Below are 53,309 nucleotides of genomic sequence, written 5' to 3'. Positions count from 1 at the left end.
TATTTCTGTCTTTTTTCAAAAAGAGAAGGTCTGTAAAAAGGATTCTTTCGATCCGAGGCGAGTGTCCCACTCGACAACTCGCAAAAGCACAGCAGACTATTTTTCGATCCGTGGCGAGTATCCCACTCGACAACTCGCGACAGCACACCAGACTATTTTCTATCTTAACAGTTCTTTAGCGCTGAAAAAGTGACTTTTTGCTGTCGCCAGTTGGTCAGTGGGACACCGACCACAAATGTAACCCTATCCTAAATTCATCATTTTACGAATGTACTTTCCTACGATATCAAATTCCAAATTGACGATATCGCCTACCTCTAAGGTATGAAAAACTGTATGCTCGTACGTGTAAGGAATAATGGCCACACGGAAAGAATTAGTACCTGAATTAAAAACGGTCAAACTGGTTCCATTAATACAAATAGAGCCTTTTTCTACCGTAATATTTTGTCCCTCTGGTTCATATTCAAAATCATATAACCACGAACCGTCTTGTGGAGTAATCGCTGTTACACGTCCAATCTGGTCGACGTGCCCTTGCACAATATGACCATCAAAACGACCATTGGCAGGCATACAACGTTCGAGGTTTACTTTTGAGCCAACCTCCAATTTACCGAGATTGGTTTTCTTCAAAGTCTCATCAATCGCCGTTACTGAATATAGATTCCCCTCAATAGCAATCACCGTAAGACAAACCCCGTTATGAGATAAACTTTGGTCGATTTTCAACTCATTCGTGAATGGACAAGTGAGTGTAAATGTAATATTTGTACCTTCTTTATAAATATCCACCACCTCGCCGATAGCCTCAACAATTCCTGTAAACATAGTTGTAAATGATTAAAATGAAAATTTGCATAGCAGGCGCAAAGTTAAGGATTTATTGGAATCGCTTTCACTTCAAAACTTTGCGTCTTTGTATTCTTTAACAACAAGCGCCAACAAATGATTGCCTCGATTGTTATCTTTGCAAACAAAGACATAACAAAAGGCGAATTTCAGAAGCAAATGAAAAATTTAAAATGGATTATCGGTTTAGTGATTTTACTCATTGTTGGCTATACTATATTCAACGGAAGCGAATCGGCACCGAAGCAAGATAACGCTGCTTACACGCAGCAACTCCAAAATGCTCGAAAAGAAAAGGATGAATTTTTCAAAACAGGAAAAGAATCTCCTATCGAAGATAAAGCCGCTTTCAAAGGTTTATCCTATTTTGAGACAGACCCAACTTGGAAGGTTTTGGGAAAAATAGATAAAGTCAAAAGTGGTCAAAAATTCGAAATCCAAATGACAGGAGGCGAAACGGAGACGTATGAACCTTATGGAAATATCAGTTTTGAAAAAGAGGGAAAAAAGGTTTCGCTGAAAATATTTATCAATAGTGAGGGAATGTTGTTTTTACCATTCAAAGATTTGACTTCAGGTAAAGAAACTTACGGCGCAGGAAGATATATCGACCTTGACCCAAAGAATGAAAAGGATTCACAAATTGAGATTGATTTTAACTTAGCCTATCATCCTTTTTGTGCCTACAACCATACCTTTACTTGTCCGCTACCTCCAGCCGAAAACTTGATTCCAATGGCAGTAACGGCAGGCGAAAAACTCTAATTTGATTGGAGATTTGGGATTTTTGGTTTCGGAAATAAAGGAACATGCCTTCCTTCCCAAAATCAAAAATCCCAAATTAGGAGTGTACGAAAAATTCTAAAACTGTTTATTTCGGATGTTGGATTTCGGAAGTGTAATCTTTTACATTTCCGAAAAAATAAAGGTATTTAACCGAGTTTCCGAAATCCGCAATCCCAAATCCGAAATACACTGTTAGGCTTCCACCTCCTCTTGTAACACAGTCAGTACTTCTGTATCCAACAATCTGGCGGCAAGGCTCAACGTCTTGATTAGTTCATAATGAAAATAGAATTTCATCGTATGAATTTTATCTTGATAAAACGTCAACTCATCGCCAGTTGGCGCTTGTTGTTCTATCGCATTTTGAGCCACAACGCCTTGTTTCAGCCATTGCCAAGCCACGGTAATAATACCAAACAACTCCATGTACAAAGTAGCATCTGCCAAAAATACCTCATTATTTCCTTGAGCAGCTAGGCCAAGCAAATGCATAGTCACTTTCTGTAAACGACCTAATTCCTTTTCTAGCTTTTCGGCATAAGGTAACAAGACTTCATGTGTTTTGGCCTCTGCAACGGTTTTCATCACTTCAGCAAAAAGAAGTTGAGGTGCTTTGCCACCATTAGCGGTAACACCTCTACCCAGTAAATTCAAAGAATGGATTCCCGTTGTACCTTCATAAATCGACATAATTCTTACATCGCGCGCCATTTGCTCCAAGGGAAAATCTTCGGTATATCCATATCCTCCAAACACTTGCAAACCTTCATTTACCGCTTTGATACCATATTCGGCTGGATATGTTTTGGCAACCGTCGTCATCAAATCTAGCATCGTCTGATAAGTTTTTGCCTCCTCGCTGTCGCTACCCAAGCCATGAATCATATCTTGCCACCAATAACATTGAAACAACAAACCAATACAACCTTCGACAATCGCCTTTTGGAACGTCAGCATACGACGCACATCAGGGTGATTGATAATGAATGTTTGTGCATCAACGAGATTTTTATTGGTTAATCTTCGACCTTGCGGACGCTCTTGGGCATACTCCAAAGCCGCATAATAGGCAGCCGAAGCAATATAAGTACCACCCATACCCACGCCCAAACGAGCTTCGTTCATCATTTGGAACATATATTGCAAACCACGATTGGCCTCTCCTACCAAATACCCTACGGAATTATCCTTATCTCCAAAAGTCAAGTGCATCGCTGGCGTAGCTTTTTGCCCCATTTTATGATAAATACCTGTCGAAACCACGTCATTGTCTATCGTATAGTTGCCAGCGTCATCGGCTCTAAACTTCGGAACCACAAATAATGAAATACCCTTCGTTCCTAGCGGAGCGCCATCGATTCTTGCCAAAACCAAATGTATAATATTATCGGCAATATCATGATCGCCCGCAGAGATAAATACCTTTTGCCCTTTGATTTTATAGGTTCCATCTGCCTGAGGCGAGGCCGTAGTGACTACATCCGACAAAGAACTTCCAGCCTGAGGCTCGGTCAAACACATCGTACCTGTCCACTCAGCAGTAATCATACGGTCAGCAAATTTTTCTTGCAACTCTTTTGAGCCAAAAGAATAAATCAAATGAGCCGAACCAGCAGTCAAGCCCGTAAACATCACAAATGAATTATGCGCAGCGCCACGAATAAACTCATTGGCGGCATTGACCAACAAAGGCAATTGCTGTCCACCATGCTCATAGTGGAAAGTGGCGCTAATCATGCCAGAGTCCCCCATTGCCTTCATATAATCCTTTACAGCAGGATGCACTTTTACTTGACCATTGATAAGCTCAGGTTGTTTACGGTCAGATTCCACGTAGGCAGGACGCATGATTTTGTCGGCGATTTCCTCAGCCGTATCCAATACCATATCAAACATATCAGGCGTGTAATCCTGAAAATGAGGATACTGCGTAAGTTCTCCCACTTTGAGTACCTCCTTGAGCATAAAGTCGAGATTTCGACGAGAATATTGTTGTGCCATATATCAAATAGGATTTTATTTCATTAAAAATTATATTCTATTTAAAGTAAAAATAATACAAATAAAATTATTATGCAAGCATACTATTTATGATAAAAATTATTGAGCTGTAAGAATTTGTCTGATTTTTATCATGACACGCTCTTACAGCTCAGAAAGGTGATTTTTATCTTTTTTTGATTTGGAAATCTAAATAAGTTTGCTAAAATTTGCCATAACTAAAAGCTTAGTAGATATTTGGTTTACACATTATCATTTTTAGTCTCCTAATGATTTCTAATACCCTATCAACCTCTATAAATCATGATCAAAATTTACACCACCGCCCTCTGTTTTATCACAATCATTTGTTTATTAGGCTCATGTAAACAAACAGAAAAATCTGATAATACAGGTGGGTCATACGCTACTCTATATGGTACCATCAATGTCTCTCCTGAGTTAGAATCAATTGATAATATTCCCTTGTATCAGTTCAACTATGCGCTTCAAGATAGAGCCCCAATAGCTCGTATAGCATTAGACAAACCACAAAAGGAGTATCAAATCAAACTAAAAATCGATAAGCCAGCACTTTTTCAATTGGCACATCAAGGATTTTTTGTTAGTCCTCACGATTCTGTCCATCTAAATATTTCCATCAAAAAAGACGCTCATTCTGATTTACCCAAGACAATCTTCGAAGTATTGTCTTCTCAAAACAAAGGTAATTATCTCTATTATCAACAGTTTTCTGACCCAGAAACTTCAAGTTTACTGAATATCAACATTGAAGATTATCTTCAGAATTTTAGTCAGTATAAGGCAAGATTAAAAGAGGAATATGATTTTCGTAGAAACCAGTTTAATAATTTTAGTATCCAATATCCTGTTAGTAATGAGTTCAAATCATGGGTACTAAATGACTTAAAGTTTCAATATTTCGACGGTTTACTTAGCACTCTATACTACACTAATCATACGACTCTAGACGCAGATTTTTTTAAAGAAATTAAGACCTCTTTTCAGCAAAATGATAGTCTTCTTCACATGGTTTCGTATGGAAGTTTTTGCCTAAACTATATTTGGCAATACAAGAATCAAATCAAAAATGGTAATGACTATTGGAATAACCTGTCGAGCCTAAATAGCCTCACACATTCTATCAATACAAATTTTAAGGGGACTACAAGAGACTATCTGTTATATGCGCTGTTAAGAGATATTGCTGAAAACAAAAATCAGCGCTATGATTTTTCCATTCAACAGTTTTTTCATAACACAAAAAATCAGATAAAAGATAGCCTCTTTGTCAAGGCTGTTAACTACCTCAACTTTACAGAATCAAATCTTTCTATCCCAGAAGATGTACAAAAGTTATCACTAGAAAATAGTGTTGGTGAGCGAAGTGAACTAAATGATATTTTGAAAAAACATAAAGGAAAAATCATTTTTGTTGATTTCTGGGCTTCGTGGTGCAGTCCATGTATAGCCGAGTTTGGAAGCTTAAAAAAAATCATAAAGTCATACAAAAAAGATATGGTCTTTATCAATTTTTCCATTGACACCGAACAATCAAAATGGCAAAAGAGCGCTCAAAAAAATCTACCCGAAGGTGTTGAATCATATAGAATTCTAGGAACAAAAGCCAATGATGACATTTTAAGTTCATTCTGGGGTTTGTCTACTATTCCTCGCTATGTCATTATTAACCAGCAAGGAAACATCGCTTATTTCAATGCTCCACGTCCTTCCGAATCCAAACTTCATGAAATTATCAAGCTATTGACAAAGAACAATTCGCTCGATTGATTTAGCATACTTTCATTTCTGAATATCTTTCTATTTCAGATTTATTAGCGTATAAAATAGTACACATACTTTTTGTTTGTTGGCTAGGAAATGAAAAAATATTTTCTAAAATTTGCTATAACTAAATATTTAGTAGATATTTCTAAATCAAACTTTTACTCCTATATCTAAACCTCCAAAAATCATGTACAAAATCTATTTCCTTCTCTCCTTTTTCTGGATATGCTTTCTATTTAAAGGTCATAGCGCTATGCTATATACTGAAAATATACTTACTACTGACTCCACGACATTAGACATTCGGGCTTCAAAAGAAAAGCCTTTCAAATTCTACTATAACGATATATTTGGTGAACGTCCTATCTTATACGAAATACAGAAAGATACCCTGTTAAGGCTACACTTCGACTATCCTATTTTGGTGATTGTAACCGATAGTACTCCCACTCGAAAAACACTTTACAGTAAGTTTCATGGGAGATTTACTGTTAATAACTTCTTAGTACAGCCCAACGAAACAATCTTAGTCGAAAAGGATCGTGAAAACATTACTCATTTTATTGTAAAGGATAAAATTCGTACAAATGAACTCAATTTCTTTGTCGAAATGGAAAAGGAATTGGGCTTGTTTGAAGGCTTTGGAGCCGATTTAATGCCTGTCCAATTCACTGCCATTGATGAAATTACATTTGCTAGAGAGAAATTCGAGAGTCGTATGCGTTTTTTGAGTAAGTATCAGCAAACACATGAATTAAGTCCCTCTTTCATTTCACAATTACAAGCACTTTTTCTACTCAGAAAACTCTCAAGCTTGATGTCTGGCTATTATTCTGTTTATAGAGGAACATTTAAAAAAAGTCATGAACTGATTGAGAAGGAAATAAGCACCACTGTAAAGTTCGATGAAGCTCTTTTCTATTCAAGCGAGCAAAGAAGTTACATTCAACAGTTTCTATATCTTTGGGCACTCAAGAACAAACAGCCAACCGACGCAGCTACCTTGATAAGCATTGCCAATGAAATATTTAAAGGAAATATCCGTGAAATGGCAATGTATGACTTAATCCGTGCTGCGGTGGTATTAGGACAAAAAAATACAGACACAACGCTGGAAGCATACCTACAATATGCTTCGGATAGCTTTTTAAAAGAATACGTCATCAAGAGTTTTCAACCACAAATACTGGCTAAACGATTAGGGGTGAATAATGACATTTTAGATAGTGAACTTATTTCAAACAAAGATTTGGAGGCACATACATGGAGAGAGCTATTGAGTACAGACGAGAATAAACTTATTTATGTAGATTTTTGGGCTTCTTGGTGTGCTCCCTGCCGTGCAGAAATGCCTGCTTCAAAGCAACTGAGAGAAGCATATTCTACTAAAGGAATCAAGTTTGTTTATGTTTCAATTGATGATAATATAAGTGCTTGGCAAAAAGCTATTACGGAATTAGGTCTAGATTCGGCGGTTCACTATCTGATGCCCGACGGGAAAAAGTCTGCATTTGCTGACAAATTTAAAATAAGTTCTATTCCTCGTTATATGCTCGTAGGACGCGATGGTACCATAATCAGCGACAATGCACCCAGACCGACCAATCAACATATAAGAAGTTTTTTTGACGAGATTTTGAAGAAATAAGATACATGTACACAAACCCTACAACTATGAAACCTGTTATTATAGCTCTACTCTGTATTATTTTCTATTCTTGTAAAAGCGATAGGAAAGACGATAATCAGTCGAGTACAGAAATGCCTACGACGCCACAAAACATTACCATTATCATCAATAACCCCTTAAAGAAGCAAATCTTTTTTGATTGGTCTTCTTTGCTTGATGCCGCTACTCAACCTTATGAAGCGACGTCAGCCCACGATACTATTCTTATAAAAAGTACGATTCCTGTTAGACTCATCAGTTCTGATATGATAGGTAATAGTAAAATTGTGCAAAATACTTTTTTGTTATATCCAAACGATACCGTATTTCTAGCAAAGCCACAATCAATCACCAACATTTCTGGCAAATCTGACCAAAGAAATAAAGAACTTTCTTTTTCCCCTCAGTTCAGAGAACAATTTGGAAACTATGAAGGTTGGTCTGTGTCAACACCCTTCGGTGATGATAAACCAGCGATAAGACTGCAAAAAATAAAAGAAGCCTATCAAAAGCATATAGCATTTGCCGACCAATTCTTTCAAGTCAATCATTCAAACTCAGCTTTTAAGAATTTCATGAGCAAAGAATTTTACTACAAACAATACTTTGATTTTTTAGCTCTCTACCAAGAAAATCTCCCAAAAAACAAAGCTATCATTCAGGATGCTCAAGTAGCCCGTTTTCTTGCTGATTTTAAGCTTGATGATAGTGCCAGCGAAATTCCAATTTATGGGTATGCTATATTTTTGTTAGAATCTTTGTTACAAGAAGGAAAATCTGAAATAGACTTCTATCAAAACCTCAAAACCAAATATTCAGGAAAAACCCGAGACATCGTTTTATATAGATTTGTTGATTTTTGTATTATCAATTCTTCTAAAAATATCTCTACACTTTATACTTATTTCCAAAAAGATGCAGAAAATATTGTGTTGAAAAACAACCTAAAAGAGCAATATCAATTCATGGCGAATACTTTAAATTCGAGTGGGAATAAATCATTAGATAGTTCGACTGTTATTCATTTTTCAGACAAAAAAACACTTACTTGGAAGCAGTTATTGGAAAAAAATGCTGGAAAAATCACCTATTTAGATTTTTGGGCAAGCTGGTGCAAACCATGTATTGAAGAAATGAAATATTCGCATGAGGTTCAGAAAAAATATCCCAACATTAACTTTGTTTATCTCTCCCAAGATGAAAACTACAAACATTGGGAAAACTCCATACTTGCCCGAAATATGTCAAAGGAAAGCCATTATTTGATAGGTTCATCTAAAAACTCTGCCATATTATCGCAGTTTAATATCACAAGTATTCCCAGATATATGATTATTGACCAATATGGTAAAGTCTTAAATGCTGACGCTCCACGTCCTTCGGATGCTAAACTTAAAACAGTTTTTGATGAATTACTCATAGAAAAGTAATGAACGAGTAGCGATACACTTGTGTAGAATTGAATGAATTTCTCTGAGTGAAGCTCTCTCTTTGAAAAATTGCCAAATTTATCATTTAACAGTTTACTAGTTAACAAGTATTATCCAACAATCAATATAGTCTAAATCTCAAAAACAATCCAGAATGAAAGGCAATCTCATCTTCTTATTACTTTTCATAACCATTTGTTTTTCATCTATTTCACAGACTCAAAAACCAGATTCTATAGTCGTGACAATGGATAAACAAACAAAACGGAATATTGATAAGTACAATAATTTTTGGTATTTATTTCCCTATGTAACTGTGTATGATAGTCGTCATCCTAATGGGATTGAAATACTCAACAAACAGTCATTAAAAGATACCATCACTACCCTATTATTTTCTACAGAAGACGATTTCTATATACTCAATTGTAGAACCCTACAAAGTGAAGTTGAAGTAGTTGTTAAAAATGGAGACAAGGTTATTCTATCTTTAAATAATGAGCAAATAGCAATAAATGTAACCAACAGAACAACTCAGCCTTTAGAATTTAAGATAGATGATATATTATATCACAGAGATAAAAACCCATTAATTTTAGTCAAAAAATACTATAATCCACTACATTTTATGTCTATTGAGGAGGCATTGAAGACTCCTAAAAAAAAGTATCTCGTAAAAAAACAAGCATTTGAGGAAATTGCCGCTTGTATAAAATCGGCTACTCAAATAGTAGATTCTTTAGAGCAAAATGCCCTAATTTCCTCCAATACGGCTAGTTTTAATAAAACGAAATTTAGGACTTTTTTGCTCTCACTAAATATCTTGGAATCTAAAATAAACTTTGATTCTGCCAGAATATTACTAAACTCCTACCCTAATACGCTTCTTTACCCCGACAAATACCATTACAAATTAGCTGAATGTATTACCGATAAATTTATTGTCGAAAAAGCCAAAGAAATTCCATTTAATGATCTTACAAATAGAGACTACGCTGAAATATACGATAAAATAAACCAGAGTGACCTATTTCTAACCAGACATAAAAACTTTCTTTTATTGCGAGAATTAGACAGGATTTTCAAGTCTTTTTCGAGAAATATCAGTAAAAAATACTATGATTCTTTTCTTACCAATACTCAGGATAGTACAGCTAAAAATATAGTCCTTGATAAATATGCTTTCTTTTTTACTCCAATCAATAACCGTGATGAAGTTTTATCTGTACAAAATCAAAAGCAGTCATTGAGTGAATTACTAAAGGAAAATAAACTTACCTATGTTGACTTTTGGGCATCGTGGTGTGGTCCTTGTCGAGTCGAAGTACCACATTCTAAAAAGTTACAAGAAAAGTATGAAAAGGATATAAACTTCATATACCTTTCCATTGATCAAAATGCTACTCAATGGAAAACAGCGATAAATCAACTTGCTCTACCTTTGAAGAAAAACTTCTTAATAACCAATCCTAAAAACAATACTCTTATTCAAAAATATAAGGTTATCTCTATTCCTAGGTATATGATTATTGATTCTAAAGGGGTAGTTATTAATCAAAATGCTCCACGTCCTTCCGACCCTAGACTTATAAAGGTTTTTGATGAATTACTCAAAGAAAAATAAGGTGTATATACCAAATAATTAGATTGTAATAGTTGGCTTGAGTTAGCAGGTAAAAGCGAAGCACCAACATCATTTTTGAATAACCATGAAACACCAAAAATTCATTTGACTCGTGACGTAATATATTGTAGTTATTCTGTATAGTATGATAATTTACATACAATAGGACTTGGAGCTTGTATTATGAGTGATGTAATACTGGCTGTAGGAGTCAATTTGTTGGGGCTTCTCATGTAAAAGTTTATGGCTGTTACACTGCTACTAGAAGAACGGTTGGAGGATATCAATTTAAAACACAATATTAAAATTATGAAAATCTTATTTGTACTTTTTATGGTTACAATTTTGGCTATATTTTTTACCAATAGTGCTTTTTCACAAAGAGGAGATACCATTACAATAATAGATGTCAAATCAATTATGGAGTCTTATCAAAACAAAAATCCAGATACAATAGCATACATGGTTACTGAGTACCCCGCAGTATTTATTGGAGGTAAAGACTCACTTGATTCTTATATTAAAAGAGTTTCATTAAGAAATGCCGCAAGGTTTATTAAAAGCAAAACCAAGATTTTGTGTTGGGTTATTATAGAAAAAAATGGATGTATTTCAGAAGTAGAAATGATAACGCACAATAATCCAGAGTTAGAAAATAGTATAAAATATGCGCTATATTCATCTCCAAGATGGATTCCTGCAACTCAAGACGGTAGAAAGTTAAGGTATAAAACTATTTTAGCATTTAATTTTCCTTAGTTCGGCTTTTAAGGCATTTTCACTGAGAGGTATGACTTATTTTAAAATTATAAAACAGCAATTTTTAATTTTCTCACCATAAAAACCAAATTTTACCGTGAAATACACCCTATCTCTATTGGTACTTTTACTACTCTTTGCCTTTGCAGGGTCTGCACAAAATGGCATTTCTACCGACACTGTCGAAATCATTAGTAAGCTTAAATCAGGCGAAAAAGCCTATCTGTATTACTACAATCAATTTCAAGAATTCCCGACGCCAATTGAATTTAATCAAACTAAAAAAATCAAAATCGCATTTAGGGATTTACTAATTCTTAAGGATACTGAGAAACAAATGACCTTTCCCATTACCAATTCCGAGAAATTATATGTTATCAAAGATGCTGAAAAAATCACAAGATTGGTATCTGACGATAAAAACCGAACTAACGAATTGGCTTTTCTAGTACCTATCGTAGCCAGTAATCAAGATTTTTTTTCTTTTGGCAAATCGCTAGACTACCGCTCTATTTGGCAAAAAATTGATGCTGCAAATACCAAAAATGTAGTAACCCCAAGCTATATCGAAATACTAAAAAATCATGTTTACAGCGATTATCTAACACTTATCGCCTCAAACTACTTATATCCTGAAGGGAAAAACACATTAGGCTCGGCGTGGGCACTACTCGAAAAAGAAAAAGTCGCTTATCAAAATGAAAGCCTTCTGAAAGATGCTCAATTTCGTAATGCATTGATCAATTATGAAAAAGCCTTGCTAAAAAAGGCGATGGTATCAACTACCGATTTTGGTGGTATCGAACAATCAATTTCAAGTAATTTTAGAGGAAAAATCAAAGATTTTTTGCTGTTTGTATTTCTGTGTCATCCTCAAAAACAAGATGCTAAGTTTGATACTGCACTCCAAAATTATCTCAATACTTCGCAAAATAAAGAGTATATCGAGTATCTCAAAGAGAAATATCTAAGTGGTCCAAAAGTCAAAAATGGAAATCTACTATCTGAAAAAAATGAGAGTATTTCTATGGATGAAATCCTAAAACAACACAAAGGAAAAGTCATTTACCTTGACTTTTGGGCAAGTTGGTGTGCACCGTGTAGACAAGAAATTCCTGATTCTAAAAAGCTTATTACCTCCTATCAAGCCAAAGGATTGCAAGTCATTACCATCTCGATGGATGAAAACAAAGTAGCTTGGCAAAAGGCTGTAAAATCAGAAGATCTTTCTCTTTCAGCTAATTATCTTTTGTCCAAAGATTTCGGCTCGGAGCTTGCCAAAAAATATAAGATTAAATCCATTCCTCGCTATATGATTATTGACAAAAATGGCAAATTTATCAACACCAACGCTCCTCGCCCATCCGACCCCAAACTTAAGGAGTTGTTAAAAGAGCTTTTGTAAAGGAGACACTGGAGAAAGTGAGCAAAATTAGATTTGAGTTTTTTTTAGGCAATAGGCAACAGGCACAAAGCAAGGAGTGTACAATTGTTTTTTAGTAACGATAGGTATGTTTTTGACGAAAATGCCCTAAGCTGAAAGCCGATACCTCAAAATGTTTTCCTCTTAGCGGGCGACTTAAGTCGCCCGCTAAGAGGAATGACATATCGCTAGAAGCAAAGCATTGCGTCTCTACTTGTAAATAATAACTACTCATTCAAAAACATTTACCCCCTATCTCATCCTCTTTTCAAAAAGATGAAAAACTGGTATATCTACGCTCAAAGTCATGCCATAACGCAACATGCTTACTTCTGAAACGGTATTAGTCAAACCGCCTGATGAACTGGTTACGTTGACATCTCTCAATTGTGGTGTGATTTGCGCACCTACTTTCAAGGCAATTGGCGCATTTTTGACGCCCCAAACCACATAACAACCTGGCGCAAAGATTTGTGAAAACTTGATTTTCGGAAAACCATTAATCTCATCTCCTTGTGACCAACGATAGCTAAATGCCGCCCCAATATCTACAATTGGCACAAATAAACTCAGCGAATGTCCTCCTCGACTATCTCTTTCGTAACCGCCCAATACCTTACGTTTTTTGCCCCAACTAAATGCCACACCAATCGGTGCAGTAATACCTGTCACGAAGGCACTTTGCGACACGCCTCTACTTGAGGCAATGGGTTGCTCAACGCCCGCATACAACCCTGGATAGGCATTAATGTCGAGACTAAAGGCATTTTTGCGCTTAAGACTATACGAGCCAACAGGAGCCGCATATTTATCAATAATCTCCTGCAAATCCGTGGTCGAATCGGAGGTAATTACATCGGTCATAAAATTGGCATAAAACGTGATTTGGTCAAATTTTGCTTTAAGACGTTCCTTCTGTTTTTCCTGAACCTTGGTATTATTTTGAGCCATCAATTCATCGATATTTTTTACTTCTGATAAGCTTTTTTGAATACTTTCAAAAGTCCTTTTCTGACTTGTCAAATCTTCTACTTGCTTTTGTAGCAACTCCAATTGGGTTTTGGTTTCTTGTAATTTTTTAATGGTCAAAATTCTCAAAGAATCTTTGTCCATATTGTCTTTCAGTTGCTTTAAGAGCACATTCGCTTCTTTTTCTTTTGTTGCAATCAAGCCTTTATTGGTCAGCAAATCCTTTTCTACCTGAGCAATATGTGTTTTTTGTAAAATCGCCAAGCCATTATTCAAAAGCCCTAAGCGGACATCTTTAGGACGAACCTCTGCCCATATAGGCTTCATTGCCGCAATGGTATGCAATAAGCCTGAACCATAGCTTTTGGTATAAAATGCCTTAATTGCTTCGATGGCATCGGTGGCGATGGGTTTCCATTTTTGATTGTAAGCACTTTTGTAAAAACTTGTATCTGGCTCGCCACTTTTTAGTAAATATTTGATTTGAAAACCTACATTTACCATGTCAAAAATTGATTGGGTGTAGTGTAAAAATGGCTTCACATCTCGCAAAGGCAGATTATCCGAAGTAGAATTATACAAAATTTGCTTTTGAATATCATCTAGCATGAGTAAAAACTGGCTAACTGTCTGATTAAAATATTCCAAACGATTATTGGACTCACCGAGCCAATTTCCAAGACTCTGCCCGTCCGCACCTACTTTCAAATTATTGAAAAGCAAGGTATCTTTTTGGTACAACAAGCCCAAAAAATAGCGACCAACCAAAGGGTCAGAAAACTGCTTCAATGCCTCCGAAGGACGAATCCACATCTTATTAGCAGGGTCGTTAGTCAAATCAATAAGGTTGTCTGACAACAAAGCCAACAAACGTATCGTGCGACTCACCTCCGACGTTCGAATGTCGGCATCGGTGGCATAACGTGTTTTCAGAAAATCTAAAAGCGTTGCTGGGTTGGTACCTTTTTCCAATAAATCAAAAGAATGATAAGTCATCAAGAAGATTTTGAAACTATCCTCTTTCAACATTTCTGGATGATATTGTTGAATATAACTTTCAAAATTCTGTGGAATTTTGGTTACATCCGAATGAAAGGCAGCCAACCAAGTATTTCCTAGAGAAGGTAAACGGTAAATATTTTCATCATTTTGTAACATCAAGTAAGTAGCAGGAAAGAAAGCCCTCAGCTCAGGAATCGTATCGAGACGATTTCGGAGTTTATCAAAAAAAGCTAAAGTCAATTCTTGTTTAGTACGTTTGACCAACCATCTGGCGGTGGCGTCCACCATGCGAGTAGTCATGTCGAGCGATAAGCCCGAACCAGAGGTTGAAGTACTTTGCAACTGAGGTTTACGCGTATTGTTAAGGGCATCTGTAGTCACAAAAGATTGCGTTTCGAGAATCTCTTTTTCCTTTTTCTTGATAAGATTTTTGTTAATAACCGAATCCATAATCGCTATGCGAGCGCCCGCCATTTCGCTTAAGGTCGAATCCAAATCAGACGCTATTTCACCCACTTTAAACTGAGTTATTTGAATCGACTCTTGATATTTTTGTCGAACAGAATCGGGCATTGGCTCAAACTTCACATACAAATTACGGCTCGAAATAGGCAAACGTTCAGAACCTGCAAAACTGGTCGTTTTATATACCACATTGACTTTGTAGCGTGTATTGAGCGAGTCGATGCGTAGTTTGAGTTTGCTCATAAGCGTATCTATTGCCTTGGCTGTTACACGAGCTTTGTCATTGATTACTGACTGAGCACCGTCAAACTCATGAAACAATTTAAAGGCATTTGGCAACTGATTAATGGTATTCAGCTCATTATTGACTTTAGAAAAAGGCTTTTTTACAAAACTTTTAATCGCCTCATAATCTTTGGCATTCATCACTCTTTTCGTATCCAAATAGCCAAAGAAAGTCCTTTTGGCGCCTCCACGGCTTGCATTTGGATAAATTTTCTCCAAAGAATCCTTGTACACACGCAAGGTGAGCGCATCATAATAAGCATTTTGAGAAAATGAGGAAAAGCCCCAAAACAAGCATATTCCCACTAATAGTAAACGTGTTTTCATAGATTATTTTATGAGTTAGAAAGAGTGGCAGGTGGTCGGGTATCGGCGGTCAGCTATCGGCTGTCGGCTATCGGCGGTCGGCGGTCGGCGGTCGGCGGTCGGCTGTCGGCGGTCGAAAGGATATATTTCCGAGTGCTGACGGCTGATATAGCCCATCGCTGAAAGCCGACAGCTGAAAGCCGACAGCCGACAACCATTACACATAGCTATATGCCCATACCATGAGGGCAAATTGAAGAGGCAAACGAGCATACAAAATCCATTTAGGAAATTGTTTAAATTTATCGGAAGTCGCCATGTAAATATTGGCTGGAAAAACCGCCACAAAAAGTGCGATTAATCCCCACGCAGCCCACGAACGAGTATTTTCAAATAAGAGTCCTGCCCCAAGAATAACTTCAGCTACACCGCTCAATGCCACCATGAATTGATGAGCAGGAATATATGGCGGCATTATTGCTAGAAAAAACTTGGGCTTTACAAAATGAAAAATACCAGCCAATATCATTAATAAACTCAATAAGTACATCATAGTGATGGATTTGAAAGGTTAGGAAAATGTTGGATAAGAGATTTTGATTGTGGATTTGGGATTCTGATGAGTTTTTTAAGATAAAACTATTAGATATTTACGAATCTGAAAGCCGAAATCTAAAATCCCAAATCCTTCTGATAGCTCCACACTCAAGATACACTAAGGTAGTGATAATTTAGGTATCCTAAAACATTCTTATTTTACAGGCTGTTATCTCAGCTAGGAAGTGTAACTTTGTGGTCTGTTTTGGATTCTACAAATTACAGAAGAGCGGTTAGACTTCCAAGGCATTTTTTTCATCAAAATATTTTGTACAATGACAGTACTTCCATACAAAGAGCAAGAGGCTAGCAAAAAGGAGCAAGTAGCTCAAATGTTTAATAATATTTCACATAAATACGACTTTTTAAATCACCTTTTGAGCGGTGGTATTGATATTTTATGGCGTAAAAAAGCCATCAAATTATTGAAAGCTGCCCAGCCCAAAAACATCCTTGATATTGCTACTGGAACGGGTGATTTTGCTATTGAGGCATTGGCTCTAAAGCCCGAAAAAATTGTCGGAGTGGATATTTCGGAAGGAATGTTGAATGTAGGGAAAGAGAAAATCAAAAAATTGGGTGTTGATAATATCATCGAAATGCAATTAGGTGATTCGGAAAGATTACTTTTCGAAGACAATACTTTTGATGCTGTCATCGTTAGTTTTGGCGTAAGAAACTTTGAAAATTTGGAGAAAGGGCTCACTGATATGTGCCGTGTGTTGAAGCCAGGCGGAACTTGTATCGTTTTGGAGTTTTCCAAACCTAAATCATTCCCTTTCAAACAGATTTATAATTTCTATTTCAAATACATTTTGCCTGTTATTGGAAATATGGTTTCAAAAGATTCGTCTGCTTATACATACCTTCCTGAGTCTGTACAAGCCTTTCCAGATGGAGAAAACTTTTTGAAGGTATATCATAAAGCAGGTTTTACGAAGACTCAATGCTTACCACTTACGTTCGGAATAAGTACGATTTACATTGGCAAAAAATAGTTTTTGCTACTGTTACAAGCCTTTTTGTATTGGGCTTATCGCAACACTCACAGGCACAACGATACAAATACAAAAGAATCAATGACGAGTTTTATGATGAAAAACTCGTTCACTTCGGTTTTCTTTTCGGTTTTGGAGACGCCCGATTCAATTTGTATCATGGGCCGCAAGTAGCAGCGCCCTCCGATACTTCACGGTCGATTATTTCGCCTGGCAATTTTGCCTTCCTTGTTGGAGGTATTGCCAATTTTACGCTAAGCAAGCATTTTGACCTCAAAACAGGTCTCAATATTGCCTTGTATGGTCGTGAAATTGATTACCGATTTAATAACTCTCCCAATTATCCACCCGAATTGCGAGAGTCAACGTGGCTTGAAATACCTGTATTACTAAAGCTAAAATCACAAAGACGAGGTAATTCGAGGATGTTTATTGATGCAGGATTTAAGATAGGTATTGAAGCCAATGTAAGGAAAAATGCAGCGACAACCACACGATTAAATACTCGAACGGGAGATTTTTCAATAGAATATGGTATTGGATTTGAACAGTTTTTCAAGTATTTCAAATTTACGCCAGAACTACGATTCTCACATGGTTTGGTCAATATGTACATAGCACCGACTAATCCATTTTCGTATGCAAATGCCATCCAAAAACTTAACTCTCACTCAGTTACGCTGTATTTGATGTTTGAGTAAAGGTTATTTGTTAATAGTTATTTGTTATTGGATAATTCATCAAAAAAGCGGTCGAAAAGCACTTTTCGACCGCTTTTTTGATGCTACTATGTGTTTATTTCGGATATCGGATGTTGGATTTCGGAAGTATAATCTTCTATATTTTGCAAAAAACAAAGGTATTTTACTTTATTTCCGAAATCAGAAATCCCAAATCTGCAATAGTTTGAAATCCTTCGGTTTATTAGGAAAATTGGAAGGAACGTTTCAAGCATTTACCTCAGCTCTGTAGGAGCTTTTTTAAGCAATACGCCAAATCTAAAAAGCAACCTATTTTAGGCAAGGACAAAGGACAATTCAAAACTCATACTACTTCAAAATATCCCAAACCTCTGCTATATCATTATTTTTGGCGATGAGTAGGGCTTTTTTGCCATTGGCTTTTTTGAGAATTCTAGTTTTGCGCACTTGTCCTTTTACTAAAAATCCTGTTTCTAAAGAAGTCATTTTTCTAAAATTACCTTTCCCATCATTTTGAAGAATTACGCCGTAGTTGGCATCAAATCTGCCGATTTCTGGTAAAACATCAAAGAAGTTGCCATTCATGATAATTTCTAAGACGTCATCTTTATTCAGGTCAATACACTGAATACTGGTAATAGGCGAGGTTTGTGCCATCATAGGGAATGGCATAAACTTAAATTGTCCTTTGCCTATATTCCACAAAACGCCAGACTCGCTATTATTGACCTTTTGCACCGTGGCAGATTCCAATTGACTATCTTCAAAAAGGTCTCCCATTTGAGCTGAAGCATAATCTGAGAACTTCAAAAACTTTTGTTTTATTTCTGGTAACTGCTTTTGTAAATCGGCTTTTAAGACCATCGGCCAAGGTTCTCCTTGGCGATAACAAGTCATGATTTGCTCATAAGAACCATTTTTATCAAAATCATTTACATATAATTCCGCTGGCTCGGTAGCAGAAACTTTGAAGTGATGGTTATTGCCTAAATTCCCCAACACAAAATCTAAATCGCCATCATTATCCAAATCTGCAGCTTGGATGGCATTCCACCAGCCGTTCAATGCCTGATTTCCGAAGTCTGTTTTTGTGAAATTTTTACCTTTATTATTTTGTAAAATAACCACAGGCATCCAGTCGCCAACGGCCATAATTTCGGGGTAACGGTCGCCATTCAAATCCTGAATAGTCACATCGGTAATCATTCCTAAAGCTTGGTTAGTACCTAGAAGCTGGCTCGAAACATCTTTGAAATTACCCTTGCCATCATTCTGTAAAATAAAACTATTGGGGTTCTGCCCATAGCGTGCGGGAGTCATACGAGTGCCCACAAACAAATCTAAATCGCCATCTAAATCATAATCTAAGGCTTTGACACAAGCCCCACTGGTACGATTAGTTGGGAGAGTTGGACTATAAGTAAAATTTCCTTTCCCATCATTCAAGAAAAGACAATCCGCCAATTGTGGGTCGTTAGGTAAAAACTCGTTACTTCCCGTAACCCAATATAAGTCCAAATCTTTATCACCATCAGCATCAAAAAACAGGGCATCTACCACCTCAAAACCCTTGTAAGGCTCAAATGAAGGCATATTTTTCAAGGATAACTGCCCAGAAGCTGTTTGAAGATATATTTGTTTGGGTTGTGTAGCCGAGCCTCCAATAAACACATCTTCGATACCATCGCCATTGATGTCGCCTACTGCTAAGGCTGGCCCTTGGGTAGAGTATTTTTGTTTGAGTAAACCATCACGGTTATAATCTACAAAGTCATTTTCGACATGGGTATATTTCCAACCTGACTGTACGGTGTGGTTAACTAACAATGGTTTCGGATTACTTGGCGCTTTATACACAAATTTCTCTTGGGCTTGGGCGTGGTCTAGCGTAAGCGTTTGATTGGCTTTGATGTTCCGCAAGGTCTGTTTAGCATCGTCACTCCATACAATTACCAAGGAATCGACGGTAGTGTTTTTTCCTAAACCAAAATTTAAAGACAAATCCATCGACGACTGAAAGCCTCGATTGGGTAATTGTTGTAAAACCTGCTGTTCTCCTTTCTGGAAAATACAAACCTTTGCTCCCACTCCAAAAGCATTTTTCTCGTATCCTTTCAAACGAACTTTCAGATAATTTGCTTGAAGTTTTTCGTTTGTTTTATTTTTATAAATCGAAACTGGAGAGTCATTGTTATTTACCACCAAATCCAAATCGCCATCGTTATCCAAATCAGCATAAGCAGCGCCATTCGAAAATCCTGGGCCTTCAAGTCCAAAATCTGCTGCATGATTTTCGAATTTAAGATTCCCCAAATTTTTGAAAGCATAATTGGGCACTGGTGTAGAGGTCATTTTATCGACAAACTCATGATAATCAAATTTCTTACCATTCAACATTTGTTGCATGGTATTTTCGTCGCCCAAGAAGGCAATATAATCTTGGTCGGTGAGGTCTTTCATGATACCAGTTGCCACAAAAAAGTCTTTTAAACCATCGTTATCCATATCAAACATCAAACCACCCCAACTCCAGTCGGTGGCGTGCAATCCCAATTGCTGACCCATTTCCGAAAAAGTCCCATCGCCATTGTTGATATGCACCATATTGCGCATATATTGGTAATAGTAGTCCTGCTTGAGCTTGAATTGGAAGAAATCATAACTCTCATACGTGGCAGTGCGCTTGACACGCTCCTCACTTTCGGGGAACATTTCGGTTACGATAATATCCTGCCAACCGTCGTTATTCAAATCGGCAATATCGGAGCCCATTGAGGATAATGGCGTATGACCAATTTGTTCCTCAATAGCTTCCTTGAAAGTACCATTTCGCTGGTTGATATAGAGGTAATCTCTTTCATAAAAATCATTAGATACATAAATATCAGGCCAGTTGTCGTTGTTAACATCACCGATGGTTACTCCCAATCCGAAACCAATCAAACTCCCATAAATACCTACCTGTTCGCTGACATCCACAAAGTGGTTATTATCATTACGATAGAGTTTATCGCCTCCTAACGCATCTCTTTTTGCTCTGAGATTGGCATATCCCAGTCTATCCATTGGCGTAAAGCTGTTGTTGAGACAATACATATCAAGGTCGCCATCGCGGTCATAATCAAAAAATGCGGCATGAGTCGTAAAACCACCATTGGTCAAGCCATACTCTTGAGCTTGTTCTTTGAAAGACGGCATTCCAGCTTTTATTCCTTGATTTATGTAGAGCTGATTTCCACGGTTATCTTTATTTCCTGAGTTACAAACATAAATATCCAGCAAGCCGTCGCCATTGACATCTGCCATGGTTACGCCTGTACTCCAAAACTTTTTACCAGAAATTCCTGCTTTTTCAGTAATATCCTCAAACTGTAAATTGCCTTTGTTGAGATACAAACGATTTTGTTCAAAATTAGAAGTCAAAAACAGGTCAGGCAAACCATCATTGTTGAGGTCACCAAGAGCCACACCACCGCCATTATAAAAATTGCGGTAGTTAAAAATGTTAAAATCTGGTCGATCGAGGATATGATTGGTAAAATCTACACCAGTGTGGCTAGCAGATAGCTCTTCAAAAAGCGTATCCTTGGGCGATGTAGAACAACTCCAGAAACACAAAATTGATACTAGTAATCCAACTATTTTTTTCATATAAACAGAATGCTATGAGCCAAAGCTTTAGGCATTTTCAAGGTCATTTTTTGTATGGGTATATTGGGTTAAAAAGAGACAAACGCATTAGGCTACTCCGATTTTTACTTTGTGCCTATGAACCTTTGCCCCTATTCCCTCTATCTACAACTTTTCCTTACAAAAATACAAACCTCACCACGCTTTTACGCATAGTGAGGTTTGTATTTTAGCATTTATTCGACCATTTGGAAAAAGTATTAGACTTGCGACAATACCATCAGTGTATCATTGTTTCTTACGACCAAAATATAGGTCTTTCCTTGTATTTTGATTGCTTTCAATCGTTTGACTTGTCCTTTGATAGAAATTCCTAAAGGCTTCACCTCAAAATCACCTTTTCCTTTGTTGACCAACAAGGTTCCATAATCGGCATCGTAGCGTCCCATTTGAACATTACAATCATAAAAATTACCCATCAGGAGAAAATCAGGAAGATTATCGCTATTGGCATTTATGGCTTGTGCCGCAAAGTATGGGGCAAATTGCGCTTGATATGGCAAGGCTTTTACAGTAAAGTTTCCTTTACCATCATTGATAAAAACGGCATTTGAAAAATAGTTGGCTTCTAAGGTTTTGGCTGCTTCCAATTCGTTACTTCCCACCAAGTCTTTGACTTCGGCTTTGGCAAAATCTTTGGCTAGCAAAAATTTCTTTTTCATAAATGGAAACTGTTTTTGTGTCTCGGTCTTATTGGCAAAAAGAATTTCTTGCCCTCCTAAATAATAAGTCAATAAGCCATCGGTTGAGCCATTTTTATCAAAATCATTGACATACAAACGCACAGGTTGCTCTGGAGTGGCTTTGAGTCGGCTATTTAATCCCAAGTTTCCTGCTACAATATCCAAATCGCCATCAGCATCTATGTCTGTAGTGTAGGTAAAATTCCACCAACCTTTTTCTTGCGTCAGCATTTTTTTTACCAACTTTCCTTTTTGATTTTCGAATAGACAAAGTCCATCCCATTCCAAAGACAAGAGCAAATCTGTATCGCCGTCTTTATCTAAATCTACACTTTCAGCATTTTTAACCAAACCTACTTCTGATAATTCTGGAGCTATTTTAGCGGTAATATCTACAAACTGTTTTCCATTGTATTTGAACAAATACGAAGGAGGAATTTTGCCATAAGCAAAAGGAACCGAGCGTCCACCCACAAAAACTTCTGGGCGACCATCGCCGTCAATATCTTGGGCTTTGATGCAGGCTTCGGTCATTGTAACTGCTGGGAAAGCGCCTCCTTGAGCTTTCAAAAGCCCTTTACCATCATTGAGATACAAACGAGGCTGGATATATTCGGAGCCAACAGCGTATTGATTTCCACCTTCTGCCACTAGCAAATCTACATGTGAATCGCCATTGATGTCAATCCATTGTGCATCTACCTCCTCATAATTCAGGTCTTTTTGCAAATCGGGTTGAGCTATTTCTTTAAACTTTCCATTACTTTGCTGAAGGTAGACTTTTGCCAAACTGGTTTGCGATGAACCAATAAAGAAATCTTCCAAACCATCATGATTGATGTCAGCAACCGCTAGCGCTGGCCCTTCCGAGGACATTTTATGTGGGATTAACGCTTCTCTTTCAAACTCATGGAAAAGGTTTTCCTCATGTTTTACTGTTACTCCGAGAATTTCTGAAACGTCTTTGAAATATGTTTTCGGACGATATTTATTTTTGAAACCTTCAAAATCAAATACAGGAAGATTAGCCTTGTAAGAAATCGTTAAAGAATCTTTTAAGTCCTCTTTTCTAATTTTCTGAAAAGTTCGGTCGGGCCAAATCAAAAACGCAGAATCCACCTCGGCACGATTACCCAATCCCATCACCAGCGGAATCTCCATACTAGCTTGAAAGGCTCTAACAGGGAATTTTTCAAAATAAAGGGTTTCATTTTTCTTAAAAATCAACACCTTCGCTCCTATTGCATTAAGATTTTGCGCTTTGCCTTTCAAGTACAAACGTGTATGTCCTTGTTCTGGGGCGTAGGCATCTGCTAAGTTCTTGTAGACGTAAGCTTTTTCATTGATATTATTGGTCACAATATCCAAATCGCCATCATTGTCCAAATCGGCATAAATAGCGCCATTGGAATAGGAATTTTGATTATTGGCGATTTGCGAAGCGATTTCCTCAAAGGCTAAATTAGGATTATTCTTAAAGAACTGATTCGGAATTTTGATTTCAGGAAGTTTCCCGTCCAAAGAAATATCCTTTTCATCCATTTGCTTTTGGTCGAGCTTATTTTGGACTTCTTCCGAAGAAATAAAATTGATATAGTCCATATCATTTACTCGTTTCGGAATACCATTGGATACAAACAAATCTTTTCGACCATCATTATCAAAATCAAAAATCAATGGCGACCACGACCAGTCTGTGGCAAACATATTGGCATATAAACCTATTTCGCTAAAGGTATTATCGCCGCGGTTGAGCTGTAAGTTATTGCGTGAAAACTGATAGCCATAACCTGCTTGAATTTTATAGAAAAAAGTAGAATAGGAATCTTCTCCTTCCGAACGTTTGAGGATTTCACGGTCATAAGGAAGCATATCCATTGACACAATATCATCCAAAAAATCATTATTCAAATCGGCAACATCAACTCCCATCGAAAACTGGCTGGTATGACCAATTTGACTTGTGAGTTGATCAGCAAAACTTCCATTTTTTTGATTGATGTACAAATAATCATTTTCATGGAAATCATTGCCAATATACATATCTGGGTATCCATCAAAATTGAAATCGCCCAAACCAATACCTAATCCATAACCCAAAGCATCGGCAGCAATACCTGCCTGCTGGGTTATTTCTTCAAATTTGCCATTATTATTTACGTAAAATCTATCGCCAGCCAACGGGTGAATAGTTCCTTTAAAATTATCTCTTGAACCGAAAGTTCCGTTTTGATGCACCGAGTGATTGAGCTGAAACATATCCAAATCACCATCTAAATCATAATCAAAAAAGGCAGCTTGTGTACCAAATCCAATCAAATCAAGTCCATATTTTTGAGATTGCTCCTCATACACAGGTACACCATCAGCGCCTATTTTCTGGCAAACAAATAATAAATTATGCCCTTTTAACACCTCAAAATCACCAACTTGATTGACATAAATATCCAATAAGCCATCTTGATTTATGTCGACAATCGATACGCCATTTGACCAACCTTTTCCTCCTTTGAAGTTTGCTTTTTCGGTAATGTTTTCAAACTTCATATTACCCTTGTTCAAAAAGATTTTGTTGTCGCTCATGTTGGCAGTAAAGACCAAATCTATCCAACCATCGTTGTTTAAATCTCCTGCGCCAATACCTCCACCATTGTAGAAATACATATAACGAAAAATATTAAAATCTTTGGTTGGATTAAGGTCGTTCGAAAAATCAATACCCGTAGTTTCGCCATCTAACAACTCAAAGGCAGGAGGTGTTTTCTTCTGACAGCTTTGTGTAAAAAGAAGGAATAGGGCAACAGGGAGGTATATAAGAAATGAAAATCTTTTCATCGAATCAGCTTGAATGATGTGTATATCGAAAATTTCCCCTTATGAAGGTTTTACCAACATAAGGGGAAACAAAACTATTTTTTGAGCGCAAATAACCTTGGTACTTCGTTATTAATGAGTGCCAAATATTCGGTTTGGGTTTTTACTTTAACAGGCAAAATTTGCTTGATTTCACCATTCAATACAAAACCACTTTCTTGATTGGTAAGTACTTCAAACTGTCCTTTTCCTTTATTAATCAAAACATTTCCACGACTTGCATCAATCATCGCCAACTGCGGAATAAAGCCCGTATAATTGCCCCCAATAATCAAATCTGATTTGCCGTCGTGGTTTACGTCAGCTTGTTCGATGGCATTGATACATGATAATTGTGCCACTTCAGGTAGGGCTGCAACTGTAAATTTACCCTTACCGTCGTTGATCGCCACGATAGATTTGCAGTACCCCACCGTTTTGGTCAAACTTCCTTCTAACACATCCGACGGAAACAAATCTTGCAATGACTTTTTAGCATACTCAGCATGTTGAAGAATCTGCTTTTTCAAGGCTGGGAATTGCTCTGCCATTTCTCTTTTCAAGAAAACAGGAGAATCCTTTTCATTAATCGTCTTGGTCAAGATTTTATCAATGCTTCCATTTTTATCAAAATCTTTTACCCATATCTTCAGTGGTGCATCCAACTGGGTATGTAGCGTAAAGTTTTCGCCCATATTGCCCAATACCATGTCGTTATCTCCATCGCCGTCAACATCCAACACCTTGATTGCTCCCCAGAAACCTGTATATTCTTCCAGACCATTATCTGCTTTTTCGAACTTGGCGCCTTTAGCCAACAAAGTCACAGGTGCCATCCAGTCGCCCACGATGACCAAATCCTTTTTACCATCTTTGTTAACATCCGACAAAGAGGCATCACGCACCATACCGAGTTCTTTCAATTGTGGCGCAACACTAGCCGTCACATCTTTAAAAGCTCCTTTTCCATCATTTTGGTAAATAAAGCTATTCGGATTCAAGCCGTATTGCATTGGCACACTACGACTTCCTACAAACAAATCTATATCGCCATCCGCATCATAATCGAGTGGCAAAACCACCGAAGTGTTCAAAGTATTCATCGGAATAGCTCCCGACGAATAAGTAAATTTGCCTTTTCCGTCGTTTAGGTATAATCTATTTAGCAAATCATTTGTCCCTTCCGAAACTTCATTACCTCCGCTACCTACGAACAAATCCAAATCACCATCTTTGTCAGCATCAAAAAATAGCACCGCAGTATCTTCAAAAAAGGCTGTTCTTTCAAATGATTCTTGTTTGGATAATTTGAAACCAACTGCTGTTTGCAAATACAACATACCTGCTTGATTTTTTGCACCTGCTATATAAATATCCTCTAACCCATCGCCATTGACATCGCCAACAGCAGCCTTTGGACCTTCTTTCGAAAGCATAGCAGGCAGGTTTTTTTCTTGGTAAAAATCCTCATAAGGGTCTTCTTGGTGTTTTTCAAACGGCTGTGATACCCACTGAAAATAACCATCCACCAACTTTGCCTTTGGATAAGACATTTTTTTACTATCCTTCATTTGGTAAGAAACCAAGCCATCAATTTTAGGATTTTTGTAAATACTAATACGTTGGTCAGGCCAAGTAATTATGAGGGAATCTATTTTGGTATTTTTCCCTAAACCGAAATTCAAAACATACTCCGCACTCGACTGAAATCCACGAGAAGGAATCAGTGAACGAGTTTGTGTTTCTTTTCCTGTAAAAACATCTACTTTGGCTCCTACCGCATAGGTATTCTGACCTTCGCCTTGAAGTTTTACTTTTAAGAAATGAGGCTTTTCGGCCTGTTTGTCAGAATTGTTGCGATATACAAAACACTGAGCATTCACATTGTTTACCACCAAATCTTCATCTCCATCGTTATCCAAATCGGCGTACATAGCACCATTCGAGAACGACGGTGCATCAAAACCAAAATCTTTGGCCTTTTCCTCAAACTTCAATGATTTAGTATTATGGAAAAAGTTGTTAGGAATTGGCGTTGAAGGCATTTTTTCAATGATTTTATTAAAATCCTGCTTCACGCCTGTCATGCGCATATCCTGTACCAGTTCATTGGCAAAAAAGTCAATAAAATCTTGGTCGATTACGTCGTTGTAAATACCATTACAAACATAAATATCATTGTATCCGTCGTTATCGGCATCAAACATCAAAGCTCCCCAACTCCAATCACTCGCGGCTACGCCAGCGTAATTTCCTATTTCCGAAAAAGTACCATCTTGGTTATTTAACTGAAGGCTATTTTGCTGGAATTGGTTATAAAAACCACGTTCTTTTTTCAGTTTAAAAACATAATGATTATCGAAAGATGAAGTAGTCTTCAAACGATATTCATCTCGTGGAAGCATATCTGTTGTAATAATTTCCTGATAACCATCATTGTTAATATCCGCCATATCTGCTCCCATTGAGGCAAGGCTGATATGCTTCATACGTTGCTCGATTTCTTCTTTGAAAGTTCCATCCTTTTGGTTGATATAGAGATAGTCTTTTTCGTAAAAATCATTAGAAACGTAGATATCTGGATAGTTATCGTTGTTGGCATCGCCAATGGTTACACCCAAGCCAAAACCAATCAACGAGCTATAAATACCTGCATCTTTGGAAACGTCATGGAAAAAGCCGTTGTCGTTGCGCATCAATTTGTCGCCTCCGCCTTTCAAGAAATCCTTTACTGGCCAATCTTCAGCACGTAATTCACGGTTATTGGCATAGTTGAGCGTATTAACAGGGATAAAGCTGTTGTTGAGGATATAACAATCCAAATCGCCATCTAAATCATAATCAAAAAATGCCGCATGAGTAGTATAACCTCCTTCATCTAAGCCATATTTGGCGGCTGATTCGGTAAAAGTCGAGTTACCATTGTTGATAAAAAGGGCATTTTTTTGTTTTTGGGTAAACTTATTGATCCCTGCGTTGCAAACATAAATATCCAACAAACCATCGTGGTTAATATCGACCATAACCACACCTGTATTCCATTTACCAATCTCTTCGACGCCCGCTTTTTTAGAAATATCTTCAAATTTCCAGTCGCCTTTGTTGAGATATAATTTGTTGGCGCCCATGTTGGAAGTCAAGAAAATATCGGGCAAACCGTCGTTATTAATATCACCAATGGCTACGCCTCCGCCATTGTAGAAATTGCGGTAATTGAATATATTGAAGTCTTTTGAGTTTTCGACTTTATTCACAAAATCAATGCCCGTATCCTTGCTATCCATGAGTTCGAACACGGTGTCGCTTTTACTCGAACATCCCAATCCAATTCCCATCAGGGCTATTAGCGACAATTGTTGTAATACTTTCATTCTTTTGTTTATATAAGGTTAGTTATGGTTGTTAAAAAACGATGTTTTTCATTTTTCAACCCAACATTCATTATCCTATTTAATGCTGATGGCAAAACCGCCACCTTTCGCAATTTTGATGGTACGTTTGGTTTGAGAATCTACCGAAACCTTTTGGATTTGGTATGCTTCTGGATTTTTCTCCCAATCTGCATTGCTTGCATCTTGGTAAATGGTGGCTGTGTAAGTTTTACCAGTAGGCAGAAAATCAAAATTCACCAAAAGCTCTCTTGAATTTTCATCACTCACGGCACCCACAAACCACTGATTTTGTCCTTTTTGCTTACGTGCAATCATGATAAATTCTCCTGGCTCGGCAGAAAGGATTTTAGTATCGTCCCAATCTACAGGAACATCTTTAATAAATTGCAAAGCATCGGGGTAAACCTTGAGATTTTCTGGTAAATCGCCCACCATCTGCAAAGGACTGTACATGGTCACATACAACGCCAATTGTTTTGCTAAGGTCGTGCGTACACGAGTAGTGCGAGATGGGATAAACTGGTTGAGGTGCATTTTGAAAAAACCTGGCGTATAATCCATCGGACCACCTATCAAGCGAGTGAATGGCAAGATAGTTTCATGCTCTGGTACCAATCCCAACGTTGGAGCGTTGTTGAACTCATTTCCACGAGCCGCTTCGTTGGCTAACCAGTTTGGATACGTACGATGCAAGCCCGTTGGACGAGATGACTCATGTGCTTCAATCATAATTTGATACTCAGCAGCTTTTGCCGCTACACGATTGAAGTGATTTACCATCCATTGACTATCATGATGCTCGCCACGAGGGATTATACGACCCACATAGCCCGTTTTGGCTGTTTCAAAGCCTTTATTTTTCATAAATTGAAATGCCTTATCCATACGACGCTCATAGTTGGTCACCGAACCCGAAGTTTCGTGGTGCATAATCAATTTGACATTTTTCTTTTTGGCATAAGCTAGTAAAGCATCTACATCATAGTCTGAATATGGAGTAACAAAATCAAATACTTCTTCTTTCCAGTTACCAAACCAATCTTCCCAACCTTCGTTCCAGCCTTCGACCAAGACACCATCGAAGCCATTTTCTGAGGCGAAATCTATATATTTCTTAACATTTTCGGTATTAGCGCCGTGTTTTCCTCCTACTTTTTCCCAAGTAGCTTTACCCACGTGCATTTCCCACCACATCCCGATAAATTTCTGTGGTTTTATCCAATCGGTCTTTTCAATTTTGGAAGGCTCGTTGAGATTAAGAATGAGTTTAGATGCCAAAATATCTTCGGCTTTATTACTCAATACGATGGTTCTCCAAGGAGTATTAAAAGGCGTTTGTAAATAGGCTTTATTACCAACTGCATCAGGCGTAAGATGTGAAGTTAGACCAAAAGTCTTGGTATTTGCCATCAGGTGCATAACAGGATAATTGACCAAAGCCGCCTCATGGATATTCAAATATATTCCTTGGGGCGTTTTCATCATCAAAGGCGTTTGAACGGCATTGTCTGCAATCAAGGATTGAAGGGCTATATCCTTTTCCTTTTTAGCAGCAGCTAAAGCATGAATCTCTGAAAATAAGGTTGTATTGTACAAATATTCATTAGTATCATAATCCCCAGGAATCCAGAAAGTTTTGTTATTAGTCGCTAAATTGAATTGAGTCAACTCATCGGCAACTATAAAATGCTTAAATCCTTCTTGTTCGGGAAATTCATAACGAAATCCGATACCATCATTAAAAACCCTAAAGACAACATCAATCAATACATTCGCAGGAATAGCTTTCAGACGAAGCTTAAGTTGCTTGTAATGGTTTTCGATACTTTTTACCTCTCCCCAAACAGGATTCCATGTTTCAGAAAACTCACTAGAATCAGCAGAAATCAAGGTGAAATTCGTGAGAGAAATAGCAGGTTTTTGGAGCTTAAAACCTAAAGAAGAAGGCTTTACAACCGAAGTATGAGCCAAATTCAGGGCATACAGAAGTTTACCTTCTTTGCTGACATTTACCGTCAAATTAACACGTGCATTCGGAGAGGCAAGATGATATGCCTTTTGAGAAAAAACTTCTGCTGACAACAGCAAAAGCCCCAATAATAAGCCAGTGAATTTCATAGATTGATATAATATTGTTTAAATAAAAATGGTTTTTTTTTGAGGGATGAGGCATAAAGGGCGAATTGTGAGTTGTGAGTGCTGAGTGATGAATGTAAGATTTTAATCGCCCACTAAAACCCAACTACTCCTTGCCTAAACCCTGACCACTGAACCCTATCCCCTAAAAACACTTTGTGCCTTTGCAACTTTGTCCCTATTCACTAGGGATAAGGCATTAGTAACAAAGACACAAAGGGAGAATTTTGAATGATGAGTTGTGAGTGATGAGAGATGAATGTAAAATTTTAATCGCCCACTAAAACCCAACTCCTTCTTGCCTATACCCTGACCCCTATCCCCTAAAAACACTCTGTGCCTATCCCCTATACCCTATTCCCTTAAATACACTTTGTACCTTTGTCCCCTTTACTAAAACCCAACTCCTCCTTGCCTACACCCTCAACCCTATCCCCTCAAAACACTTTGTGCCTCTGTGCCTGTTCACTAAAACTAATGCCTATCCCCTCACCCCTATCCCCTATTCACCACACATACCCCTCCACACCTTCGTTATTTTTTCCAACGAATAGATGTTTTGGTAGAGCTAGGACTGATTTTATATCTCCTCTGAAAAATAAACCTGTTTGAGAAACAGGTAAAGTTTCAAAAGTAAAGTTTCCTTTATTTTTCAACAAAATACCATAATTAGCGTCAACCTTGCCAATTCTCAAACGTAATTTACTATTATTACCAGCTAACAAAATATCGGTTTTGCCATCCTTGTCAAAATCTTGCAAAGCTATCGCATATACAGGAGCATATTGCGCTTGCATCGGTAACTGATGTGCCACAAATTTCCCTTTTTGGTTTTCCAGAACCAGCGTTTTCAAATTGGTAATCTCTAGTCTATGTGCCTTTTCTAAAGCTGCTTGATCAAAAACATCCTCTATTGTTGCCTTGGCAAAAGTGGCATAATCTGGGAATTTCTTTTTTAAAATTGGCATCTGTTCTGCCATTTCATCTCTGGTACAAGCTGGATAAGATTTTCCTTGAATGTAGTAATTAAGGAAAAAGTCAACCGTTCCGTTCATATCAAAATCGTCAAAAACTAAACTAGCAGGCTCAGCTTTTGAAGCACGAATTTGGGTGTTTAAACCCAAATTCCCCAATACAATATCAAGGTCTTTATCTCCATCCAAATCGGCTTGAGCAAGGCTTGTGTACCAACCCGAAGGAATATCTGTTGTCTGAGTTTCAAACTTTTTATTACCCTTATTTTTTAGGGTCATCGGACTCATCCACTCGCCTACTATAAATATATCAGGGCTTCCATTTTGGTCAAAATCATCAATCACAGCGTCTGTCACCAAGCCAAACGCATCTAATTCTTGTTTGGTAAAATGCCCTTTACCATCATTCCATAAGATAGCACTCTTTTCTGCTACTGGAAAACGATTAGGTTGAATATGTCCACCTACAAAAACATCCAAATCGCCGTCTTTATCAAAATCTGAGGCTTTTACTGTTTTGGTATTCAAACCATCTTCAATAGTTTGAGCAAGTTTTAAATTTCCCTTTCCATCATTTAACCATAATTGGTCTTGTTGTTCTGTTAATTGCGCATTAGAATAATTTCCAACCGTCACATATACATCTGGCCATTGGTCGCCATTAAAGTCGCCAACTACAGCGTCCTGTTGAAAAACTGGCGGTGCTGAAAGTTTTTGTTGCGTAAAACCTTCTCCTTTTGCCAGATAGATTACTGGCGATGATGAAGCATTTCCACATACCCAAACATCCATTTGTCCATCTTTATTAAAATCACCCGCCACCATTTTCGGACCTGTGTAAGAATAGTGCATCGGCAACATTACCTGACGGTCAAAGTTATTTGTTAGCGCTATTTCCGAAATCGTAACAGGAATTGATGTTTTGATAAAAATTGGATTTACTTTTTGCTCCGCTTGTAGGGCATTACAAGTTGGTGTTTTCTGATAAATGATATCGTATTTATTATCAGCTTTAGGTTGACACAATTCTGTAATAGAACCTTGCGCATCAGGCCAAAATACCTTTACAGAAATAACTTTTCCATTCCCAATTCCAAAAGTTAAAGGCTCAATACTACTCGACTGAAAACCACGACTGTTGGCTATTTCTTGGGTCAAAGTCATTGTGGAATCATTTCCTTGTACACGAACCTGCACTTTAGCACCAATGGCAAAAGGATTTTGAGAAGAACCCGTCAGTTTTACTTTTATCGCATGATAATCTGGCTGGATTTTTTGACTTTGATTTTCATACACATGAGCCTTATCGTTTAGGTTGTTCGTAATAATCTCAATATCTCCATCATTATCCAAGTCGGCATATACTGCACCGCTTGCCACGGTAGCGCCGTCAAAACCCCAATTTACCTGCTCATTGACAAATCCTAATTGATGGTTGTTTCTAAAAATATAATTCTTGGTTTGACTCGTTGGCATTTGCTTCAAATGCTCTAATAAGGGCTTTTTAGAACCGTAAGCCTCCTCGTCGTTGTAATATTTGATAAAGTCGGCATTGGTGTAGTCTTTTCCTAAACCATTACTCACAAAAATATCCTTATAACCATCCAAGTCAAAATCTGCCATAAGCGTACCCCAACTCCAATCGGTATTAGATACACCAGCCAATTGCCCTATCTCTGCAAACTGTCCATTTCCTTGATTTACCTGCAACATATTGCGCATATTGGCATGCCAAAAACCATTTTGTAGCTGTGCTTGATAGGTATTCCAGTTGTCTGGCCAAAGCAACAATTTTTGTCGAGCATTATCCTCCGGCAGCATATCCAGCGTAAAAATATCGGGCAGGTTATCGTTATTGATATCCGCAATATCAACTCCCATCGACGAGTAAGAGGTATGTCCAATACGCTCACGGAGTTCATCTTTGAAAGTTCCATTTTTCTGGTTGATGTACAAATAGTCATCTTCCACGTAGTCGTTGGTTACATAAATGTCGGGATAACCATCCTGATTTACATCCGAAACCATTACTCCCAAGCCAAAACCCAATGGATTTCCTTTGATACCCGCTTGTTCGGATACATCGGTAAAATGTCCATTATCATTTCTAAATAGCTTATCTCCTGCATTATAGTCACGTGCGGCGCGCATTACGGATGCCTCTTTGCGTTGATATCCAGCTAGATTATGATTAATCAAAAAGCAATCTAAATCCCCATCGAGGTCATAGTCTACAAAACAAGCTTGTGTAGAATACCCTGAATCATCCAGTCCATATTCTTGGGCTTTTTCGGAAAATGTTAGATTGTGGTTATTGATAAAAAGCTGATTTTTACGAATCTCTTCCGACCTTAAACCAGAATAACAAACATAAATATCCAGCCAACCATCGGCATTAATATCGACCACCGAAACGCCTGTTTTCCAAGCACCTTGTCGACCAGCTACACCTGCTTTGGCGGTGACATCTTCAAATTGCATTTCTCCCTTGTTCAGGTACAAAGCATTAAGCACTTGGTTTCCTGTAAAATACAAATCTGTCAACCCATCGTTATTGAAATCGGCAGCAGCCACACCTCCACCATTATAGAAATATTCATAATTAAGAATATTTTCTTGCTCAGATTCTGTCACGATATTAGCAAACTGAATACCCGTTTCTTCAGGTGTTTTGAGTGTAAAAAGTGTATCTTGATTTTTACAAGAAATACTTACCACACCCAAAAATCCTAGGTAGCATATATTTTTAAAAATATGTTTTATCACTATCAAATGCTTTGTCATGCGTTTATTTCCTTTGCTTATTCACGCCAAGCTTCAGGTTCTTTTTTAGTTCGATATTTGCCTTCTATGCAAGGCGTCTGCGGACCACTTATAGCGCCTGGTGGCGGAGGAATGGTTCTTCCTTGATATACTTTGGGGATAGCGGTATATCCATCAGAACCAATCGAGCGGTCGATATATACTATTTTTTGTTTGGCACCGAATACTTCAAAAACTCCTAAAATCTTTTCTTCAGGAAAATCTACTGAGGTGATATTAGGGCTAAACTGAGTTTCGGCAGGTACGTCAAATAACGTTCCTGAACTTTGAGATACATTTTTGATTGTTCTCAAATACTGATAAAGTTTAGTTGGAATAGCTCTTTGTTCAATCTTCAAATAATACAAAGATTTATCTGTGTAAGGAACACTCGCTACCTTTATGCCTCTAATGGTTTGTCCATTCAACAAATTATCAGAAAGAATATTAATTAAAGTTGAATAGGCTATATCAAAACAAGTCTCAGAGCATTTGTAATTGATTAATTCTGGAAATGTTTGTCCCAAAGGAAAATTATTTTCTATGCTACATTTATTTTGAATATAATCATAACCACGTTCGCAGCTTGCGCAATACAGGGTACGCTCATAATGTGTCCATTTCCATTCGTAATATTGCTGTGGGCTTTCAGGGTCTTTAAAATCAGCAAATACCTGAAAAGCATACCTACGAGCATCGTTGGTCGGATAATCCGTATCAATCTTAAATTGTGTATAAACACTATCTATCGTTGGCGATGCAATAATTTGCTCTGGTGTTGATTTATATTTTTTACCGTTTTGCAAGGTAATATTTAAGGTGTAACTTCTACCAACAACACCTTGAAAGTTAGATGAAGACTCATACACACCTCCTGAAAGTTCTGAGAGCTTTTCCTGTTTTCCTAAATCATCTTCAAAAAATACCGTGGCACCAGTGATGGGTGTACTTTCGGTATTGATATTGATGTTGGGAGAAGAAAAAGAAAGATACACTCGATGAGGTCCTTTCAAGTCAGAAAGTGAGGCTTCTACCGACAAATATCGTTCTCCAGTTACTTGGGTATAATCTCTAAGCTCGTCGATACAAGAACTCAAGCCCAGCACTAAACTCAGAATTAAAAATCTTAAATAGGTTTTCATACGCTATGAATGCTAAAGGTCGGTAAAACTTATTTGAACTTGAAATTATAACCTAAGGAAACAATCGGTGAGGCAAAAACACTCAATCGGTAAGCTCTAATTACATCGTTTTGTGTTTTGAAAAATACAGAATAAGCATTTGAGCGCCCCAAAAGATTATATACCGTAAATGCCCAACTTCCTTCCCAGCGTTTGGTTTTCATACTAGGATTTGTAATAATCCAAGAAAAATCCAGTCGGTAATAATCAGGAATACGGTCATTGTTGCGACTAGTATATACCAAAATCTTTTGGTCATCAAGCGTGTAAGTTCCTACAGGCGCAGTCAGCGGGCGTCCTGTGCTATAGACAAAATTGAATGAAAAACTGTTATGCTTATCGGGCTGCGCATTAAACATTATGTTGAGGGTATGAGGCTTATCATAATTGGTCGGATACCAGTTGCCATTATTAATACGCTGTTCTGGATATTGACCATCAACTTTCGAAAACGAACGAGCGAAGGTATATCCTATAGAGCCTGTAACCTCTCCCTTTTTCTTAGTAAGCATCAACTCCGCGCCGTAAGCCAAGCCTTTTCCATTCAATAATTGTGTTTCTATGGTTGGATTTAGCTGTAAGTTTGCCCCCGAAATATAATCAATCATATCTTGGGTTCTACGATAGTATGTTTCAACAGACAATTCCCAGATACTTTCTTTCAAATTTTTAAAATACCCCAATGACAACAAATCACTACTTTGAGGTTTGATATTATTGTCAGACAATTTCCATCCAGCCGTAGGCAAAGGCGTTGTATTATTGGAAACCAATTGCAAAAACTGATGCATTCGGTTATAACCCAGTTTCAAAGAAGAGTTTGCGTCGATGGTATAGAGTGCTGTCAAACGAGGTTCCAAACCACCATAATTCGCAATCAAGCCTGATGTCCAAGTACTTTGCAAAAGCGTTTCGCCTGAAAGAGGTTCGCCAGCCTCATATACTCGTTTGGGGCCTGGACCCACACTCATAAACTGCACATACCTCAATCCCAATTGCACTTTTAATTTTTCATCGAGCTTGTATTCATCATCTACATAAGCAGCCAGTTCATAACCTTGTTCCTTATCTAAAATGACTTTGGTAATATTTGATTCAATATCTTTATTCAATACACCTGGCTCTAACTCATATCGAATACCCGAAATACCCGCATTGATTTTATGCTTCTCGTTAGGATAATAGGAATACTGAGCTTTGAAATTATAATATCGAATGGCATTACGTAGGTCTATCTTATTGGCTGTGTCTGGGGCAACCGTCTGGCTTTTGTACAAACTAGAAATCGCAGAAATTTCCAAACTACTTTTAGTTGAGAAAAAGTGATTCCATCGTAGCGCTAAATTTTGATGTCCGTAAGTGAAATCCGTTTGATTGGCTACTACATTTTCAAGACTAAATAAGGAATCTACTCGATAAAAGTCATGATTTATGTAGGCTGTTAGTGAAATAGTATTTTTTTTATCAGGTTTAAAAAACACTTTTGAGGCTAAATCATAAAAATTGGCTCTAGTATTTTTTACTTCAGGAGTACCAAACCATTTAAACCAAAAATCATTAAAAGATACTCTAGCAGAGGTCATCAATGACAGTTTATCTTTGATAAGTGGGGTTTCAAATGTCAAACGATTTGAGATAGCCCCGATTCCTCCTTGAACACTACCCTTTTCGAGACTAGGCTCAGTCATTTTGATATCCAACACAGAGGCTGTTCTTCCGCCAAAACGCGCTGGAACTCCACCTTTGTACAGTTCAACCTCACGAATCGCATCGGACGGAAAAATGGAAAATAAACCAAACAAATGCGTTGGATTAAAAATGGGCGTATCGTCAACATAAATCAAATTTTGATCGACAGCACCACCACGCACGTTAATTCCATTACTTCCTTCTCCCACGGAGCTTACGCCTGGCAGTGTTTGCAAGCTTCTCAAAATATCCACCTCTCCCATCATTGCAGGAATCTTTTTAATGCCTTTGAGGCTCAATAAAGAAACCCCTAACGAAGGCGTTTGAATATCCTTACGCGTTGCAACACTCGAAACAATCACTTCTTCAAGCATATTAGATACAGATTGAAGTTCTATCTTCATTTTGATATCCTTGTCCAGCTTGATATACTTTCGAAATACCTTATATCCAACAGCAGAGATTTTCAAGATATACTCTCCTTGTGTTAATCTCAGATAAAAATTACCTGTAGAGTCTGTAATTACACCAGATTTTACATAGTCAATCGAAACGCTAGCATTTGGAATTGGCTTTTGGCTTTCTACATCTATCACAGTTCCCTCCACAGCAAAGGTTCGTGCCGATAAAAGATTGTTAATTAATACCGCTTTTTTATTAACACCTCCATGAGATTTACTTATGGAAGAAAATGTTATTACCAGCAGGCTGGAAAACAAGCATAGTTGTATTAAAAGGCGATTCATAGGTTTATTTTTTTTCATTTAGATATAGGTTCAAACGTGAACTTTGACATTATTATGTAGTTGAAAAGATTAAATTAATCGTATATCTAAGGTAAAAATCAACCATAACCTTTTGATTATAAGCACCTTCAAACAACCAATATACTATTAACTAATAACATTTTCCTAGTTAGTAATTATAAACTAATACAATGATTTTTCATCTTTGATATTTAAGAGAGCGATTTTTGGTTTTTTGCACACGATAATCCCTTCTACTTCAAAAGCTGGATCTGTTTCGCCAACATTAGGGTATTTTTTCGCTTTCCCAACCACCTCTATAACGATTTTGTCTTTATTGAGAGATTTGAATGTAAGTAGTCCTTGGCTCATCAAATAACCTTCTCCTCTTCTATGAGCCTTATCTTTGATTTTACCAAACATCACTGTTGAGGTATAGGAGTTAAACATTCGGACAGGAATTTTGAGTGGTTTTTCCACAAAAAGATCATTACCTCCGAAATGTACCATTACATTGCTATCAAACTGATCGAAATAGTTAATGGTAAATGAATTTTCTACAATTTCAAGGTGGCCATGGAAGATACTTTCTTCTTTATAAAAATTGGTACCTTTTACTTTTAAAATAATTTTTGCTTGGTCGTCTTTTAACTGATTATATACCTCATCAGCTTTATATTTATCTGAAATTGTACAACCCGAAACCAACAAGAAAATTCCAATTAAAAAAACAAATTGACGTACCATTATTTTGAGAGCTTATTAATGTTTATGTAGTAATTAAGTAATAATGTAAAATAAAATTACATTATTACGCATTAGGCATTAAGCCAAAAAGCTTGTTTAAATTCATTGGATTATTGTTGCCGAAAGCCGATTGCTGAAAAAGGCATGTAACAACATCCTTAAAAGGAAAATGCTCGATAAATCGAGCATTTTCAGTATGAACAACTAACAGATAACTAGTATCCGAAGTTTTGTTTCAAGTTTGAGTTGATTTCCAATTCTCTTTGAGGGATTGGGAAAACAACACGGTATGCAGGAGAAGCTGTTGTTCTGTTATCAACAGGATTTGCGAAAGTACCAAAACGAATTTGGTCATTTCTTCTCCAGCCTTCCCAGTACAATTCACGACCACGCTCAGCTAAGATATCGTTTGCAGTCAATGCAGACAAAGCAGCTACTCCACGAGTTTTTCTCAAGTCATTGATGATTGTCAAAGCACCTGCAGTGTTACCACCTCTAAACAAAGCCTCAGCTTTCATTAATAACAAGTCAGCATAACGGAAGAAAACGTAGTCATTTCCTGGCGCATCGATATTAGTCAAATCAGGAATATATTTGATAACACGAACGCCATCTGCTTCATTCGCTACTCTAAAATCGTACTTTAGAGTGAAACTTAGTGGCTTACCAGAACGGTCATTCAAGGCTACTCCATTTTGGTCGAATTGCTGACCAGCTAAGAAACCAGCACGTAAACCTGATTTATCTGTTAATCCTGTAACAGAAGCTCCAAAACGACTATCAGCTTTATCAAAACTATTGTAGAAATCTGATAAAGTAGTAAAGCCATTCCAACCACTAGGAACCTGATTGTAGTGCGTTGTCATATAAAAACGGTTTCTTACAGAAGAACCATTATCAAGACTTGCACCCTTTTCATTCTGAATTACAAAGATTAATTCTTTTGAACGAGTTGAGTTTTCGAAGTGGAAGTTGTCGAAATAACTTGGTGTTAAGCTAAACTTACCTGAACCTGTAATAGCATCTGCTAAAGCCGCTACTTGATCCATATCAGCCTTCGCAAATGTAAAAGGACCCGCAGGGCTAGTAGGATCTTGGTCATAAACACCTTTGTTCAAATAAACTTTTGCTAACAAGAAACGAGCAGCCTCTTTTGTAGCAGTACCTGCGTTAGAGCCAGAAGCGTTATCCAACGATGGGATAATTGCATTCAAATCAGAAATGATTTGGGCAGCAGCTTCTTTACGGCTCAATGCTTTTGGTAAAGCTCCCGGATTAGCAGGGTCTCTGAATGCTACTTGACCAAACAAGTCCATCGTATAAAACATATAGAAAGCACGCAAGTAAGTAGCTTCTGCCTTTTGTTTTGCTGATGCCGCAGCATTGTTAATTACCTCATTAGCAAGAGCATGACCACGATTTAGGTTATTCCATGCGGCTAACACATCATCACTTTGGTCTGTCCAGGTGTGCGTATGTAGGTTTCTCCAACGACCATTATCATCCCAGTCAGCCCCACGAGTTGGTCCTTGCATTTCATCAGACGGGTGCTCTGTTAAAGCATAAACTGCAGCTTGGTCAGTAAAGTTAGGACCTAAACTTTGATATGCCGACTTCAATGTTAATTCAGGAGAAATCGATGAAGCGTCTGTCAAACGATCTAGTACAGCATCATCCAAATTTGTACATCCGATCGCGCCCCCCATTGCCAAAGTTAACAAGGAAGGATACAATATATTTTTAAAATTTTTCATTTCTTTATTTCGGATAATGTGGATTAAGGTAGAGTTTTAGAGTATCCCAAAAACTCTACTAAATACAAGTTGTTAGAAATTAGCGTTGATACCTAGAGAGAAAGTTCTAGCTCTTGGATAAGAAATATAATCGATACCCAATGATGGAACTCCATTTCTAACCGCCGCAGCGTTTGTTACCTCTGGGTCTAGGCCTGAGTAGTTAGAAATCAACAATAAGTTCTGACCTGTAAGTGAAACATTAAGAGACTTAGCAAAGCTGTTTGCTGGTAACTTGAATGTATAACCCAATGAGAAGTTAGATACACGAATAAAATCGGACTTCTCTAGGTAGAACGATGAAGGAACTGGTGCATCACTAAACGATTGACCTGTTGTGCTTGAGATAGTTTGGTAAGTTACATTATTACCTTGTTTTACCGAAGCTCTGTTCAATACCGCATTAGCTGTGTTGTTGTAAACGTAACCTCCTTGTTGTCCGTTAATAAACAAACTTGCATTCCAATTACCGAAGTTAAAGCTGTTATTTAAGCCCCAAGTCATTGTAGGGAACGGACTACCTTTATAGCTCTTAGTAGCAGACAATTTAGTATTACCATTTTCATCATAACCTAAGAAATCAGCTAAGAAGAAACCATACAAAGGATAACCCTGAGTGATTGGTTGGATAAATGCACCCGACAAACCTTGACCGTACAAGTTACCAGTTTGGATAGTCGATACATCCAAACGAGCAATCTCGTTTTTCAAGAAAGTTGCATTGGCAGAAATTTCCCAATCCAATTTTTTACCAGCTAAAACTTGGTAGTTTAATGAAACCTCTACCCCTTTGTTTCTAATATCAGCAGGGATATTGCTCCATCTTGTTGTTGCTACATCAGGCTGTGGTGCAGCAAACGGGAACAACAAGTTGTTGGTAGATTTGTTGAAATATTCAACTGTACCAGACAAACGGCCTTTCATCAAGCCAAAATCTAAACCAAAGTTTACTGCAGTAGTAGTTTCCCATTTGATATCTGGGTTTGGTACGTTTTCTTTTTGTAAACCACCTGATGAAGAGTTAGGCGCATAAGTAGCCAAAGACGTGTTTGTAGGGAACTCTTGGTTACCAGTAATACCCCAACCAGCTCTCAATTTTAAGTCACTAAATATTTCTTTCGGAACAAATTCTTCGTTAGATAGTCTCCATGCACCAGCAAATGATGGGAAATAACCATACTTATTGTTAGCACCGAATTTTGATGAACCATCAACACGTAGGGTTGCTGTCAACAAATATTTATCAGCGTAGTTATAATTTACACGGCTGAAATATGACTGTAACTCACTCATACCTTTGCTTGAGCCACCAGTATATGCTTTATTCGTTCCAGAGTTGTTAACAAAGTTGATATTGTTAATTAAATCGAAGCCAACAGGAGATACAAAGAAGTTTGCTTGAACGAAGTCACTTTGGTTCTCAAATTTTTGGTAAGAGAAACCAGCCAAGGCATCAATTTTATTTCTGCCAAAATCTAACTTATAATTTAACGTGTGCTCTAAAGTAGTGGTGGTTAGGTAACGGTTAGCAATACGAGCATAACCCTGATTACCAGGAATGTTTGTAGCAAAACCAGGAGTGTTTGGATCTACACTTGTTCTTGTTACACCATCAGAGTTATCATAACCAAAGTTAGCCTTGTAAGACAAGTTTGGTAAGATATTCCATGTACCACTGATATTCATTAAAGTTCTGTTTGTTACAACACCACCTCTATATTGGTTCAATAATGAAACAGGGTTACGGAAAGATGGCGTACCATTAGTGTAGTAAGAACCATCAGCAGCATATATTGGGTAAGTTGGGTTAGTTTTGATAGCTGTTGAAATAACGTTACCTTCAAAACCAATGTCACCACCTGTTGCAGACAATTGGTCAGTTACTTTAGAGGTAGTCATTGCTACTGCCAAAATAACTTTGTTATCAAACAATTTATGAGTAGCATTTACACGAGCTGTAACTTTCTTCATTCCCGAGTTTTTAATAGTACCTTGTTGGTCGTTATAACCCAAAGAGAAGAAGTAGTTAGTGTTATCGTTACCACCACCATAACTCAAGTTATAATTTTGAGCTACAGCAGTACGATATACTTGATCCTGCCAGTTGGTATTAGAACCAGCATTAATCAACTTGTTACTTGCATCCAATCCAGCAGCAGTTGCTTGCTTTAAGAAATCTGCTGTTGACATTACATCATAGTTTTTGTAATTGTTTGAAATCGCAGTGCTAGCAGAGAAGTTCAAATTACTCTGACCCGACTTACCTTTCTTTGTAGTAATCAATACAACACCATTGGCACCACGTGAACCGTAGATAGCTGCTGCAGAAGCATCCTTCAATACAGAGATATTTTCGATATCACTTGGGTTCAAGAAGTTTAATGGGTTTCTTGCCGCTGTTGTACCAACACCAGCACTACCGTCTGTACCGTCTGAAGTGTTTCCACCATCCAAAGGAATACCATCAACAACATACAATGGACCATTACCCGAACGAATCGAAGTTGTACCACGAATACGGATGTTGATACCTGCACCTGGCTCACCAGAGTTAGGAGTCATTTGTACACCCGCTGCACGGCCTTGCAATAATTGTTCTGGAGAGGCAATTACACCTTGGTTAAAATCCTTAGCAGTCAACGCTACAACACCACCTGTTGCATCCTTCTTTGTTGTAGTACCATAACCTACTACTACAACTTCTTCCAATGCTTTCGTTTCTGATGCCAACGATACATTCACTTGCGAACGACCACCTACCGAAACTTCTTGTTTTGCATATCCCACAAACGTGAATACCAATACCGCATTGTCTGATACATTGTTCAATTTGAATGAACCAGTCGCATCTGTTTGTGTACCTTTGTTTGTACCTTTTACACTTACAGAAACACCTGGTAGACCAGAGCCATCGCCACTGTCAGTAACTTTTCCGGTAACAGTTTTGTCTTGAGCATAAGCCCCAATAGACAAAAGCATTGCTACAGCTATCGCCGCGAACTTAAGAAGTCCCGTTGATACTGAACCTTGTCGCGTAGGGCGACCAAACCATCGGTAAAAATGATTTTTCATAGGTAATATTAAGATTGGGAAAAATGGTTAATGAAATTTGAGAATGCTCTTCACAGCATTTTATGAGTAAAAACCCTCACACTAGAGAATCATTTTTGGGAATCAGTAGTTAGTCTAGTTATGGAATTTTCTTACTAAAAAGTATGAATATGCTGTGATTTCACGTAGCAAAGTAGGCAATAAAGTTTCTATAATTCAATTTTTTTTAGAAAAAATTTTATTTCAAAAAAATACTTATTTTAAACAAAATTGCACTTAATCGATACTTTGCAAACTTAGCACAGTGTAGGACAGATTTGCAAAAATTTGTAAAACCTTGCGTATGCACGTTTTTTGTTAATAAATGTTAAAATAGACCTTGGGAGCGCAATAAAAAAACATTGTACTTTTCTAATAAATAAAATAATAAAATTTGTGTACTTTAGAACTGTCTAACATTCATTTATTAATACACTTAAACAGGAAAATTTCTACATTTGAGACTATCCTCTCAAAAAAGTACAATTATTAAAATATCTATTTCGCCATGTGTTTTAGTATTTTACTTAATCAATCTATCATACCGAATTGCCGATTTGTTTCTGTACCCAATCGCTATTATCAAATTGAATTACGTTGTATTAGTTTGAATAAAATTGCAAAATATTTGCAAACATTTGCAAAACATTTCGCTTAATTTAGCGTTATATATGTTCTGAATAATCTGAATCTTAGCCTTCGACTAGTGGGTTTATTCCTTACATCAATCTACTTTCTTTGGAGACGAATAAGTATATTGTTGCAAGAATTTGCTTTTATCTAAATTGTGTAACTTTTGTTATATCACACTTCATTTTTTTGTACGAACAAACCTATTATCAGACCTACACTGCTGATTTTTTCGTATCCTAAGAGATTCTTCCATTCATTTTTAGCACCACTTTACTTAGGGGGTTATGCCTTTAATTTCGTATCTTTGAGCATTCAATTCTGTATTGATAGACCAAAAAACTCTTTCATAATTTGTACTAATGTTTTATTAATTGCAATAGCCAGCCAGCTATTTGGTAATTAATCCCTTATCAAAAATGAGTCAAAAAGTAAGTAATCAGCTCTTAGCACAACTTGCTGGTACGCTTGAGGGTGATTTTCATTACGATACCGTAATGCGTACCTTATATGCTACCGACGCTTCGGCTTATCGTGAAATGCCTACCGCTGTGGCTATCCCAAAATCGGTAGAAGACATCAAAAAACTTATTGCTTTTGCAGCCCAAAATGGTTCTTCGATTATTCCTCGTACCGCTGGGACTTCCTTAGCTGGACAAGTTGTAGGAAATGGAATTGTGGTTGATGTTTCAAAAAATTTTACAAAAATCCTTGAAGTAAATAAAGAGGAGCATTGGGTGCGTGTACAACCAGGTGTAGTTCGTGATGTACTTAACATGGAACTCAAAAAACATGGTTTGTTTTTCGGTCCTGAAACTTCTACCGCTAACCGAGCTATGATCGGAGGAATGGTTGGCAACAACTCTTGTGGCTCCAACTCGGTGGTTTATGGCTCTACTCGCGATCACCTTTTGGAGGTACATGCGATTCTGGCCGATGGAACCGAAACGGTGTTTAAATCAACCGAAAAGGCTGATTTTGAAGCACTTGTTAATACCGCAAAACAAAAAAATGGCTCTGCCTCTTTGTTGGATAAAATCTATCTTACAACTAGTGATATTTTAGCCAATCCTACCAATCAAGAAGAAATCCGTGCAGAATTTCCTAAGCCTACCATCGAGCGTAGAAACACAGGATATGCCTTGGATATGCTTCTCAACTGTGAGCCATTTACCCCTAATGGCAAACCGTTTAATATGTGCGAATTGATTGCAGGTTCGGAAGGCACACTCTGCTTTATCACTGAAATCAAAATTCATGTAAATGATTTACCGCCCAAAGAAATTGGTTTATTATGTGTTCATTTCAACTCTGTAGATGAATCTCTCAGAGCCAATCTTATCGCAATGAAATACAAGCCATCTGCCTCTGAGCTGATGGACCACTATATATTAGAATGTACAAAGGCAAATCCTGAACATCGACAAAATAGATTCTTTGTGGAGGGCGACCCTGGTGCACTTTTAGTGATTGAACTTCGTGATAATGATATTGCTGAAATCGAAAAGAAAGCATCAGCTATTGAGGCCGAAATGCGCGAAGCAGGCTTAGGGTATCACTTCCCAAGGGTATATGGTGCTGATACTAAACGTGTTTGGGATTTGAGAAAAGCTGGTTTGGGACTACTTTCTAACCTTCCAGGTGACGAAAAGGCCGTAGCAGTAATTGAAGATACTGCCGTTGACGTAAACGACCTCCCTGAGTTCATTAAGGAGTTTAATGAAATACTAGCAGCTAACAATATGTACTGCGTGCATTATGCGCATGCAGGCTCTGGTGAACTTCATCTTCGTCCTATCATTAATCTAAAAACGGAAGAAGGTAATAAGCAATTTAGACTTATTGCCGAAGAAATTGCAACATTAGTAAAAAAATTCAAAGGTTCTTTGTCTGGAGAACATGGTGACGGTCGTTTGAGAGGTGAGTTTATCAAGCAAATGGTGGGAGACCATAATTACCAGTTGATGAAGGAAATCAAAAAGGTCTGGGATCCTCAAAATATCTTTAATCCTAACAAAATTGTAGATACGCCTCCGATGGATACGTTCCTACGATATACGCCAGGCCAAACAACTCCTGAATTTAAAACAACATTCCGCTTTTACGATCAAGATATTTTGCAACACGCCGAGCAATGTAATGGTTCGGGTGACTGTCGCAAGACTCATTTGTCGGGTGGTACGATGTGTCCATCTTTCATGGCGACTCGCAATGAAAAGGAAACAACCCGTGCTCGCGCCAATATTTTAAGAGAATTTTTGACAAACTCTGATAAGCCAAATCGCTTTAATCATGAAGAAATCAAGGAAGTGATGGATTTGTGTTTGGCTTGCAAAGGTTGTAAATCTGATTGTCCGTCGAACGTGGATATGGCAAAATTGAAGATGGAATTTTTGCACCAATACTATAAAGATAATGGCGTTCCGTTCCGTAGTAAAATGATTGCCAACTTTTCTAAACTTTCGAAAGTAGCATCCTACGTGCCTTGGGCGTACAATTTGGTTTTCGATACGCCAGCTCTTCGTAAAATTGCTAACAACATTGTTGGTTTTCACCCTGAGCGTACAATGCCTTTGTTGGCAAAAGAGACTTTTTTAAACTGGAATAAAAAACGTACAAAAATCTCAGGATTAAACAAAAAGGTCTATTTATTTGCGGATGAATTTACCAATTATAACGATGTTGAAATAGGCAAAAAAGCTGTTCAGCTTCTCGAAAAATTGGGTTATGAGGTGGTTATTCCAAAACATGTTGAATCGGGTCGTCCACAACTTTCTAAAGGTTTGTTGGATGATGCCAAAGCCTTGGCTACCCAAAACGTAACCTTACTAAAAGATGTTATTTCAGAAAATACGCCATTGGTAGGTATTGAACCATCTGCAATTCTAACTTTCCGCGACGAATACCCTGATTTAGTGGATGATAGCTTGTTAGAAGATGCTCGAAAGTTAGCGAAAAACACCTTCATGGTTGAAGAATTTTTAGCAAAAGAAATTGATGCTAAACGTATTGATAAGTCCTTATTTACAAGCGAAAAACGTTTGATTAAATTACATGGACACTGCCAGCAAAAATCCTTGTCTAGTTTGATTCCAGCCAAAAAGGCACTTTCATTACCCAAAAACTATGAGGTTCAGTTGATACCAAGTGGTTGTTGTGGCATGGCAGGCTCTTTTGGTTATGAAAAAGAACATTATGAGCTTTCTAATCAAGTTGGAGAATTAGTTCTTTTCCCAACAATTCGCCAACAGCCCGAAGATGTAATCATTGCAGCCTCTGGAACTAGCTGTCGTCATCAAATACATGATGGTACGGGTCGTACGGCATTGCATGCGGTAGAAATCTTATATGCGGCGTTAATCTAGTTGAAGTGTATATTAGGCAGTAGGCGGTAAGCATTAGGCAATATATACTTTTTAGCCCAAGGCCTTAAGCGAAATAATTAAAGGCATTTTTTATGAAATTATAAAAACCCTTTGCCTAATGCCTAATACTCAATTCACACAACTTAAATCTATTTACCTAATGCCAATAACCTAAGGCTAAGTAGGAAAACGTTATTAGTTAACAGTATGTTGATTATTTGAAGGCATTCATAATCAGAAGTTTATATCCCAATAACAGATATACTGTTAACTAATAACGTCTTGTTACTTACTTAAAAGCTCAATAATTTAAAATATTCGCCAAAGTATCTTCAAAACACTTTCGTCAGCATTTTTACCTAATAGTTAACACACTCTATGAATACGCTATCATTCAAATCGACTAGTAAGACCTATTTGATTCTATTATGTAAGGTTGGAATAGGCCTTGTTTTCGCCTTGTATCTTGCTTGGCTATTTACAAACAGTTTCAATATGATATCAAGAGATGAATATCGTATTGCTGGACATTTTCTTAGAACCTATTTCAATTCTCAAGGTTTTACAGAAACCTTCCAAACTTTTGTTGCTCCCGAAAACGAAAGTAGACCAGTTGTGGTTAGAATACTTTACGTGCTCACATACTTACTCACAGGTAATGTTAATTTTCAACTTATTTGTATTCTGGGTAGTTTAATACTATTGGCTTATATTTTATTTCTAAAAAAAATTTTAGCTGATATTGGTCTATCGATTTTTTATTTTCTGCCTATTCCTTTTCTATTCTTAAATTTAAGTCCGTTTTTGACGTATTTATTTTCTTATGAAGCATTCTTTTACATTAGCTCATTTGTCATACCGATTTTTATCTTTTATTTAGAAATCGTAAAATGCCAAAGACGCCTAGCTCTTTTAATCTTGGTGATTTCATGGGGAATAGGAAGCACAGCTATATTAGCTACAACCTTGTTGATAGGATATCACTTGATTTGGAGGCACTATAAAGAAAGCGTTATTTATGGAGTTGCGCTATTGTTGATGGTTTTTTCTATTCCAGAAATAGATCCTCAATCTTCTCAAAATCCTTTAACCCAACTTGTATTTCACTTCGGGGAAATTACCGTTCTTGTGTTTGCCTTTTGTGGGAATGTACTTAGCGTGTTTAGTGAGTCTTCATACCCCGTCATCATTTTAGGAGCGACTTTGTTGTTGTTTTGTTTGGTATTGTTTTTCACAAAAATAAACTGGAAAAACTCTCTACACAATTTCATTACAATTAGCCTCATTTTTATGTTGGCGATGATTACACTCAATATCATAGCAAGATGGAGAGGAGACTTTCATGGATATCTTTCAGAAATTTTACAAGGTACCAAATTGATTTTCACAATTGGTACATTTAGTATTATTTACGTATTTATTCTTGCAGGATTACATCAATATAAAGGTTTCAGAAAGATATTTGGAGTAATCATTCTTTTATTTTCAGTTGCCTTTTATGCTACAGGTAATTTTAACAACTATAAAAATGCGATTGCCTATCAAAAAAGGTTGCATTGTGATATATTTAACTGGGAGGCATCCAAATTTATAGCAGTTGACGGACTACGTGAGTATGACTTTTTGAGGGCAAAAAAAATATTTACACCATCTGGTTCTTTCACTCCTGCCTTTGTGAGTAAACTCAAAAAACTAAGCCTAGATACTACGGTTAGGTACTCTGTCTCTCAATTCAATATACAACAGAGAACAGGACAGACTAAGAATATGTATGGTATTTATCCGAAATTTGTTACTATCGAAAACGCTCTTTTGCCTCTTCCTTCAAAGATTTTACATTCAAACGGTCATTTTTTGATACTTGTAGGAAAAGACTCGATGTTGATGATTACTTGCACCATACAAAAGCTATCATTAAGAAGATTTTTATTGGGTCAAAATCCGTATAATCCAGGTTTCACTGCGGGGTTCTCCTACCTAGATATTCCCGCTGGAGATTACAGAATCGCACTTTGTACTGTGGTAGATCAAGAAATCACAGAGTTTGGTTATATTGATAAAAAGCTTCATTTGTGGTAAAATAAGAAAGTGAGCAGAATAAAATTTAATTTTTGAGCTTACGGCTTTCAGCTTTGGGCATTCGGCAAAAAAATAGCTATCGTTTCTAGAAAAACATTTAACACTCTTTGCCTAGTGCCTGTTGCCTAAAACAAAAAGTTAAATCCAATTGTGCTCACTTTCTTAACAGTAATTTGTTGGGCAATAGGCTTTAAGCAAAAAGTATAAAAACATTTCGCATAAAATTATAAAATCCTATTGCCTAACCTTTACTTATCAAATACCTGCATCTAAAGGTCTGATATTTACCTGATGTGGTTTTGGATAAGTCAGAAGTTTTGAAAAATCTACCTTCCAAAAATCTAAATCTAATAATTTGTTATTACTATCCTTAGTAAGCGTTATTACGACAGGAGTACCGTCGCTATCAATATATTCTACTTGAACCAGATCGCCATCATATAAATTGGGGTCATCTCCCATACTGATACTTCCCATTTTTCCACCCTCATATTCTACTACATCCTCCCGAATAGGATAGTCTGCGGATGTGAAGCCTGCAAGTTTTAGAAGATGCTCCACCAAAGCAACCTCCTGCATTTTAATTTTTCTGGTTAGTTCACTCATTATTTTGATTTTCTATAACGTTTATCAATTGACGATTCGAAATTATTAACAGAATAGACCTAATTGTAGGGATTCAAAGCCTATTCTGGATAATCTCAGAATTTGCAAAGATAAAATATTGTCTTTGTTACAAAACATCTATATTGCGACAAAGACCAATTTCTCATTTTACCAAATCTACTTTTAAACTTTTAAGAAACAATGTTAAAAAAAATTCTTGCTCTGAGTCCACTGCTTCTTTTACAATGGAATAGTCAGGCACAACAAAAATCAAACTACAGTCAATACGACCTTTTTAATCCACTTTTCAATTATACACTGTCAACTCCCACGCGTAGTGGTACAGGCTCGCCAGGTGCTACATACTGGCAAAATCAGGCCGATTACAAAATTAATGTATCACTCGATGACCAAAAAAACACACTGGATGGCGATGTTGAAATAACCTATAAAAATGCCTCTCCAGACAAATTGAATTTTCTTTGGCTACAACTGGACCAAAATCAATTTAACAATCAGTCGCGTGGTTCTGCCACTACCCCTATCTCAGGCGGACGATTTGGCAACGTAAATTTCAATGGAGGATATACCATCAAGTCTGTAACAATCGATGGTAAGCCTGCAGAGTTTGTAGTAGAAGATACCCGCATGCAAATTCGTTTGTCGAACCCACTAGTTGAAAAAGTTGGTTCGGCAAAAATCAAAATTGCCTATTCATTTCAAATTCCTAAATATGGTTCTGACCGAGTTGGAATGCACGAAGCACAACAAGGAACCATTTATGAAATTGCTCAGTGGTACCCTCGTATGTGCGTATATGATGATATCGAAGGGTGGAATGTTCTACCTTACCTTGGAGCAGGAGAGTTTTATCTTGAATACGGCAACTTTGAGTATGCTATTACCGCACCAGCTTCTCATATTGTAGTAGGCTCTGGAGAGCTGACTAACCCTACTGAATGTTGGACTTCAGAGCAACTCAAGCGATTGTCTAATGCTAGTAATAGCGACAAAACGGTGATGATTAGAAGTGCAGCCGAGGTGGTTGAGGCCAACTCACGCCCAAAATCTGATGGAAAAATCACTTGGAAATTTAAGTGTAGTATGGCTCGCGATGTGGCATTTGCTTCCTCGAAAGCGTTTGTAATTGACGCCGCTAAAATTAACCTTCCAAGTGGCAAAAAATCTCTAGCGATGTCGGCTTATCCCGCAGAATCTGGTGGTGAAAAAGCTTGGGGACGCTCTACCGAATATGTTAAATCTTGCTTGGAGTTTTACTCAAAATGGTTGTACGAATACACCTATCCTGTGGCTACCAACGTAGCTGGTTCGATTAGTGGTATGGAATATCCTGGAATTGTTTTTTGTGGTAGTACCAGCACAACTCAAGGCCTTTGGGGAGTAACAGATCATGAATTTGGGCATAACTGGTTTCCGATGATTGTTGGCTCCAACGAGCGTAAGTTTGCTTGGATGGATGAGGGATTCAATACTTTTATTAATTTTTATTCTACCGACGACTTTAACAACGGCGAATACAAAGGGTATAAAATGGATATGCACCAAATGGCCAAACAGTTATTTCGTGAAGGCGCTGAGCCTATTATGAATATCCCTGATGTTTTACAGTCGAGTAATTTGGGCTATGAAGCCTACTACAAACCTGCTATTGGCTTGAAGATTTTGAGAGAACAAGTTTTAGGAAAAGACCGATTTGATTATGCTTTCAAAGAATATATCAAACGTTGGGCATTTAAACATCCGACACCTTATGACTTTTTCAAAACAATGGAAGATGCCTCTGGTGAGGATTTAAGCTGGTTTTGGAGAGGTTGGTTTTACGAAACATGGAAACTCGACCAAGCCGTAAAAGATGTTCAGTACATTGAACAAGACCCTAAAAATGGTGCTGTTATTACCATTGAAAACCTTGAAAAACTGGCTATGCCAGTCGAAGTTGAATTAGAAATGGTTGGTGGAACCAAAGAACGTGTGAAACTCCCTGTAGAAATTTGGCAAAGAGGTAACTCTTGGACTTTCAAAACGTCTACTAACCTTCCCCTAAAGTCGGTTACAATCGACCCTGACCATGTATTGCCTGACTTTAATTCAAAAAATAATACGTGGAAACCACTAGGAATAAAAGCTCAAAAGCCAAATTAGGAAATACGTAAGTACTAATGCTGAATTTGATGCAAGTAGTTTGCATTGGGCTACAAGTCGTAGGCATTAGGCAGAAAACCTTCTACTTTGATGTAAGAAATATATTGCCTAATGCTTCCTATTCCCTTGCCACCTCAATCAAACTTTGTAAATCTTCTTATTTTAAGTACGTAAGCTCAACGTTAATCGCAGTAAATCGGTAAACTTGGATTGTCGTAGTATTCAAACATTTTTGTGATTTGACTTTCTACAATTCGGTCAACAGATAGCGGCGGAATATGATTTCTATCAAAAAAACCAACCTCTGATGTTTCTTGGGTATGTGCACTAAGCTCTCCGCCGACTATTTCACACAAGATAAATAATTTGTATACATACCATGCTTGAGGAGGGTGTGGATGATTCCTTTTGTCAAAAACTCCTAACAATTTGAGTGCTTTAACTTTGAGCCCTGTTTCTTCCCACGCTTCTTTTTCGGCCACTTCAAAAGGGGTATAACCTACGTCTGCCCATCCTCCTGGTAAGGACCATTTCCCATCTACAGTCTCTTTTGCCATTAATATTTTTCCTTCTTCATTAAAAACAACCGCGCGAATGTCTACTTTGGGAGTTTGATAACCATCACGTTCATTAGCAAACAAGTGGATAATTTTTTCAACGGGTTCGTCCGTTATTTTTTCGATAATTCTAACACTCAAATCTGAAATTTCTTGATAACGCTCAAGGTCATAAGGTTTATCTGAGGCATAGAATAGGCCCGCTTGGGCGATTGATTGAAGTTTTTGAGCTATGCTTAGCCACTCTAAATTGTTCATGATACAAGGAGGTAAATGATATAATAATGAAATTAGAGAAAAATGCATTTCTTTCTCTACAAATACATCAAAAATGAGGAAAGGGTATCATTAAAACATAATTCTTCCTCAATACCAAGTCAAAATATCAAGTTTTTATCTATAGTAAGTAGGAAAACGTTATTAGTTAACAGTATATCTGTTATTGTAATATAATCATAATCAAAAGTTTACCCTCAAT

Annotated in this window: 29 protein-coding genes; 12 read left to right on the top strand and 17 right to left on the bottom strand. The window is 37.4% G+C overall.

Annotation, left to right across the window (positions count from 1 at the left end; translation table 11 throughout):
• Positions 1 to 243 precede the first annotated feature (243 nt).
• A complete protein-coding gene (locus ACOVQ4_RS04630; RefSeq protein WP_421819484.1) occupies positions 244 to 831 on the bottom strand; it encodes a riboflavin synthase in 588 nt (195 codons plus the stop codon).
• Between the two features lie 180 nt (positions 832 to 1,011).
• Between ACOVQ4_RS04630 and ACOVQ4_RS04625 the strand changes: the two genes are divergently transcribed.
• Positions 1,012 to 1,617 carry a DUF1684 domain-containing protein gene (locus ACOVQ4_RS04625; protein WP_421819483.1) on the top strand — a complete coding sequence of 202 codons (606 nt, stop codon included), beginning with the start codon at positions 1,012 to 1,014 and terminating at the stop codon, positions 1,615 to 1,617.
• A 213-nt stretch (positions 1,618 to 1,830) separates the two neighbouring features.
• Here the strand turns inward: ACOVQ4_RS04625 and ACOVQ4_RS04620 are convergent, their stop codons facing one another.
• On the bottom strand, positions 1,831 to 3,639 hold the full coding sequence (locus ACOVQ4_RS04620) for an acyl-CoA dehydrogenase (RefSeq protein ID WP_421819482.1): 1,809 nt from the start codon (positions 3,637 to 3,639) through the stop codon (positions 1,831 to 1,833).
• 303 nt (positions 3,640 to 3,942) lie between these two features.
• Here ACOVQ4_RS04620 and ACOVQ4_RS04615 point away from each other — a divergent pair, with 303 nt between their 5' ends.
• From ACOVQ4_RS04615 to ACOVQ4_RS04590, 6 genes are all read left to right on the top strand, one after another.
• A complete protein-coding gene (locus ACOVQ4_RS04615) occupies positions 3,943 to 5,430 on the top strand; it encodes a TlpA family protein disulfide reductase (RefSeq protein WP_421819481.1) in 1,488 nt (495 codons plus the stop codon).
• A gap of 184 nt (positions 5,431 to 5,614) precedes the next feature.
• Positions 5,615 to 7,075: a TlpA family protein disulfide reductase gene (locus ACOVQ4_RS04610; protein WP_421819480.1), complete on the top strand. Its 1,461-nt coding sequence runs from the start codon at positions 5,615 to 5,617 to the stop codon at positions 7,073 to 7,075.
• A 26-nt stretch (positions 7,076 to 7,101) separates the two neighbouring features.
• Positions 7,102 to 8,526 carry a TlpA family protein disulfide reductase gene (locus tag ACOVQ4_RS04605; protein WP_421819479.1) on the top strand — a complete coding sequence of 475 codons (1,425 nt, stop codon included), beginning with the start codon at positions 7,102 to 7,104 and terminating at the stop codon, positions 8,524 to 8,526.
• A gap of 154 nt (positions 8,527 to 8,680) precedes the next feature.
• Positions 8,681 to 10,150: a TlpA family protein disulfide reductase gene (locus tag ACOVQ4_RS04600; protein ID WP_421819478.1), complete on the top strand. Its 1,470-nt coding sequence runs from the start codon at positions 8,681 to 8,683 to the stop codon at positions 10,148 to 10,150.
• A gap of 309 nt (positions 10,151 to 10,459) precedes the next feature.
• Complete coding sequence (locus ACOVQ4_RS04595) at positions 10,460 to 10,909, top strand: hypothetical protein (RefSeq protein ID WP_421819477.1); 450 nt, start codon at positions 10,460 to 10,462, stop codon at positions 10,907 to 10,909.
• Positions 10,910 to 11,006: 97 nt separating this feature from the next.
• On the top strand, positions 11,007 to 12,314 hold the full coding sequence (locus ACOVQ4_RS04590) for a TlpA family protein disulfide reductase (RefSeq protein WP_421819476.1): 1,308 nt from the start codon (positions 11,007 to 11,009) through the stop codon (positions 12,312 to 12,314).
• 91 nt (positions 12,315 to 12,405) lie between these two features.
• Here ACOVQ4_RS04590 and ACOVQ4_RS04585 read toward each other — a convergent pair whose 3' ends face one another.
• From ACOVQ4_RS04585 to ACOVQ4_RS04575, 3 genes are all read right to left on the bottom strand, one after another.
• Positions 12,406 to 12,567 carry a hypothetical protein gene (locus ACOVQ4_RS04585; RefSeq protein WP_421819475.1) on the bottom strand — a complete coding sequence of 54 codons (162 nt, stop codon included), beginning with the start codon at positions 12,565 to 12,567 and terminating at the stop codon, positions 12,406 to 12,408.
• Between the two features lie 17 nt (positions 12,568 to 12,584).
• Positions 12,585 to 15,380, bottom strand: a complete 2,796-nt coding sequence (locus ACOVQ4_RS04580) for a hypothetical protein (RefSeq protein WP_421819474.1) — start codon at positions 15,378 to 15,380, stop codon at positions 12,585 to 12,587.
• A 196-nt stretch (positions 15,381 to 15,576) separates the two neighbouring features.
• On the bottom strand, positions 15,577 to 15,912 hold the full coding sequence (locus tag ACOVQ4_RS04575) for a DoxX family protein (protein WP_421819473.1): 336 nt from the start codon (positions 15,910 to 15,912) through the stop codon (positions 15,577 to 15,579).
• A gap of 319 nt (positions 15,913 to 16,231) precedes the next feature.
• Here ACOVQ4_RS04575 and ubiE point away from each other — a divergent pair, with 319 nt between their 5' ends.
• Both ubiE and ACOVQ4_RS04565 read left to right on the top strand, forming a co-directional pair.
• Positions 16,232 to 16,954 (top strand): bifunctional demethylmenaquinone methyltransferase/2-methoxy-6-polyprenyl-1,4-benzoquinol methylase UbiE, encoded by a 723-nt coding sequence (gene ubiE, locus ACOVQ4_RS04570; protein ID WP_421819472.1) that lies wholly within the window; start codon positions 16,232 to 16,234, stop codon positions 16,952 to 16,954.
• Positions 16,903 to 17,655, top strand: coding sequence for a porin family protein (locus ACOVQ4_RS04565; protein ID WP_421819471.1), 753 nt, complete (start codon positions 16,903 to 16,905; stop codon positions 17,653 to 17,655). Before ubiE ends, ACOVQ4_RS04565 begins: the two co-directional genes overlap by 52 nt.
• A 348-nt stretch (positions 17,656 to 18,003) precedes the next feature.
• On the opposite strand, the gene ACOVQ4_RS04560 is transcribed toward ACOVQ4_RS04565, so the two are convergent.
• The 10 genes from ACOVQ4_RS04560 to ACOVQ4_RS04515 form a co-directional block, all read right to left on the bottom strand.
• Positions 18,004 to 21,306: a VCBS repeat-containing protein gene (locus ACOVQ4_RS04560; protein ID WP_421819470.1), complete on the bottom strand. Its 3,303-nt coding sequence runs from the start codon at positions 21,304 to 21,306 to the stop codon at positions 18,004 to 18,006.
• Positions 21,307 to 21,545: 239 nt separating this feature from the next.
• A complete protein-coding gene (locus tag ACOVQ4_RS04555) occupies positions 21,546 to 24,863 on the bottom strand; it encodes a VCBS repeat-containing protein (protein WP_421819469.1) in 3,318 nt (1,105 codons plus the stop codon).
• Positions 24,864 to 24,937: 74 nt separating this feature from the next.
• Positions 24,938 to 28,252 (bottom strand): VCBS repeat-containing protein, encoded by a 3,315-nt coding sequence (locus ACOVQ4_RS04550; RefSeq protein WP_421819468.1) that lies wholly within the window; start codon positions 28,250 to 28,252, stop codon positions 24,938 to 24,940.
• A 75-nt stretch (positions 28,253 to 28,327) separates the two neighbouring features.
• The gene (locus tag ACOVQ4_RS04545) at positions 28,328 to 30,391 is read right to left on the bottom strand and encodes a glycoside hydrolase family 97 protein (RefSeq protein WP_421819467.1); all 2,064 of its coding nucleotides are present in this window, start codon (positions 30,389 to 30,391) and stop codon (positions 28,328 to 28,330) included.
• A 524-nt stretch (positions 30,392 to 30,915) separates the two neighbouring features.
• A complete protein-coding gene (locus tag ACOVQ4_RS04540; protein ID WP_421819466.1) occupies positions 30,916 to 34,167 on the bottom strand; it encodes a VCBS repeat-containing protein in 3,252 nt (1,083 codons plus the stop codon).
• 17 nt (positions 34,168 to 34,184) lie between these two features.
• Positions 34,185 to 35,327, bottom strand: a complete 1,143-nt coding sequence (locus tag ACOVQ4_RS04535; RefSeq protein WP_421819465.1) for a DUF4249 domain-containing protein — start codon at positions 35,325 to 35,327, stop codon at positions 34,185 to 34,187.
• 29 nt (positions 35,328 to 35,356) lie between these two features.
• Entirely contained in the window at positions 35,357 to 37,801 is a 2,445-nt protein-coding gene (locus ACOVQ4_RS04530; protein ID WP_421819464.1) for a TonB-dependent receptor, read from the bottom strand.
• Positions 37,802 to 37,984: 183 nt separating this feature from the next.
• On the bottom strand, positions 37,985 to 38,548 hold the full coding sequence (locus ACOVQ4_RS04525; RefSeq protein WP_421819463.1) for a hypothetical protein: 564 nt from the start codon (positions 38,546 to 38,548) through the stop codon (positions 37,985 to 37,987).
• A gap of 215 nt (positions 38,549 to 38,763) precedes the next feature.
• Positions 38,764 to 40,302, bottom strand: a complete 1,539-nt coding sequence (locus ACOVQ4_RS04520; protein ID WP_421819462.1) for a RagB/SusD family nutrient uptake outer membrane protein — start codon at positions 40,300 to 40,302, stop codon at positions 38,764 to 38,766.
• A gap of 72 nt (positions 40,303 to 40,374) precedes the next feature.
• Positions 40,375 to 43,413: a SusC/RagA family TonB-linked outer membrane protein gene (locus ACOVQ4_RS04515; RefSeq protein WP_421819461.1), complete on the bottom strand. Its 3,039-nt coding sequence runs from the start codon at positions 43,411 to 43,413 to the stop codon at positions 40,375 to 40,377.
• Positions 43,414 to 44,480: 1,067 nt separating this feature from the next.
• Here ACOVQ4_RS04515 and ACOVQ4_RS04510 point away from each other — a divergent pair.
• The gene (locus ACOVQ4_RS04510) at positions 44,481 to 47,426 is read left to right on the top strand and encodes an FAD-binding and (Fe-S)-binding domain-containing protein (RefSeq protein WP_421819460.1); all 2,946 of its coding nucleotides are present in this window, start codon (positions 44,481 to 44,483) and stop codon (positions 47,424 to 47,426) included.
• A 495-nt stretch (positions 47,427 to 47,921) separates the two neighbouring features.
• On the top strand, positions 47,922 to 49,505 hold the full coding sequence (locus tag ACOVQ4_RS04505) for a hypothetical protein (RefSeq protein WP_421819459.1): 1,584 nt from the start codon (positions 47,922 to 47,924) through the stop codon (positions 49,503 to 49,505).
• 255 nt (positions 49,506 to 49,760) lie between these two features.
• Here ACOVQ4_RS04505 and ACOVQ4_RS04500 read toward each other — a convergent pair whose 3' ends face one another.
• Positions 49,761 to 50,111, bottom strand: coding sequence for a DUF6984 family protein (locus ACOVQ4_RS04500; RefSeq protein WP_421819458.1), 351 nt, complete (start codon positions 50,109 to 50,111; stop codon positions 49,761 to 49,763).
• Positions 50,112 to 50,312: 201 nt separating this feature from the next.
• Between ACOVQ4_RS04500 and ACOVQ4_RS04495 the strand changes: the two genes are divergently transcribed.
• A complete protein-coding gene (locus tag ACOVQ4_RS04495; RefSeq protein ID WP_421819457.1) occupies positions 50,313 to 52,274 on the top strand; it encodes a M1 family metallopeptidase in 1,962 nt (653 codons plus the stop codon).
• A 182-nt stretch (positions 52,275 to 52,456) separates the two neighbouring features.
• On the opposite strand, the gene ACOVQ4_RS04490 is transcribed toward ACOVQ4_RS04495, so the two are convergent.
• On the bottom strand, positions 52,457 to 53,089 hold the full coding sequence (locus ACOVQ4_RS04490; RefSeq protein ID WP_421819456.1) for an NUDIX hydrolase N-terminal domain-containing protein: 633 nt from the start codon (positions 53,087 to 53,089) through the stop codon (positions 52,457 to 52,459).
• Positions 53,090 to 53,309: the final 220 nt, after the last annotated feature.

It is taken from the genome of Flectobacillus sp. (assembly GCF_049240685.1).
Classification (GTDB): Bacteria; Bacteroidota; Bacteroidia; order Cytophagales; family Spirosomataceae; genus Flectobacillus.
This window is presented reverse-complemented; position numbering and strand designations above follow the sequence as displayed.

Coding starts and splice junctions, on each gene's coding strand:
- ACOVQ4_RS04630 (WP_421819484.1), bottom strand. CDS start 831: ATGTTTACAGGAATTGTTGAGGCTATCGGCGAGGTGGTGGATATTTAT.
- ACOVQ4_RS04625 (WP_421819483.1), top strand. CDS start 1,012: ATGAAAAATTTAAAATGGATTATCGGTTTAGTGATTTTACTCATTGTT.
- ACOVQ4_RS04620 (WP_421819482.1), bottom strand. CDS start 3,639: ATGGCACAACAATATTCTCGTCGAAATCTCGACTTTATGCTCAAGGAG.
- ACOVQ4_RS04615 (WP_421819481.1), top strand. CDS start 3,943: ATGATCAAAATTTACACCACCGCCCTCTGTTTTATCACAATCATTTGT.
- ACOVQ4_RS04610 (WP_421819480.1), top strand. CDS start 5,615: ATGTACAAAATCTATTTCCTTCTCTCCTTTTTCTGGATATGCTTTCTA.
- ACOVQ4_RS04605 (WP_421819479.1), top strand. CDS start 7,102: ATGAAACCTGTTATTATAGCTCTACTCTGTATTATTTTCTATTCTTGT.
- ACOVQ4_RS04600 (WP_421819478.1), top strand. CDS start 8,681: ATGAAAGGCAATCTCATCTTCTTATTACTTTTCATAACCATTTGTTTT.
- ACOVQ4_RS04595 (WP_421819477.1), top strand. CDS start 10,460: ATGAAAATCTTATTTGTACTTTTTATGGTTACAATTTTGGCTATATTT.
- ACOVQ4_RS04585 (WP_421819475.1), bottom strand. CDS start 12,567: ATGAGTAGTTATTATTTACAAGTAGAGACGCAATGCTTTGCTTCTAGC.
- ACOVQ4_RS04580 (WP_421819474.1), bottom strand. CDS start 15,380: ATGAAAACACGTTTACTATTAGTGGGAATATGCTTGTTTTGGGGCTTT.
- ACOVQ4_RS04575 (WP_421819473.1), bottom strand. CDS start 15,912: ATGATGTACTTATTGAGTTTATTAATGATATTGGCTGGTATTTTTCAT.
- ubiE (WP_421819472.1), top strand. CDS start 16,232: ATGACAGTACTTCCATACAAAGAGCAAGAGGCTAGCAAAAAGGAGCAA.
- ACOVQ4_RS04565 (WP_421819471.1), top strand. CDS start 16,903: ATGCTTACCACTTACGTTCGGAATAAGTACGATTTACATTGGCAAAAA.
- ACOVQ4_RS04560 (WP_421819470.1), bottom strand. CDS start 21,306: ATGAAAAAAATAGTTGGATTACTAGTATCAATTTTGTGTTTCTGGAGT.
- ACOVQ4_RS04555 (WP_421819469.1), bottom strand. CDS start 24,863: ATGAAAAGATTTTCATTTCTTATATACCTCCCTGTTGCCCTATTCCTT.
- ACOVQ4_RS04550 (WP_421819468.1), bottom strand. CDS start 28,252: ATGAAAGTATTACAACAATTGTCGCTAATAGCCCTGATGGGAATTGGA.
- ACOVQ4_RS04545 (WP_421819467.1), bottom strand. CDS start 30,391: ATGAAATTCACTGGCTTATTATTGGGGCTTTTGCTGTTGTCAGCAGAA.
- ACOVQ4_RS04540 (WP_421819466.1), bottom strand. CDS start 34,167: ATGACAAAGCATTTGATAGTGATAAAACATATTTTTAAAAATATATGC.
- ACOVQ4_RS04535 (WP_421819465.1), bottom strand. CDS start 35,327: ATGAAAACCTATTTAAGATTTTTAATTCTGAGTTTAGTGCTGGGCTTG.
- ACOVQ4_RS04530 (WP_421819464.1), bottom strand. CDS start 37,801: ATGAATCGCCTTTTAATACAACTATGCTTGTTTTCCAGCCTGCTGGTA.
- ACOVQ4_RS04525 (WP_421819463.1), bottom strand. CDS start 38,548: ATGGTACGTCAATTTGTTTTTTTAATTGGAATTTTCTTGTTGGTTTCG.
- ACOVQ4_RS04520 (WP_421819462.1), bottom strand. CDS start 40,302: ATGAAAAATTTTAAAAATATATTGTATCCTTCCTTGTTAACTTTGGCA.
- ACOVQ4_RS04515 (WP_421819461.1), bottom strand. CDS start 43,413: ATGAAAAATCATTTTTACCGATGGTTTGGTCGCCCTACGCGACAAGGT.
- ACOVQ4_RS04510 (WP_421819460.1), top strand. CDS start 44,481: ATGAGTCAAAAAGTAAGTAATCAGCTCTTAGCACAACTTGCTGGTACG.
- ACOVQ4_RS04505 (WP_421819459.1), top strand. CDS start 47,922: ATGATATCAAGAGATGAATATCGTATTGCTGGACATTTTCTTAGAACC.
- ACOVQ4_RS04500 (WP_421819458.1), bottom strand. CDS start 50,111: ATGAGTGAACTAACCAGAAAAATTAAAATGCAGGAGGTTGCTTTGGTG.
- ACOVQ4_RS04495 (WP_421819457.1), top strand. CDS start 50,313: ATGTTAAAAAAAATTCTTGCTCTGAGTCCACTGCTTCTTTTACAATGG.
- ACOVQ4_RS04490 (WP_421819456.1), bottom strand. CDS start 53,089: ATGAACAATTTAGAGTGGCTAAGCATAGCTCAAAAACTTCAATCAATC.